This window comes from Lysinibacillus sp. BF-4 (assembly GCF_000743635.1).
GTDB lineage: Bacteria > Bacillota > Bacilli > Bacillales_A > Planococcaceae > Metalysinibacillus > Metalysinibacillus saudimassiliensis.
In genome coordinates, this window is sequence record NZ_JPUW01000013.1 from 1 (window position 1) to 52,716 (window position 52,716).

A 52,716-nucleotide genomic window follows, 5' to 3' on the forward strand; every position below is an offset into this window, starting at 1 on the left:
CTTTTTGTTGTTTAACCAATGACACCTGTACCAAGTAAAATACCTAATACAAATGATACGACCCATAATGTCCAAACCCCAAGACTAAATTCGTGGAATTGGTGTTTTGCTTTTTCGTCGCCTTTATTATAAACCCAAATTGCCCAAATTAAATGAAATCCCATTAATACAAGAGCTGCGCCACCTGTGATTTGATGTAAACCAATTGTGCCGCCACCATCTTCAGCCGCAATACGATTCATTAGCGTTGTGCCAATTGTATCAAAGACAAGGCCACCCGCGAAGAATAGTAAATGCTTAAATTGAATTGTTCCGCTAAACTTTTCGCCGAACACCCCAATGCTGTACAAAATAAGGGCTACCACCATTGATGAAGAAGCAAAGATTAATAATGTGCTCATGTAAGTTCAACTCCGTTCTTAATTTATAGTTTTACTATAAATTACTAAAATGAACAGAATATGAACTTTACGTTGTAATTACCATTTATTTTAGTGCAGGCTTCATAGTAGGTGGTGTAGCGTCGCTTTCTTTAAACCAACGCTTTTTAGCGATTTGTGCATAGTTTGCGATAAATTGTTGTTGTACGATAAAGGCAAGCGTTACAATAAGTGCCGCTTCGGCTCCAAAAGATGTAGCTGCAATACCAATCGCTAGCGATAGATTACGTAGCACTGTACCGTTAACAAGTGCAATCCCGTCAGCACGGTTAAAGAATTTGGTAGCAACAACTGTACTGAGTGTAAAGTTGATAGCATAAAATAATAGCAATACTACGATGGCAATTGCAATAAGCTCAAGGTTTTGCACAATCATTGAAGCACGCATGCTCATACTTACAAAAACAACATATAACATTGCCCAAATACTAAGAGGGCCAAATTTTGGTTTAATATTTTTTTTGAAGTGCTCAAGTGAGTGTTTGCGTAAAATAGCCTTAAATGTTAAGTGACCAAGTAGCATTGGTAGGAAAACAACAATTAAAATCGTTTGCATCGTTTGCCATACATTAATTTCGATATACTGACCGACCATCATTAGTAAGTACCATGGTGTCACGATTGAGCCGATGAGTAGACCGAAAATCGTTAGTTTAACAGCTACACCCACATTCCCTTTTTGTAGCATTGTCCATGAAATGGTCATCCCACTTGTAGGAAGTAAAGCTGACAGTGCAAGCCCTGCAAACATTAACGGATGATCTTGTAAAAAAATCATGCCAAGGCCATAGGCAATTAACGGGATGATAACAAAGTTAATCACAACAGAATAAACCAATACGCGTGACCCTTGTGTAGAGGCAAGCTGCTTAAAGTTAAAGCCAACCATTGTGGCATAAATCATAATAATCGTACCAACTAATAAGGTAGGTTGTAAAAAAGAAGTATCTACAACATTACCAATAAGAAAGCCTAATACTAAAATGAGTGGCACACTCACTAGCATATATTTTTGTGGAAAGCGATAAATTTTCTGCGCTAAGCTCAATTGAATTTCCTCCTTTAAGTAAAATTGCCGACAAAAGCTGTCGGCAAGATGTTACGCATTTTTCGCCATTTTTCGGCGGTGTTTCCACATTTGATATTGGAAACGAATCCAGCAACCAATACAGAAGCCTGTTAACGCAATGCCTGAAGCGGCAATAACCATACCTGCAAAAATATAGCCTGCAACATTCCAACCTAAATAGAAGAATAATAAAGCAAGCCCTAATGAGATAGTTGCGATCCATTGGTTAAAGATTTGTTGGTCTTTATCTTCTGGGTGATAAGTGTGTAGTGGCTTGCGTAAAAACGGCTTACCTAACATAACGACAGGATTAACTTTAGTGATGACAGTAAACAACCCTAAAATAAAAGGGATAAATAAGATATTAGTATTCACAAAGACACCAAGCAGTGAAGTGACAACGATAAATACTTGGTTAGTTGTTACCAACGGTTTAGGAATACTATTAGGAATTTGTTGTGACAATGAATAAACCTCCAGTTTTTATACCTATAGGGGTATAAGTATTGTTATATAGACTATGAGGGATAACGATAAAAAAGTCAACTATATAAATTTCATTAGGTATAATAGAAAAAAAGAAGGTGGGGATGACTTTGACAACAGCTTTAGAAAATAATGTAGTACGTTTACGTCAAATGGTAAAAGAGGATGCTGAGGCATTATGGGAAATTGGTCAGGATGATCGCATTTGGACATATTTATCAATAACACCGCGTTCATTAGAGGCAATTGAAGTTTATATTAACGAGGCTTTGGCTAATCAAGCGGAATTTCCGATGGTTATTATTGATGCGACAACAAATAAAATTGTAGGCGCAACAAAATTTATGGATATTGACGCAAAAAACAAAACAGCAGAGATTGGTTTTACTTGGCTGACACCTTCAGCATGGGGCACAGCAATTAATCGTAATGCTAAATATTTATTGCTGAGTTATGCTTTTGAGCAATGGGGATTGCGACGTGTAACCATTAAAACAGATGCCGAAAATATTGCATCATGTAAAGCAATTGAAGCGATTGGTGCAACAAAGGAAGGCGTGCTACGTAATCATCGCATCCGCAAAGATGGCAAAAATCGTGATACAGCAATTTACAGTGTAATTGAAGAGGAGTGGCCACAAGTCAAAGTAAAGCTAGGTGAGCGTTGTGCTACAAAAAACGTATAATACAACAATTGGCAAGGTAACAATTGAAGCAACAGCACAAGCAGTAACAGCATTGTACACAGGTAACCCTAAGGAAGATATAACACAAGGAGAAAGTGCGGTTATGCAACAAGCCATTTGTGAGCTAACAGCTTATTTAAACGGTGATCTTCGAACGTTTACAACACCACTTGCACCGCAAGGCACAGATTTTCAACAGCGTGTATGGCAAGCACTACAGGCCATTCCTTATGGGCAGACTAAAAACTATAAGCAAGTAGCTGAGCTAATTGGTAATGCCAACGCTTCACGAGCAGTGGGCAATGCCAATAATAAAAATCCGATTTTAATTATGATTCCATGCCATCGTGTAATTGGTGCTAATGGTAAGTTGGTTGGCTACGGTGCAGGGCTACCATTAAAAGAACAGCTACTCAAGCTAGAAGGATATTTATGAGAGCCCAGTTAGAGCAATTAGCTGAGGAGGAGTACCGTGCTTTTACAGCTAAATTATTGCCAGGTGTTACAGATATTTTAGGCGTGCGTGTGCCAAAGCTACGCGCGTTAGCTAAGGATATCGCAAAGCGGCAGCCAGCGTATTTGCAAGTACAACCAACCTGTTTTGAAGAAACGATGTTGCAGGGTTTTGTGATTGGTTATTTACCTTATGATGAACAGCGCATTGCGGCGTTTGTTCCGTATATTACAAATTGGTCGCTTTGCGATAGCTTTTGTACAAGTTTAAAAAGTACAAAGGCACATCGTGAAGAAATGTGGCGATTTTTACAGCCATATTTTCGTTCTGATCAACCATATGCTATTCGTTTTGCGGTAGTAATGAGCCTAATGTATTTTATTGATGAGCACTATATTGAGCAGTTGTTTAGGCGTTATGACGCGATTACTAATGAGCATTACTATGTGCGAATGGCAGTCGCGTGGGCAGTATCTATGTGCTATGTAAAACAGCCAGTGCTAACTTATAGCTATTTACAGCAACATTCACTTGATGATCAAACGCATCGTATGACCATTCAAAAGATTATTGATTCGACGCGACCTACTAAGCAACAAAAGGCTGAGGTACGTGCGCTACGGAGGAGTAAAGCATGAAACATATTGGTGTCGGCGTAGGCGCTTTTATTTTAAATGAACATAATGAATTATTATTAGTACGCCGCAAAAAAGAGCCAGAGGCAGCGCATTGGAGTTTGCCAGGGGGCAAGGTAGAGCTAATGGAAACAATTGAGGATGCCACAGTACGTGAGATTAAAGAGGAGTTAGGTGTAACGATTACCCTCACAGGTTTGTTATGTGTAACTAATCATATTTTACCGCCAGCTACCCACTTTGTGGCACCCACTTTTATTGCGCGCATTATAAAAGGTACGGTAACAAATAGAGAGCCTCATGCAATTAGTGAAGTAGGCTTCTTTGCATTATCTCAATTACCAACGCCACTGACAGTAACAACACTAAATGCCTTAAAGGAGTTTAAGCATGACTAGAAAACAACAGCGCATTCATTTTGCACAGCAACATCAAACTTTATTACGTTGCCCGCTTTGCTATGAGCAGGTGGAAGTTAATGAAGCAAGCATGGTATGTGCTAATCGCCATACTTTTGATTTTACAAAGCAAGGCTATGTTAATTTAGCCCCGCAACGTACCGAAAATTTATATACCAAGGAATTATTTACTGCGCGTCGCATGATAATTGATAGTGGTTTTTATACACCGCTTCATCAAGAGCTAATTAAACTAGTAGCAGATGCTAAAGTCATTGCAGATTTAGGTTGTGGTGAGGGTACGCATTTACAACAACTATTACCAGAAGGTGCGCTAGGTATTGGTATTGACCTTGCCAAGGAGGGCGTTAAAATGGCAGCTAGCTATGACAACGTGCTATGGCAAGTTGCAGATTTAGCTAATATCCCATTAACAACAAGTAGTGTAGATGCGATTGTTAATATTTTATCTCCATCTAACTATAAGGAGTTTAAGCGTATTTTACGTGCAGACGGGCGCATGATTAAGGTAGTGCCAAGCGAAAATTATTTATACGAGTTACGTGAGGCTTTCTTTCCAGATAAGTCACCTTACTCTAACGCGACTATTGTTGAATTATTTGAGCAACAATTTGCACACACCAAAAAAATCACAGTACGTTATGAGCAACAGCTAACGGCTGAGTTAATGCGTATGTTAGTGGATATGACGCCGCTTACTCAAAACGTAGCGCGTGTGCAAAAGGAGCAATTTATTGCGAATCACTCGCATTGTATTACGCTAGAATTTGACATTCTTATTGGTAATGATTGATTATTTTGATTAGTTTGATAAGATAGTTATCTCTGCTTAGTTAATATTTCCTGCAAATAATAACAATAATTTGATATGGAATAATTAACATATTATCGTTATAATTGTCTAAGAGTAAATACGAATATTGTAGAAATTAGGTGCATTTATGCTACTATAAATGCTTAAAAGGGAAATCGGTGAAATTCCGATACGGTCCCGCCGCTGTAATGTGGAGTAAGGCGCAAAAAGTCACTAGCAATGCTGGGAAGACGCGTACTTATGTTGAAGCTAAGTCAGAAGACCTGCCTATTTTCAGATGCTGTTAACCTACGGGAGATAGGGGGGTATTGAAGTGCGATTATTACGAGTAATAGGGCGTTTCTAACCACCGTGGGTTAGAGGCGCTTTTTTCGTTTTGCAAAGCTAGAGTTAAAAGGAGAGAGAGCATGTTTTTACAACAAACAAAGCGTACGGTATTGTTGGCGCTACTTATGGTAGTGGCAGTAGTAATGGCAGCGTGTGGCGATAAAAAGAATGAAGCAGCCACTGCAGACAAAGATGAGGAACTAAAAAAAATTACTTTCTCATGGTCAGGGGATATTGGGGACTTAAACCCACATACTTATATGCCAAATGAATTTTTCTCACAGGCCATGGTTTATGAATCATTAGTATATTATGGTGAAGGCGGCGAGCTACAACCAGCTTTAGCAGAGTCTTGGGAAGTATCGGAGGATGGCAAGACGTATACCTTCCACCTACGTGAAAATGTAAAGTTTTCGGACGGCTCACCATTTAACGCAGAAGTAGCAAAGAAAAACTTTGATACAATTTTAGCTAACCGTCAACAACATGAGTGGGTAGAGCTTATTCATCAATTTGAGGATACAGAGGTTGTGGATGAGCATACTTTAAAAATGACATTGAAAAATGCGTATTACCCAGCATTACAGGAGTTAACGTATATTCGTCCGTTCCGATTTGTAGCAGAAACAGCTTTCCCTGAAAGTGGCGATACATTTAAAGATGGTTTAGTTGAACCAATTGGTACAGGACCATGGGTATTAAAAGAGCATAAGAAAGACCAGTATGCGACATTTGTACGCAATGATCACTATTGGGGTGAAAAACCAAAGCTAGACGAAGTAACAGTTAAAGTAATGACTGATGGTGAGTCGCGTGTACTAGCATTTGAAAAAGGTGAGCTTGATTTAATTTTTGGTAATGGTGTCATTAGCCAAGATTCTTTCCAATTTTTAAAAGATAGTGGCAAGTACGAAACAAAGCTATCAGAGCCAACCTCAACGCGTATGATTATGATGAACACGCAAAAGGAAGCAACAAAGGATAAGGATGTGCGCCTCGCGCTTAATCATGCCTTTAATAAAGAAGCGGTCATCGAAAATATTTTCTACAATACAGAGAAACAAGCAGATACATTATTCCCTAAAAATATCCCTTATGCGGATGTGGACTTACAGCCGTATACTTACAACTTAGAGCAAGCTAAAACATTATTAGATAAAGCAGGTTGGAAGGAAGTTAAGGGTAAAGAATTCCGCCAAAAAGACGGCAAGGAATTAACGCTAGATTTCCTTATTATGAGCACAGATAATGTACAAAAATCTGTAGCAGAGTATATGCAGGGCGATTACCGTAAGCTAGGTGTAAACGTAAACCTAATTAGCCAAGAGACAAATACATTTTGGGAAAAAGGCTTTGCGGGAGATTATGATATGATTTTCACTTACACATGGGCAGTACCATTTGACCCGCATTCGTATTTAGCGGCAATGACAACGCCATCTGATAATGGCGGACCAGATTATACAGCACAACTGGGGCTTGCGAATAAGGCCGATATTGATGCTAAGATTAAGCAAGTATTAGTAACAATTGATGAGCAAGAGCGTACGAAGCTATATGCTTCGATTTTAACTGATTTACATGATACAGCGATGTATATCCCTGTATCACATATTTCTAATATTGCGGTGTATCATAAAAACTTAACGGGCGTTGAATTTTTACCACAGCAAGAGGAAGTGCCGTTAAATAAAATTGATTTACAATAATCGTAAGGGAGCAGCGCAGCTTATGTGCTGCTCCTTTTTTGAAGGGAGCGTTTTATGTTTACATTAATAGTAAGGCGACTTTTTAGCTTAATACCAGTTTTGCTTGGCATCTCAATTATTACATTTTTATTATTACAGCTCATTCCAGGAGACCCTGTTATGGCTTACTTGCGTGCAGCAGGTATTCCCGCTGCAGACGAAACTGTCACAGCACTTCGCACAGAGTTAGGCTTAGACAAATCTTTACTAGCTCAATACAGTAGCTGGCTACTGCAAGTGATACAACTGGATTTTGGTACGTCTTTTTCGACAAAAGAGCCAGTATTTGATGAAATTATAAATCATATGATACCTACCATTCAGTTGACCGCAATGGCAATGTTATGGGTGCTTTTAATTGCGCTACCTTTAGGCATTTTATCAGCCGTATATAAGGGGAAATGGATTGATCGTTTTAGCCGTATTTTTGCTTTTGCGAGTGTGTCTATGCCAGCCTTTTGGTTAGGCTTTCTGCTAATTTATTTTTTAGCAGTTAAGCTAGATTTATTCCCTGTCTTTGGGCAGGGCTCATTTTTGCATGTGATTTTGCCATCCTTTACCTTAGCATTTGGTTATGTAGGTACTTATATGAGGTTATTGCGCGCAAGCATGCTCGAAAACTTAAATGAACCGTTTGTGTTATATGCGCGAGCGCGAGGTTTAAAGGAACGTGTTATTGTGCTACGCCACGTCGTGAAAATTTCGATTTTGCCTGTGTTAACGGGTCTTGGTATGAGCCTTGGCTATATGCTAGCGGGTGCTGTTATTGTCGAAACTGTTTTTGCATGGCCAGGCATGGGGCATTTATTTGTAGATGGTATTGCGACGCATGATTACCCTTTAATACAAGGGTGTGTACTCGTTATGGGTGTTATTTTTGTAACCTGTAACTTACTTGTGGATAGTATGTATAGCTTTATTGATCCACGAATTCGACAGCAGGGGGGGCGAATGATATGACAGGGTTAACAAAACGACTAGGGCAACATAAGCTAATGATGCTGAGTGGTAGTATTATTGCGGCTATGGTCATTATCGCCATCTTTGCACCTTTTCTAGCACCCAATGATCCTAATCTTGTAGACCTAGCATTAAAGCTACAAGGTCCAAGCACACAGTATCCGCTAGGTACAGACCATTTAGGGCGCTGCATTTTATCACGTCTATTATTTGGTACACAGGCCTCATTAGGTGTGGCAGTAGTAGTAATGGGTTTAACTGTCCTTATTAGTGTGCCATTAGGTATTTACGCGGGTTATAGAGGTGGCTGGTTTGATGCGGTATTTATGCGTATATGTGAAGTACTGCTAGCCTTTCCAAGCTTTTTATTAGCACTAGCGTTAATTGGATTTTTAGGGCCTAGCCTTATCAATTTAATTTTAGCGATGGTCATTGTGCAATGGGTATTTTATGCGCGTGTTATACGTGGGATGGTACTAAGTGCTAAAAAGCGCAACTTTGTATTATCTGCACAAATTAGTGGCACATCTCCGCTCAAGATTATTACGCGTCATATTTTCCCCACGGTTATTACGCAAGTGATTGTATTGATTTTTATGGACATTGGTGGGGTTATTTTAACGATTTCGGGATTGTCTTTTTTGGGACTCGGCATTCAGCCACCTAACCCTGAATGGGGCATGATGATTAATGATAGTAAGCCCTTCTTTCGTAATTACCCTGAGTTGATGCTCTATCCAGGGATTATGATTTTTCTTATTGTGGTAGCCTTTAATCTATTTGGCGAGGCGCTACGTGATGCACTTGATTTAAAAATGGAATAGGAGGCAAAAGCGATGAAACGTCTTGAAGTAAGCCACCTCACTGTAACAACGGGTGATATACCATTGGTTACAGATAGTAGCTTTACATTACGAGAGGGACAAGTGCTTGGGCTTGTTGGTGAGAGTGGCTCAGGTAAAACGATAACCAGCTTAGCGTTGTTAGGTCTATTACCAGAGAAGGTGCAAATGACAGCAGGTAGCATACAGCTAAATGGTCAGGAGATTAGCCATAACAGTAAGGAACAGTGGCGTAAATTACGTGGTGAGGCGATGGCGATTATTATGCAAAATCCTATGACAGCCTTTAACCCTGTACGTACGATTGAAAAGCATTTTATCGAAACACTACGCGCCCATAAAAAACTGACAAAGGCGGAGGCTTATGCGATTGCTCTTCAACATTTAGAAAAAGTTGAGTTGCGTAACCCGATGGAAATTATGAAACAATTCCCCTTTCAATTAAGTGGAGGTATGTTACAGCGCGTTATGATTGCTATTACATTAGCGCTACAACCAAGTGTCATTATTGCGGATGAGCCTACGACAGCATTAGATGCCACTAACCAACTACAAGTATTAAAACAACTAAAATTGTTACAGCAAAAAACAAATGTTGCGATGCTATTAATTTCACATGATTTAGGTGTCATCTCTTATTTGGCGCAAGATGTCATTGTTATGTATAACGGCTATATTGTAGAGCGTGCGCCAAAAGCTGAGCTTTTTACTAATCCACAGCACCCCTACACCAAACTGCTAATTGCTACACGCAAAGTTTTAAGTGATGGTACGGCGGCAAAGTTACCACCACATGATGTGACGCGTCCGCCAAAAACAACTGAGGTCACCTGTCCTTATATTGCTCGCTGTCCACTTGCAGACGCGAGTTGTAAGCAGCAGATTGAGATAGTAGCTATTACCGCACAGCATGAGGTGCGTTGCCAAAAGGTGGAGGTAGTATGACATTATTAGTAGTAGAACATCTACAAAAGAGCTACGCGCTTCGACATAAGGAACGCCTAACAGTAGCTAATGATATTTCGTTTGTACTAGAGGAAGGCAAGTGTCTTGGTTTAGTTGGCGAGAGTGGTTCAGGTAAAAGTACATTAGGCAAAATGATTTTAGCATTAGAACAGCCAGACGCAGGGCAAATTTTATTTGATGGTCAATCACTTCATGGTTTAAGTAATAACGCATTAAAGCAGGCACGCAAGCATATGCAAGTAGTATTTCAAGATAGTTATAGCGCCGTTAATCCACGTATGAATGCTCATGAAATTATTGCAGAGCCGATTCGTAATTTCGAAAAACTAACGAAAGCTGCCGAGCAACAACGTGTTGTAGATTTATTAGAGCTAGTAGGTTTGCGTGCAGAAGATGCTAAAAAATATCCACATCAATTTAGCGGTGGGCAATTACAACGTATTACCATTGCACGTGCGATTGCATTAAAGCCCAAATTAATTATTTTAGACGAGGCTGTCAGTGCACTCGATGTGTTAGTACAAGTGCAGATTTTAAATTTACTAGCGGAGCTAAAAGAGCGTTTTACCATTTCTTATATTTTTATTTCACATGATTTACAGGCGGTAAAATATATTGCAGATACATTAGCTGTAATGTACAGGGGTGAGATTATTGAGTGGTTAGATGATGCCAAACAAATCGAACAACTTAAGCATCCTGTGTCAAAAGCAATTGTAGATGCCATATTGCCAATAGGGTAATGGAAGAAGCTCAGTGAACGCTGAGCTTTTTTATTTTTCACATTTTTTCTCAACTATAAGTTGACAATGATAATCATTATCGGTAAAGTGGTGGTTGTAGTTGATAAAGATTATCAGTTGGGAGAGACGGAAATGAAAAAATACATACTTATGATGACAGCGCTGCTGTGCTTAGTTGTTTTGACAGCTTGCGGTGGAAAGAAAGAAGCAGCACAGAAAGAAGAGGAAGTTGATAAGGAAGAGCCTAAAGCAGAGGTTGTAGAGAAGTTAGAAGTAACAGATGCACTTGGCAATACGATTAGCTTTGATAAGGCTCCCGAAACATTTGCTGTTATGAGCGCGGGTGATATGGATATGCTATTAGCCGTAGATGCTAAAATTGTTGGACGTCCAAACGCACGTGGACCTGTAGATGAAAGTGTGAAAGATGTACAAGAAATTGGTAATCCTCATGAGCCAAACTTTGAACAAATCGCGGCAGTTGGTGCTGATGTATTAATTGCTAGTCCAAGCTTTGAGCGCCATGCAGCTAACATTGAGAAGCAAGGTACAAAGGTAGTTTATACAGAAGCCAATTCAATTCAAGATATTCAAGATACATTAACATTGTTTGGTAAGCTTGCAGGTAATGAAGATAAAGCAACTGAAATTAATGACAAGATAACAGCACAAGTGAAAGCAATCGAAGAAACAGCAGATGCTGGCGTTAAAACAATTTTAGTGTACGGTGCACCAGGTACTTACTTAGCGGCGCTACCTAACTCATTATCAGGTGATTTATTAGCGAAAGCAGGTGGCGAAAATATCGCTTCTGATTTCCCTAAAGAAGAAAAATACCCTAACTATGCTAGCTTAAGCGTAGAAAAAATTATTGAACGTAACCCTCAAGCTGTAATGTTAATTACACATGGTGAGCCAGAGGCAGTACGTGAAGCTTTTGAAAAAGAAATGGCGCAAAATGCGGCATGGAAAAACTTAGACGCTGTAAAAAATGGTAAAGTAACCATTTTACCTTCAGACTTATTTGGCACAAACCCAGGTACACATATCGTTGACGCGCTAGAAGAAATGCAGAAGCAATTAGAGGCGGTTAAGTAACATGACATTAGCTAGGCAAGCAAGGCTTGAGTCAACGACACACCCACTCGCTAAAAAACGAATGATTACACTCGTAACTTTAGTTGTACTGCTTATTGTAGCAACACTTGGTAGCTTAATGATTGGCCCTGTAAAGTTTACATTAGCAGAGGTTTGGCAGGGTATAACCGTTGAGGAGGATACATTAGCACGACGAATTGTTTGGGATTTACGCATTCCACGTGTGTTAATTGGTTTAATGGTTGGTATGTGTTTAGCGGTAGCGGGCTCCATTTTACAAGGCGTCATGCGTAACCCTCTCGCAGACCCAGGTATTATTGGTGTATCATCAGGCGCGGGTCTAGCAGCAGTATTTATTATGATTTTATATCCTATGTATATTTTATTTTTACCTTTAGCCGCCTTTGTAGGTGCATTAATTACAGCGCTTATTATTTATGCCCTGTCATGGAAGGACGGTGCATCACCTGTACGCATTATTTTAGTAGGTGTTGCGATCAACGCTATTATTGGCGCGGTTATGAGTGCGATGATGTTACTTTATAGCGATCGTGTACAGGCAGTACTCCCGTGGTTATCAGGCGGTATTGCGGGCACGGGTTGGCATCAAGTTAATATGGTTGTTTACTATGTGGTTGCTGCATTAATTTTATCGCTATTTTCTATTCGCCATATTCGTTTATTACGTTTAGGTGATGAGGTGGCAAAATTACTCGGACATAATGTAGAGCGTAGTCGTTTTATGTTAATTGTATTAAGTGCTTTACTTGCAGGTATAGCGGTTAGTGTATCCGGATTAATTGGTTTTGTCGGACTTGTTATACCACATATGCTACGTTTAATTATTGGTAATGACTATCGCTATTTATTACCAGCGGCGGCATTGGGTGGCGGTTTACTTGTTGTGGTAGCAGATACAATTGCACGCACAGCATTTGACCCAATTGAGCTACCCGTAGGTATTTTATTATCCTTTATTGGCGGACCATTTTTCTTATACATGATTCAAAAGAGGAGGGACAACGTTGCTGCAAACTAAACAATTATCGTTTCGTCAGCCGACATCATTTACATTACAAGTGGAAGATTTGCATATTAAAAAAGGTGAGATTGTTAGCCTTATCGGACCAAATGGCTCGGGTAAATCAACGCTGCTACGCTTGATTTCACGATTAATTAAGCCTCAACAAGGCAATGTCGTACTTGATGGTCACGATATTTATAGTTTAAAGAGCGTTGATGTCGCAAAGAAGTTAGCGATGCTACCTCAAATGCAAGATCATCAAATGGATGTTACGGTACGTGAGCTAATTGAATTTGGACGTTCACCTCACCGAAAAGGTCGGGGTATGTCACAGGAAGATCATGATATCGTAGCATGGGCTATGGGTGTGACAAAGCTTGAGCATTACGCTAACCGCTTATTGCCTTCACTATCAGGAGGCGAGCGACAGCGTGCTTGGATTGCGATGGCAGTGGCACAGCGACCTGATATTTTACTACTAGATGAACCTACAACTTTTTTAGATATTGCCCATCAGCTTGAAGTTATGGAGCTAGTGCATGAGCTAAATGAAACACTAGGTATGACGATTGTGATGGTGTTGCATGATATTAATCAAGCAGCCCAGTATAGCGATCGTTTAGTGGTATTAAAAAATGGCACTATTCAATATGACGGCATACCACAATGTGTATTATGCCGTGAGATGTTTCAATCCATTTTTGAAATTGATGCAGAGATTTATCAACAAAACGGACGTGCATTTTTTACACCGCAACGTTTAAACAAGGAGGCGTATCCATTATGATGAATGGCAACCCATTAGACAAAGAGCTAGTGCGTGAATTTATATTTGCGGCACATGGCGACTTTGCAAAGGTACAAGTATTATACGAGCAGGAGCCAGCTCTATTACATGCAGTAATGAATTGGGACACAGGTGACTGGGAGAGCGGTTTAGGAGCGGCAGCGCATACGGGGCGTCGAGATATTGCCTCGTTTTTATTAGCACGCGGTGCACGTATGGATATTTTTACAGCGGCAATGCTAGGGAACTTAGCAATTGTGCAAGCCATGATTGAGGCACAACCCGAAGCACTAACAGCGACAGGTGCACATGGCATCCCACTTTTACATCATGCAAAAATGGGTGGCGAGCAGGCACAACCTGTTTTTGATTACTTACAAACTAAAATGACAGAGGAGGCAACAGCATGATTGTTGCAATGAACACAATTCGTATTAAAAAAGGGCACGGCGAAGAAATTATCGAACGCTTTCAAAACCCTAAGGAAATTGGTAAGTTTGAAGGATTTTTAGGTTTAGAGGTCTTAAAGAAATTAAACGGTAAAGACGAAGACCAAATCCGTATTTGTACACGTTGGGTAGATGAGGCTTCATTTAATGTTTGGCTACATAGCCCAGAGTTTAAAGCAAGTCATAGTAAATCAGCAGAGGAACGTGAAAACAGCCCGCTGCTTGGTGCAGACTTTGCTTTACTAGAAGTTGCAATCAGCTCAGATAACAACTAATAACACGAACACGCATAGTTCAGACTAAAAGCACCTAGCTCCCTGGGTGCTTTTAGTGTATATTGAAAGAAATTTCAGAAAAGTGGGTGTTAGTTATGAAGGAAAGTGCAAAACAAGTGCAATTGTATTTACAGCAACAAGGGTTTACAAATGAAGTAATAGAGTTGCCAAGCAGTACCAGAACAGTGAAAGAGGCTGCAGAAGCAATTGGTTGCCATGAGGCACAGATTGCAAAATCAATCGTTTTTGATATTGGTGGTAGCGCACTGTTAGTTGTGGCAAGTGGTCTTAATCGTGTGAGTGAGGAGCGTGTAGCAACTTTTATTAAAGCACCTTTGGCTAAAGCTAATGTGGCATTTGTACGCGAGCATACAGGCTATGCTATTGGAGGTGTGCCGCCTGTAGCGCACAAATACCAACCGCGAATATTACTTGATGAAGATTTATGGAAGTACGAAACAATTTGGGCAGCAGCAGGACACCCGATGGCTGTTTTTCAATTAACACCAGACCAACTTTTACAACTAACACATGGTGAGGTTACAAAAATTAAATAATGTGCTAAAATAAGAACAAACGTTCTTTATAGGGGGCTATACAATGAAATTACCTACTGCACTAAAGCAATACGAGGCGACTTTACAAGCAACACTCCGACCAACAGTAACCATCACACCAACACCTGCAAAAACAGGCACACTAGAAAGCAAATTTGCAGGTAAACCTTATTGGTTAAAATCAGAGCCTTACCCAACAGCTAGTACTGGCGAGGCATTGCATTTATTGGCGCAATTAAATTTGTCAGCTATCCCCGTACCAGCACCATTCCCACAGCAAGGAATCTTGCAATTCTTTGTATTAAATGACGATCTTACTGGCTTAAATTTTGATGATATGTGTGAGCAAAAAGATTTTAGAGTAGTTTACCATGAACATATTGAGCAGGATGAAACAAAATGGTTTACGGCATTTGATACACTTAATTATGGTGAAGAAGAGGATTATTTCCCTATTCAAAAGGAATGTGCACTAGCCTTTCAATTGACCGAAACACCAATATCAACAAGCGATTATCGTTTTGATGAGTTACTTGGCATTGAAGATGTAAAGTATGATGTATATGAAGAGATTATTGATCCATATAACGAAGTAAATGGGGAGCAGGGCGCAAAAATTGGCGGCTACCCTTACTTCACACAGTGGGACCCGCGTGGTGAAGATGGTAATACAAAATACAGCCACAATGATATTTTACTACTGCAAATTGATTCGGATATGGATAACGGTATTTTATGGGGAGATTGCGGCGTGGCTAACTTCTTTATTGCAGAAGAAGATTTACGTGTATGTAACTTTGACCGTGTTTTATATAGCTGGGATTGTAGTTAAAAAAGAGGCGAGCGCGTCTCTTTTTTTGTGTATAATTTTTTTATAAACAGAAAGGAGTACAAACATGGGATTATATTTTACATACGTTGTACTCGGATTATCAATTGCCTTGCCGGTAGGTACAGTAACGATTGAAATGACGAAGCAAGGTTTAAAGAACGGTTTTATGCATGGCTGGGTAGTAGGGCTCGGCGGCATGACGATTGATTTATTGCTAATTGTGGCGCTATATTTTGGGCTAGCTTCAGTGTTAGCGCAACCCATTATTCAAAGCACGATGTGGTTAATTGGTGCTTTGTTTCTATTATATGTAGGTATTGATAGTATTAAGCATGCGAGTGATGATATTACGTTAGCAGGTGAGGCTAAAACGAAGTCTTTAGGTTCTTCCTACCGTAATGGCTTACTTGTAGCAGTGTCCCCAGGTAATTTAGTATTTTGGGTAAGTATTTTTGGCACGGTGCTCGCTAGCTCATTTGATGCGAGTGATAAGACAAGCTTTATTGTTGTAGGAGCGGGTATATTGACTGGTATACTACTACATGATATTGCCTTAATGGCAATTGTAGCGACAACGCGTCGCGCCATGAATAAAACAGCCATTATGTGGGTGTCTGTATTAGCAGGTTTTGTGCTAATTGGTTTTGCTGCATATTTCGGCTATGAATTTGGGAGAACGATATGGAACTAAAAAAAGTAACGACACAACGACAAGATTATGTACCACTATTATTATTAGCAGATGAAGACGAGGCTGTAGTTCATTCGTATTTACATGAAGGTGATTTATTTGAGTTGATTGAAGCGGGTGAGCGTATTGGTGTAGCGCTATGTATTGAGGCTGATGGTGCTATTGAGCTAAAAAATATTGCGATTGATGAGATGCATCAGGGGCGTGGCTATGGCAAATGGTTAGTTACGCAACTTTGTCGTCATTATAGCGAGTATGAGCGTGCTATTGTTGGTACAGCTAACTCAAGCATTGGTAATATTGCCTTCTACCAAAAGCTAGGTTTTACGCTTTATGATGTAAAGTGGCACTATTTTACGAAACATTATGCACAGCCTATTATTGAAGATCACATTCAAGCACAACATATGTTGATGTTTGAGCGCACTTTAATTGAAAATGGCAATTGCTCTTCGTTATAGTATAGACGAAGGGTGATGAAAAATTATGGAATTTACAACAGTCATTAATGAGCGCCGTTCGGCAAAAGATTTTGAGCCTAATGTGCCAATTAGTACAGAGCAACTTGAGGTTATGGTAGAAGAAGCGCAACTTGCGCCAACAGCATTTAATTTACAGCACGCCAAGTATGTTATTGTACGTGACGAAGCAGTCAAACAAGAGTTAAAAGAAGTTAGCCTTATGCAAGAAAAAATTACAAATGCATCTGCTGTAATCATTATTACAGGCGATGCGCAAGCCTATGATAATGTAGCAGAGATTTATGCACATACTTTGACAGGTGACGTGTTAACGATGAAAGAAGAAGTCATTCGTGATTTTTATGTACCAAGAGGTGAGAGTTTTGCGCGTGAGGAAGCCATTCGTAATGGTTCACTTGTAGCTATGCAGTTTATGCTTGTCGCAAAATCATACGGCTGGGACACATGCCCAATGATTGGCTTTGATAAAATTGAGGTACGTCGTATTTTAGACATCCCTGCAAATGAAGAAATCGTCATGATGATTACGTTAGGTAAAGCTGTGCCAATGGACGAGTACCCGCGCGGTTATCGTAAACCAGCACAGGAAGTTATTCGTTATAAATAAATAAAAGGGATTGCGGCTCATCGCAATCCCTTTTGTTATGCAAAGTATTGGTAATAAATCTTTTTAGCTTCAGTAACATCAGCTGTACCGTGTACAAAAACACGTCCATCACGAAAGGCTGTTAGTGTATAGCCTGTCACTTTAAACGTCAGTAAAAATTCGTTGTGATGTGTAATCGTTGCGCCCGTTAACTTGTTAGCTAGCATAGTTAGGTCACGTGTTGTATGGGTTGGTCGTATTTGTACCGTATCACGCCCACATAAAGATGCAAAGCGTGTAGTAGCATCTTGCTGTAAAAATGGATAGCTTGGTGAAGTACCGCAAGTCGGACAATCGTCTTTTTTTAAGCTAGCTACATCCATAGAGGAAAATGTGTTTTGCCAAACATCTAAGGAAAACACCGTGCCTCGCATAGCCTCTCTGTTACTTGTTAAATATTTCAACGCTTCAGCAACCTGCATAGCTGCAGTAATTTGAGAGGCTGAAGCTAAAATGCCAACTGTGTCACAGGTTGGGCCACTCGTAGGTAAGCCACCCATAATACAGTGTAAGCATGGTGTTTGGTTGGGCTCAATAAATAATGATAAACTGCTTGCGCCTACGCATGCGCCGTAAATCCACGGTACTTGGTGTTTGTGTGCCATATCATTAATGATAAAACGTGTATCAAAGTTATCCGTACCATCAAAAATAAGGTCAATTGTCTCCGTAGTTAACAGTTGTTCTAAAAAATGCACAGTAGCTTCTTGGTCATAAGCATAAACCTGTACATCTGCATTAACGGTAAGTAGTCGCTGCTTTGCAGCACTTGCTTTAGGTAGCCGCTTCACTACATCGCGCTCCGTATACAATGTTTGCCGCTGAAGATTAGATAAATCTACAAAATCACGATCAACTATCGAGATTTTACCAATGCCTGCTCGCGCAAGTAAGTCGGCTGTAGGTGCGCCAAGTGCGCCTGCACCAATAATGAGTACATGCTTTGTAGCAAGCGCTGCCTGACCGACCTCGCCGATAGGTGTAAAGCGCTCCTGTCTTGAGTAGCGCGTCATTTACTTAGACCTTCAAGAGGGCTTGAGGCTGTCGCATACGTTTTTTTGGTAATGCGCCCAGCTTCAAAACTTTCACGACCTGCGATTATCGCATGCTTCATAGCAGAAGCCATTTTAACAGGCTGTTTTGCCAAAGCAACTGCAGTATTAAGCAATACGGCATCTGCGCCTAGCTCCATCGCTTGAGCGGCATCCATGGCTGAACCAATACCAGCATCAACAATTACAGGTACCGTAGCTTGCTCAATAATGAAGCGGAGATTAACAGGGTTAATAATACCAAGCCCTGAGCCAATTGGTGAAGCACCCGGCATAATTGCGTGACAGCCTAGCTCTTGTAAACGTTTTGCGAGCAGTACATCGTCTGATGTGTAAGGTAAGACAATAAAACCCTCAGCTAATAACATTTCTGTAGCGCGTAATGTTTCGACAGGGTCAGGTAGTAGTGTTTTGTCACAGCCAATAATTTCAACCTTAATCATATCGCATAAACCAGAGGCCTTAGCTAGACGTGCAATACGCACAGCCTCCTCAGCATTTTTAGCACCTGCCGTATTAGGCAAGAGTTTAAAGTTTTTAACGTCAATTTGTTCTAAAAAATTAGGTTGTGTGGGTTCAAAAATATTCATACGACGTACAGCAAAGGTGAGCACTTCTGTTTCTGAGATGGTGACTGCCTCTTTTTGTGTAGCAAAGTCAGGGAATTTGCCTGTGCCTAAAAATAAACGAGAATTGAATGTATATGGTCCAATAGTAAACATCATTAACCGCCTCCTACAAATTGTACAATTTCGATATAGTCATCTTGTTTAATAGCGGTGTTATCTCGTACCGCTCGGTCTAAAATAATGCGATTTAATTCCACAATCGCAAGTTCTGCATTGAGTTGTAAATGGGTTAACAGTTCACCGATGTTTGTAACTGTTGATGGTACTGTAACCTCATGGCCATTAATCGTCAGTTGCATCCCCTCATCCCTCCTTATATAAAACGATATGGTGAAAATGGTGCGAGGCGTTGCTGAGCATTTACGTCACCGATTAAAGCCTCGCTCACTAGTTTTCCTGTAATTGCGCTCAGTAAAATCCCGTTACGGTAATGTCCTGTGCAACAATAAATATGTGGTGAAATCGCGCCTATTATTGGCAATTCATCTATTGTTTGAGGGCGAACACCGCACCAAGTTTCGATGATTTGAGCGTGCTTAAGGCTAGGCATCATAGCGATTGCGCGCGTTAATAATGATTGAATGCCGCCTGCTGTTACGCCTGCATCAGACTGATGAGGATAGCTTGTTGCACCGATTAGTACCTCATTATTTTTTTTAGGCACAATATAACAGCCGTCTGCTGCAAATATAGTGGTGCGAGGGGCACGTTGTACACGCAACATCATGCATTCGCCCTTAACAGGATACATAGGTAACTGCGGTACTAACTGTTTGCTCCAAGCACCAGCGGCAACAATGAGGTGTTGGTAGTGATAGTGCCCATTGTCTGTCGTTAATGTAGCAGTATTAATTTTACGTACATGCTCGGCAATAATTGTGCCCCCAAGTAGTTGTACTGCCTTTGTTAAAGCCTTTGTGAGCTGACGCGCCTTTACTTGGTGGTCACCAGTAATATGGATGCCTTGCCCTAAGTCGCTCATAAGTGGCTCGACCTCATTTGCTTTACGCCATAGTACAGGCGTTGCCGGTTGGGTAGTTAAAAATTGATATTGTTGAGTTAGGCTAGGCATATCACTAGGTTGCGTGGCTACTTTTAATAGCCCAGATGGGATTAGCTCAACATCAATACCTGTTAAAGCATCAAGCTCTGTAGCGAGTACGCTATGTTGCGCACGACTTTCAATAGCTAAATCAAATAAAGGTGAAGGCTCGCTAAATTCATTTTGCCCGCCAAGCATACCGCCTGCTGCAAGTGAAGCTGTCGTTGGCCCTGTCACATTAAAAATAGTAACGCTAAAGTTTTTCTTTAATAGCTCATAGGCGATGCTTAAGCCAATAACACCGCCCCCAATAATGGTGTAATCCGTTTGCATACCAACTCTCCTCAGTTAAAAAACATTGAAATTGCCGCAAATCCGCTTGCGCCTGTTGAGGGAAGTAAATGCTGGTTGGTTTTGGTTATACCGCCAAGCGCAATTACAGGTAACGTAGTTATTGCACATACCTCACGTAATGCTTGAAGCCCACGTGGTGGCATACCCTGTTTAGAGCTTGAAGGAAAAATATGAGAGAAGTAAATATAATCAAGTGCACGCGTTTCACAGCTAAGTGCTTCTTGTATACTATGCGTGGACTGCCCGCATAAAAAGGGAAAGTCATTGCCATTAATGTTAGCGTCCGCTGCAAAATGACAGCCAAGTAACTGAAAGTGCTCTGCAAGTTGCGGTGCACTATGCACAATTAATTTTTTAGCATCTGCACCTCGTGTTAGTAAAGTTGCAATCCCATTTGCGAGTTGTTGTGTTGTGAGTTGTTTTTCACGTAGTACAACAGCATCAACTTGCGGTAAAACGTTAAGAATTTGCGTGATGCTGGCCTCTGTAAAACCTACCCCTTTAGTAATCGCATGCTGCATATTATCTCCCTTTCTCCACAAAAAAGCCACTTCTCCCAAGGGAAAAGTGGCATGAAAATCCATATCAAAAAAACCGTACCACTTTCCTACGCCAGTATCATCTGGATCAGGTTCCAGGAATCCCAAAGTCACACTTTGATCTCAGCCTTTATAAAAGGCACCTCCAGTGGATTGCTATGCAATTATATTTAATTTACCACACTGCCTATTATTTTGCGAGTTAGAGTTTTTGACATACGTACGAGGGGTATGTTAAATTGGGAGTAGAAGTAAAAAAGGAGGTTGTTAGTATGGAAACAATTACACTTAATGTACAGGGTATGTCTTGTGGTCACTGCGTCAATGCTGTCGAAACAAGCGTTGGTAAAATAGACGGTGTATCTTCAGTAAAAGTAGATTTAGATGCAGCAAAAGTAGAGGTTGCTTTTGATGATGCTAAAACATCACAGCAAGCTATCGCTAATGAGATTGAAGACCAAGGATATGACGTAGTATAAGCGTGCTCTCGTAGCACGTTTTCTTTTTAGCTAAATGAGAGAGGAGTGAGGGATATGACACAAAAAGAAGCAACATTAAAAATTACAGGTATGACTTGTGCCGCTTGTTCGAACCGTATTGAAAAAGGTTTGTCACGACTTGAAGGTGTGGATGAGGCGACGATTAATTTAGCCCTAGAGCAAGGGCAATTAAAATATGACGCAAGTGTAGTGGATGAAGCTACTATTATTAAAAAGGTGCAAGCCTTAGGCTATGACGTAGTAACGGAGCATGCAGAGTTCGATGTTGTTGGCATGACCTGTGCTGCTTGTGCCAATCGTATCGAAAAACGTTTAAACCGTATGGATGGTGTGCAAAGTGCACCTGTAAATTTTGCGCTTGAAACAGTAAGTGTAGCTTATAACCCTGCGGAAGTTTCGATGAGTGATATGGAGCAAGTCATTACAAAGTTAGGCTTTACCTTAAAGCCAAAACAACAAGAGCAGCACACCGATCATCGCCAAGTAGAGATTAAAAAACAAACGCGTAAATTTATACTATCACTGATATTAGCACTTCCACTATTGTGGACGATGGTCGCGCATTTTAGCTTTACACGTTTTATTTGGGTGCCAGATGTATTAATGAACCCATGGGTGCAAATGGCACTCGCAACACCAATTCAATTTATTATTGGTTGGCAGTTTTATGAGGGTGCATATAAAGCATTGCGTAATAAAAGTGCCAATATGGATGTGCTTGTTGCACTTGGTACATCAGCGGCTTATTTTTACAGTGTGTATTTAGCTTTTAGTGGGCAACATGAGGCGCTTTATTTTGAAACAAGTGCAGTATTAATTACATTAATTATTTTGGGTAAATTATTTGAGGCGCGTGCTAAAGGTCGTTCGTCAGAGGCCATCAAAAAGCTGATGGGACTGCAAGCAAAAGAGGCAACGGTTATCCGCGAGGGGCAAGCAATGCGCATTGCCATTAGTGAGGTTGTACTTGGTGATATTGTACAGGTAAAGCCCGGCGAAAAAATCCCTATAGATGGTGAAATTATAAGTGGTGCATCCGCTGTAGATGAGTCAATGCTAACGGGTGAAAGTGTACCTGTGGATAAAAAAGCAGGTGACCATGTTATTGGTGCAACCCTTAATAAAAACGGTGCGCTACAAGTGAAAGCAACAAGTATTGGGCGTAATACAGCACTCGCTCAAATTATTAAAGTGGTTGAAGAAGCGCAAGGCTCTAAAGCACCGATTCAACGTATGGCAGATGTTATCTCAGGTATATTTGTACCAATTGTTGTAGGGCTAGCTGTTATTACCTTCATGGTATGGTACTTTGCAGTGACACCTGGCGATTTTGCAAATTCACTTGAAAAATTTATTGCAGTATTAGTGATTGCTTGCCCATGTGCGCTTGGTTTAGCTACACCAACATCTATCATGGCAGGCTCTGGTCGTGCCGCAGAGTTTGGGATTTTATTTAAAGGTGGCGAGCATTTAGAGGCAACTCAAGCAATTGATACTGTCGTTTTAGATAAAACGGGGACCGTAACAAACGGTAAACCAGTGTTAACAGATGTGGTTGCGCTTGGTGATGAAGTAACACTACTAAGCTATGTTGGTGCTGCCGAGCAATTATCTGAGCACCCGCTAGCGCAAGCTATTATTGAGGGCATCGAAGCAAAAGGTGTGCGTTATAATGAACCAACACAGTTCGAAGCACTTGTTGGTTATGGTGTACGCGCTGTAGTGGATAATAAAGAGGTACTCGTAGGTACACGTCGCCTTATGGACAATCATGCGATTGAGGTACAGGATACAACAGCCATGCAGGCCTTTGAACAACAAGGCAAGACAACAATGATTGTAGCGATTGATGGCGTGTACGCTGGACTTATTGCCGTAGCAGATACAGTTAGGGATACATCTAAAGCAACAATTAAGCGTCTGCACGCAATGGGGCTAGATGTTGTGATGATGACAGGTGATAACGAACATACGGCTAAAGCAATTGCCGAACAGGTTGGCATTACACATGTTATTGCGGAGGTTTTACCAGAAGGTAAGGCGGATGAAGTACGTAAACTCCAAGCGCTTAACAAAAAAGTAGCAATGGTGGGCGATGGTATTAATGATGCACCAGCACTAGCCACAGCCAATATTGGTATGGCTATTGGTACAGGCGCTGATGTGGCTATGGAGGCAGCGGATATTACGCTAATGCGCGGAGATTTAAACGGGATTGCGGATGCTATTGTGATGAGTAAAAAAACAATGGCAAATATTAAGCAAAATTTATTTTGGGCACTTGCTTATAATAGCATTGGTATTCCAATTGCAGCGTCAGGCTTCCTAGCACCATGGGTAGCAGGTGCGGCAATGGCCTTTAGTTCTGTCTCTGTTGTCTTAAACGCACTTCGTCTACAACGTGTAAAATTATAAAGTATAAGGAAATGCGCGAAAGCGTGTTTCCTTATTTTTTTTACGAAAAATTAACGAACGAGCATTGTACTAAAAAGGTGATAGTGCTAGTCTTGAAGAGAATCACAAAAAAATAATAAAAGGTAGGTTCAAATGATGAATAAAAAACTTTTAGCAGCTACAATTGCAAGCTCAGCAATCGTTGCGCCGTACGTTTTATCAACAGACACAGTTCAAGCAGCGGCACTGGATATGACAATCTTCCACACGAATGATACACATGCTCATGTTGAAACAGCAGGACAGCGCGCAGCGTTAGTAAAGCAATTGCGTGCAGCTCACCCCAACAACCTTTTACTTGATGCGGGCGATGTTTTTTCTGGCACACTTTACTTTAACGAATGGAAAGGTAAAGCAGATTTAGAAATCATGAACTACTTAAAATATGATGCGATGACATTTGGTAACCATGAGTTTGACCTTGGACTTTCACCAGAAGGGCACGCAGCACTTGCGACATTTGTCAAAGAAGCTAAGTTCCCATTTGTATCAGCAAACGTGGATTTTTCGAAGGATCCATTATTTAATGGCTTACAACATGATGCTGTAACAGCAGATGCTAAGCCAGGTCAAATTTATAACGGTATGATTAAAGAAGTTAACGGCGAAAAAGTTGGCATTTTTGGTTTAACTACAGAAGAAACAACAGCGATTGCTAGCCCAGAAAAAGTAGCATTTAAAGGCTATATCGAAAGCGCTAAAAAATCAGTTGCAGACTTAGAGGCACAAGGTGTGGATAAAATTATTGCACTAACGCATATTGGTTTTGATGACAGTCTACAATGGGATAATGACCAAGAACTTGCGAAACAAGTAGCAGGTATTGACGTAATTGTTGGTGGTCATACACACACAGAGTTAAAAGAGCCTGTTAAAGTAATAAACGAGCAATCAAACGAACCTGTAATTATTGTGCAAGCTAACCAGTACAATAAATACGTAGGTCAATTAAACATTACGTTTAGTGACAATGGTGTTGTTGAAGACTATAAAGGTCAATTAAATTTAGTTGGTGCTAAGGATGAGGATGGTAATTATTTACTACCATCTGATGCCGAAGCAGACAAAATTTTAGCGAAGTATGCAGAGAAAGTAAATGCTACAATGAACGCTTCTACAGGGGCGGATGCTAAAGTATTTTTAAGCGGTTTACGTGGCTTAGGTGGCGTACGCGCGGGTGAAACAAACCTTGGTAACATTATTACAGATGGCATGCTAGATAAAGCAAAGGCAATTGATAAAGATGTAACGATTGCTTTCCAAAATGGCGGTGGTATTCGTACATCTATTAATAAAGGTGACGTTACATTTGGTGAAGTATTAAATGTGCTACCGTTTGGTAATCCATTAGCTATTATTGAGCTAACAGGTCAAGAGCTTTACGATACATTTGAGCACTCTGTTAAGGAGTACCCTAAAGAGTCAGGCGGCTTCCTTCATGTTGCAGGTATGAAAGTAATCTTTGATCCAAGCAAAGAGCCAGGCAAGCGTATTGTATCGTTAAAAGTGGGCGATCAAGATATTGACCGTACAGCGAGCTATAAAGCAGCAACAAACGTATTTACAGCACGCGGTGGCGATGGTTTTGAAGCGCTAGGTAAAGCATATGAAGAAGGACGTGCAAGTGAGCCAGGCTTTAGTGACTGGGAAAACTTCGCAACACGTTTAGGTGAGATTGGCGATGTGACGCAACAAATCGAAGGACGTATTGTGACAACAACTACGTATAAAGATGTAGATGTTAATCACTGGGCGTACCCATTCATTGCAAACTTACAAACACAAGGCATCCTAAAACCATTACCGAAATTTAATGGTAATAACGGCTTAACACGTGCACAAGTAGCAGAGATGCTAACGCGCGCGTTAAAATTAGAGGCAAAGGGCGATGCACCATTTAAAGATATTGCAGGTGTAGATGCAACAACTAAACAAGCTATTGCAGCAGCATACGAAGCAGGTATTGTTAAAGGGATGGACGGTAAGTTTAATCCAAATAAAAAAATTACCCGCGCACAAATGGCGTTAATGTTTGAACGTGCCTATAAAACAGTAAATGCAACGTATACATCACCAACAGCGACGTTTAAAGATACAACTAAACTAAACGACGAAACACGCAAAGCTATTGGCTTCCTTGAGGACAATGCGATTGCTAATGGCGATGCAGGTAACTACAACCCTGCAAAAAATGTAACACGTAATCAAGCAGCTAAATTATTCTTTAACTTGTTATACACAGTAGAGCAATTTAAACAAAAGAAATAAGCAACAACTACAGCACTCTTTCTGGGTGCTGTTTTTTTAAAACAGAGGTGAAAGCAATGCAATATAATGAACGGCTCGCACAGTTTGCCTCCATCACAGCGCATGAAAATAATCCTGCAACAGCGACAATTAGTTTACCCGCGCAAATTGGTGAGGGCACAGTAGCTACCGTGACCATACGTGAGTCATTAACCGTAGTAGTAACAGACATTCAATTGCTACAAGACCAGTTAGACCAATTTCATGAGGATAGTAAAATGGTAGAGTTTAACTATGTGCTAGCAGGTGACTTAATTTGTAGCGTCAATAATGAACCTTTTCGCATGCAGGGGCCAACACAAGCACTGTCCTATTTTCATCAATCTAATGTGACCTTAAAAACAACGGCAAAGCAACGTGTGCAAAAGGTCGAAATTCGGATGACACCAGAGCGCCTGTTAAGTTATTTTGCTGAGGCAACAGACCGTGAGCAAATTGCCCACTTCTTGCAACATCAGCTTGGCCAAATTACACAGCATCACCTTACGCCTTTTGTTAAGCAACGTGTGTACGAAATTTTGCACTGCTCCTATGAAGGTTCATTTAAGGCGCTGTATATTGAAGCTAAGGTAATGGAGCTACTCGTAGCAACTTTTGCGAAAGCTAAGCGCCAGAGCTTGCCTAATATGCCCGACGCACAAAAATTACAGCAAATTAAGGCGATTATTTTAGCTGAGCTCGACCAGCCCCATACGGTAAAAACGTTAGCAGCACGCGTTGGTCTACCCGAAAATAAAGTAAGGCAAGGCTTTAAGCAATTATTTGATGTCCCTATTATTACTTTTGTGCGCCAACAACGCATGGAGAAAGCAGCATGGTTATTGGAAGTTGAAGGGCTAAGTGTAACAGATACGGCTATTACGCTTGGTTACAGTAACATGAGTAATTTTACCATCGCCTTTCGCAAATATTTTGGCTGTAACCCAAGTGAATATTTAAAAGGGACGTAAAAAAGGAGCTGCACCAATGAGGTGTAGCTCCTTTTTGTTATACTTGCTCGTCAATAAACACATCTTTTGACGCAATGTATGAAGTGATAAATAAAGCCAGCGTGGCAAGTAAAAATGTCCATACAGGAATTGTCCAGCCACCTGTTACATCATGCAAGTAACCAAAAGCAACAGGTCCAATTGCGGCTAATAAATAGCCAGTAGATTGCGCAAAACCAGAAAGGTCTGCCGCAGCGAAGGCTGTTTTAGTACGTAATGTAAATAGCATCATAGTTAAGCCAAATGCTGTACCCCCCGCACATCCTAAGAAAATCATCCATAAAACGGTCAGCGAAGTAAATTCAAGAGCGATACCTAAAAAGCCGATGGTAAACAATACGCTTGCTAAAATAGCTAATGGCTTTTGCGAAGTTAATTTATCCGCAATAATTGGGATGGCAAAAGTTAAAGGTAGCTGAGCGAGCTGCATAATAGATACCATCCACCCTGCCTTATTAGCAGTTAGCCCTTGCGAAATGAAAATTTCAGGTAGCCAAGCAGACGAAGTGTAAAAAATCATCGACTGCAATCCCATTGTAGCCGCTACTGCCCAAGCAATAGGTGACTTCCATAAAGGGATTGTAGGCTTTAATGTAGTTTGTGTTGATTTAGGTGCAGGCTTGTTATGTTTAAGTTGAGGTGACCAAACAAGAGCTGCTAAAATAGCCAATCCTACTGAAAAGCCAAGAGCAGCTTGCCAACCTAAACTAGTACCAGCTGCAATAGGGTGACTAATCCCTGCGCCGAGTCCGCCTGATACGTTCATAGCAACAGAGTAAATCCCCATCATCATCCCCACTTGCATAGGGAACTTTAATTTTAAAAAGCTTGGCATTAATACGTTACCAAAAGAAATCGCAACACCAATTAAAATTGTCCCGATTACTAGTAAACTAGTTGTGCCAAGAGAGCGCATGATAATACCAAGCGCTAGCAATAGCATAGATAAAAATAGTGTTAGTTCAATACCAAAGCGTTTAGATAGCTTTGGTGCAAAAGGTGATACTACCGCAAAGGCAAGTAACGGAATTGTTGTTAAAAACCCTGCCAATACGTTAGAGATTTGTAAGCCATCTTTAATGAAAGCTATAATAGGACCCACTACAGTCAGTGGTGTACGTAGGGTAGAAGCGATGAGTGCAATACCTAGCACTAAAATAATCGTTGCCCCTGTCCATTGTATTTTCTTTGATGTTTCGTTCATGTTATTCCTCCTAGGTAACCTATCATACGCCTCTTTAATTGTGACGACTACCTACGAATGAACAAAAATAACTGCAAATGCAAAAAACGATGAAGTAGCTTGTTACTAGCACTTCATCGTCTGCTTATTATTTTTTAGTTAACTTACGCACAGTAGGTAAAATATCAGTCGCAATTAATTCGATATTACGTTGGATTTTATCAAATGGCACACCGCCAAAATCAAGTTGAGCTAAGAAACGTTGCTGTCCATAAAGCTCAAATTGATAATGAATTTTTTCGATGATTTGAGCAGGGCTACCTACCATAAGTGCATCTTGAACATCGGTAGCAGCTTCGATTTGAGCACGCGGGTACTCGCTACCGCGTAACGCTAACATACCATCGCTAAGGTGTGGGTGATATTCGTTGACAGCGTCTTGCGAGTTAGGTGCTGTATAAAATAAGCTCGTTGTAGCAATAGGCAATGTTTTAGCATCAAAGCCTGCAATCGTTGCCTCAGCACGATAAGCATCAATTGCCTCTGTAAAGTAATCGGCTGGGCCTCCTAAAGTTGTAATGGTCATAGGCACGCCTGCACGTCCTGCTAAAATGGCACTAGCAGGGTGACCACCTACCGCACGCCAAATCGGTAATTGACCATGTAGTGGCTGCGGATGAATTACCGCATCACGTAGCTCAGGACGGAAGTGCCCTTGCCAAGTAACGCGTTGCTCACGGTTAAGCTGTAATAATAAATCAAACTTTTCTTCAAATAATGCATCGTAATCATTTACATCATAACCAAGTAAATGGTAAGCCCCTAAACGAGAGCCTTTACCTGCAATAATTTCGGCACGTCCATTAGAAATTAAATCAATGGTCGCAAAATCCTCGTATACACGTACAGGATCAGCCACACTAATTACAGTTGCTGAGCTAGCAATTTTAATGTTTTTTGTAGCTTGTGCAATTGCACCTAAAATTACAGTGTGCGCTTGTGTAGTAAAGTGTGATTGATGACTTTCGCCAACCGCAAAGACATCAAAGCCCGCCTCATCTGCTAATTCACTTGCTTTAATTAACTCTTGAATACGTTGTTGTTGCGAAATACGTTGATCTGTATGTGGGTTGCGAATATGATCGCCAATTGAATAAATACCAAATTCCATTACATCCACTCCTCAAAAGGTTGTAGTTTAGCTTCAATAATTGCACGCTTAGCTTCTAACTTAGGTGGTAAGTCGAGTTGTTCTCCTAATTGCTCAACACTTTGGTCGCGCAAAAAACCAGGTCCATCTGTAGCTAATTCATAGGTAATGCCATTAGGGTCGTTAACGTACAGGCTATGAAAGTAATAGCGGTCAATGACGCCAGATGTCACAAAGCCTGCTTCAGTTAAGCGCTCCTGCCAAGCTAGTAATGTGTTTGTATCAGTTACGCGGAGTGCTAAATGGTGTACACTGCCTCGCCCAGGGCGCTGAGTAGGCCCATCTTGTTGTACTAGTTTAATCTCACTATAGCGGTCATTACTTGTGCGTAGCAGTGCCTCATTAGGCTTCATGTTTATTACACTATAGCCGAGTAGTTTAGTTAAAAATTGAAGGCTTTTTGTAAAGTCGCGCACTGTAATTTCGATAGTAGCCATACCTAAAATGCGGTGGTCAGCATCCACATCACTCCCGGCCCAAGGTGTGGACGGAGCCTCATTACTATTGTGATTAACGAGCACTAACGCTAAGCCATCAGGGTCTGTAAAATGTAGGGCATCGCGATTAGCGTAAGTTGTAATTTGTGTGTCAGTTTGTAAACGTCCTTGCCAATATACTAGGCTTTCGTAAGAGGGTACAAAGAGTGCAATACGGTTAATTGCATTTGTACCTGCAGTTGTGCGCCCAGCAATCGGCATTTCGAAAAAGGTGAGCTCTGTACCAGGGCTACCTGTAGTATCGCCGTAAAATAAATGGTACATAGAAGGGTCGTCTTGATTGACCGTAACTTTAACCCGACGTAAGCCGAGTACTTTTGTGTAAAATTGATTATTCTGTTGCGCGTTTTTTGTAAGCATTGAAATGTGGTGATGACCAGTTGTTTGCATAATTTGCACCTCTTTATAAAATATCTCGAATTCAAGATAATATTTTTGTGTTAAAAAACCTACAACGTAGAGGCTGTAGGTTTAATGTCTGTAAATAAAAAAAGCCACGATTGCCGTAAGTAGTATAGAAAGTTTTAAACCACCACTCCTCAAAGTGGGTGTTCGCAAAAGTTTTCCTGCCTATCCTCATTCACCACTAGGGGGTGAGGCCCGTCATTCCAACTTCTATATAAAACTCCCTGTTACAGCTTAAAGGTTAAAACTTAATATGTTACGAACAATGTAGCTTTAAATGATATATTACGCTAACTTTTCGCTGTGTGCAAGTGAAATGATTAGCGGTTGAGACGCCATGTTTCGAAGTTAAGTGCTAGCGCAAAGCTTACCCAAGCGATATAAGGAACCATAAGCGCACCAGCGATTGTATCGTGTTGATAAAATTCGTAGGTAGTCATAATAATCGTAGCAAGGAAGAAAACCATCTCAATCAGTGCTGTACCACGTAAATTAAATTTGAAAAATAAAAATGACCAAATATAATTTAATGTTAGTTGTGCAACATACCATTCACTGGCTTCTTTAGTTGCTGGTTTTTGAGCCACTCGGTAATGTGCATAGCCCATCATTGTATAGAGCGTAGGCCATACAATAGGAAAAACTTTACCTGGCGGCGCAAATGATGGTGTTTCTAATTTATCATATTGTAGGCGCGCATTTTTATTAGCTAAATAACCTACTACACTACCGCCAATGACAGGAGCTAAAACGTTAAATAATAGTTTTTTCTTTGACATTTTGTCACACCCTTTCAGTAAAGCTCTACCCCTTTTAGGTTGCAAAATAAACGGCTGTTTGTCAAAGTGCACAAACTATGCATGATATAGGCGAATAAACAGTTAAAGGAGCGGTATATTATGTATCCAAATTGTCCAAAATGTAATTCGTCGTATACATACGAAGATGGTGATTTATTTGTATGCCCAGAGTGCGCAAATGAGTGGCTACAAAATGCAAGTGAAGAAGAGGAAGAAGTAGCAGTTGTACGTGATGCTAACGGTAACGTGCTTCAAGATGGCGATGCTGTCACTGTAATTAAAGATTTAAAAGTAAAGGGAAGCTCAGCACCTCTAAAGCAAGGCACTAAAGTGAAAAGCATTCGTTTAGTGGATGGCGACCATAATATTGATTGTAAAATTGATGGCTTTGGCGCAATGCAGTTAAAATCAGAGTTTGTTAAAAAATTATAAAAAAATGCTCGGTGAAAATTTTCACCGAGCGTTTTTTTATTGTGCTGCTGGATCGAACTTGCGTGAAGCAAGCTCGTTATCAAGCATAAACACAGCATTAGAGTCACCTTGAATGCGCTCTAAGCGTTGGATTAAATTATCGAACGAAGCTTCTTCTTCTACTTGTTCGTCAATGAACCATTTTAGGAAGCCCATTGTAGCGTGTTCACGCTCTTCAAGCGCGATATCCGCAAGATGGTAAATACGACGTGTTACTTCTTTTTCATGTGAAAGCCCTGTTTTAAATGTATCTAATACAGAGTTAAACTCATTACTAGGGTGACCAAAGCCGCTAATAGTAGCGCGGTAGCCCATATCGTTAATAAAGTTATAAAACTTCATAGCATGAAAACGTTCTTCCTCTGCTTGTACTAAATAAAAGTTAGCAAAGCCATCGTAGTTTTCAGCAGTACAGTAAGCAGCCATAGCTAAATACGTATGTGCTGAGTAAAATTCGAAGTTCATTTGGTCATTTAATGCTTTATGCAGTTTATCTGATAACATAAAATCTCCTCCTACAAAGTATTATCGCTACTTATTTCGCCGCAAAATGTAAAAATCCCTTTATTTCACAAGTTGTTTACGTACAGGCTCAAGCATTGTGTAGTTAGGAATGACAAGCACGCCATCTGCACCGCGTACAATTTGCTCTGCGAGTGGTGAGTCAGTCACAATGTGTAAGCGATGCTCCTCAAAGCCCTGTGCTAGCAATGCCTGCTTAACGTCATTTGCACAACTACCGCCACAGTAAATTTCGTTAACATCTGCACGTTTAATTAAATCGTAGTTAGCATCGTTAACCCAGCTACTATCTGTGCCATCGTACTCCGTGTTATTAACACCAATATAAACATTTTTTGTACCAGTTAATGTATCAATCGCAGATAGACTTACATCTAAACCTGCAGTATTTTTCGCTAAGTTTAATAAGATTTCTGTGTTGTTAAGTGTAAAGCGTTCCATGCGTCCGTTTTCAAGCGCAACGGCACGTAACCCTTTTTTTACTTGCTCCTCAGAGAAGCCAAGTTCACGCGCTGCCGCTACAGCCGCAGCAATATTAAAGGCATTGTAGCCCCCTTCAAGTGCGCAGTGGTAATCCATATTATTAATCGTAACTTGACTAGAGCCAACATCTGTCACTGTATATTTTGGTGGCGTTGTAGCATAGTCACAGCTCGCACAATAAAAGTTACCAAGGTTTGCGTAAAGTTGGAAGTCATAACGAAGCTCGCCGCCACAGCGTGGGCAAGTTACATGCTCTTCATTTTTAATGGCATCAAAATTAAATGCATCTTTTGCAAAGCCGTAATAAATGGCTTGCTGTTCACTTGCGATATGCGAAACGTACGGGTCATTGCCGTTTAATACGAGGCGTAGATCATGTGGCGCAAGTACTTCTTTTAATGTGTTAGCTAAATCATGCTCTGTACCGAAGCGGTCAACCTGATCTTTAAATAGGTTGGTAAAAACAAAATAGTCAGGACGAATTTCTTTTAATACGCGTGCAATTGATCCTTCGTCAATTTCGATAACTGCGTAATCAAATTTTTTCGTACCGCGCAAATTTTGAGGTGCAACGAAGGCTGTAGTAATACCTGTAATGAGGTTAGCGCCCTCTTTATTGTTAATAACGCGCTTACCATTGGCTTGTAAAATCGTTGCTAGCAAATTAGATGTTGTAGTTTTACCGTTAGTACCTGTAATGAAAATAACGTGACCTACATTATTTCGTAATTGCTTTAAGATTGCAGGGTTTAATTTACGTGCAAATACACCAGGCGTTGTACTGCCACCCTTACCCGCTAACTTACTTGCTTTTTGAATAGCTTTTGTCATACCAATCGTCAGTGATTTTTTCAACATGAACCCCACCTTATTAAATTTCATACACGGATTATACCACATGCGCTAAGAGTTAAACGTGTTTCAGCCCCCGCAAAATGCTAGTATGATAAGAGTGAAAAGGAGGAAATAAAATGACAAAAGTATTGTTCGTTTGTTTAGGAAACATTTGTCGCTCACCTATGGCTGAAGCCGTATTTCGTCACCAAGTTAAGGAAGCAGGCCTGGCCTCTAAAATCGAAATTGATTCTGCAGGCACGGGTGATTGGCATGTAGGAGAGCGCCCACATAAAGGTACGTTAGCAAAAATGGAGGAGCATGGTATTTCGACAGAAGGTATGCATGCACGTCAAATTACACTGAGAGATGGTAAGCACTACGATTATATTGTGGCAATGGACGACAGCAATATGAACAACATGTTACGTGTCTTTGGCGATACTAAAGCAACAGTGCTACGTATGCTAGACGTAATTGATGACGAGTTAACAGAAGTGCCAGATTCGTACTACACAGGTGACTTTGAGCAAACGTATGACCTTGTGCGTCGAGCAAGCATCGCATTACTCGAAAAAATTAAAAGAGAGCAGGCAATTGTGTGAACATTTTATATGAAGATAACCATTTACTCGTAGTAGAAAAACCGATTAACATCCCGGTACAAGAAGATAGTAGTGGCGATAAAGATTTACTTACATTATTAAAAGAAGATATTAAAATACGTTACAACAAACCAGGTAATGTTTATTTAGGGTTAGTGCACCGTTTAGACAGGCCAGTTGGTGGGGCTATGGTGTTTGCTAAAACATCAAAAGCTGCCTCACGTCTTGCCGAAACTTTGCGTAAGCAAGAAATGGAGCGGGAGTATGTAGCGATTTTGCGTGGTGTGCCAAATAAGCAAGAAGCACAGCTCGTTAACCATTTATGGAAAGATGGGGCTAAAAATAAAGTACATGTTGTACCTGCTAAAGATAAGCGTGGCAAAAAAGCAATTTTAGATTATAAAACAGAGGCCGTTAATGGTAATAGTTCATTAGTGCGCGTGCAATTACAAACAGGGCGCTCGCATCAAATTCGTGTGCAGTTTGCGGCAATTGGTTGTCCGTTATATGGCGACCAAAAATACGGACAGCATGTTAATCGTGTGGGCGAACAAATTGCATTATGGTCAACTAAGTTAGCATTCCCGCATCCTACTACAAAGGAATGGTTGAGTTTTGATTGCCAGCCACCGAGCGAACAACCGTGGAAACAATTTTACTAGTATAATTTAACCGAAAAAGGGACTAAAGTAGTTATAATAATTACTAATGAATGAAAAAACGACATGAAAACGTTTTCTATCCCCTTAAATCATGTGAATATAGTGTGAAGATAAGCTATTTTAGTTGAGTTTGTAAACCGTAGGGAGTATATTCTTAGGTGTAAAGTAGTTGCAACGCTTTGTAGGTATAACTAGTAATTTGTAAGAACGACTCCGGAATCCGACTTGCAAATTAAACACAACTTGGAGGTAACTTTCATGACACAACAGAGTTCATTTTCAATGCCAGCCATCAACCTATTCGGTCAAGGTACAATTAACGAGGCAGGTACGCGTCTTAAAGACGTTGGTGCTAAAAAAACATTACTTGTAACTGACGAAGGTTTATTTAAACTGGGAATTGCGGATACAATCGCAACAATTATTAAAGCGGCAGGCGTAGAGGTAGAAATCTATCCAAAAGCTGAACCAAACCCAACAGATCAAAACGTAGCTGACGGTGTAGACGCTTATAAAGCAGCTAACTGTGACTCATTAGTATCTCTTGGTGGCGGTTCTTCACATGACGCGGCTAAAGGTATTGGTTTAGTTGTTTCTAATGGTGGTAAAATCCACGATTACGAAGGTGTAGACAAATCAAAAAATCCTTTAGTACCATTAATCGCTATTAATACCACTGCGGGTACTGCAAGTGAAATGACAAAGTTCACTATCATTACGGATGTAAAACGCCACGTTAAAATGGCAATTATCGACAAGCACGTTACACCACTAGTATCAATCAACGACCCTGCATTAATGGTTGGTCTTCCACCAGCATTAACAGCAGCAACAGGTCTAGATGCATTAACACACGCAATTGAAGCTTATGTTTCTACAGCGGCAACACCAATGACTGATGCTTGTGCAGAAAAAGTATTTGAGTTAATTCCTGAGTTCTTACCACGCGCATTCGCTAATGGTCATGACATGGAAGCCCGTGAACAAATGGTTTACGCTCAATTCTTAGCAGGTATGGCATTTAACAATGCATCACTTGGCTATGTACATGCTATCGCTCACCAAATGGGTGGTTTCTACAACTTACCACACGGTGTGTGTAATGCGATTTTATTACCACATGTATGCCACTACAACTTAGTAGGTCGCGAAGATCGTTTTGCGAAAATCGCAGCTTACCTAGGTGAATCAGTAGATGGTCTAAGCAAACGTGAAGCAGCTGAAAAAGGTATCGCAGCTATCGAGCGTTTAGCTAAAGATTTAAACATTCCTTCAGGTTTTGAAGAGTTAGGTGCTAAGCATGAAGACATCCAAACATTAGCTGAAAATGCTATGAAGGACGTAACAGCAGCAACTAACCCACGTAAACCACGTTTACAAGAAGTAATGGAAATTATTCGTCAAGCAATGTAATAACAAAAACAAAAATCCTCAGCTAACCCCAGCGAAGCCCCTTCGCTGGGGTTTTTTTGTAGCAAAAAGCCAGCGTCAATGCGCTGGCTTTCGTAATTCGGTAATGACGGCATGTCCATTAGCATAACGCAATGTAGCATCCCATTTATAATCAGTCGTAGTGCTGTAATTATACGTATCTGCATATTTTATCGCGCGACCTACATCAAGTGTAATAGGTAAATCTTGATTTTCATAAGCATTCATACTGTACAAATACATTGTAGCTGGTAAGTATACCTCATCCTTTGGCTTTGTTACTTGTACATGACGTAAAGTTAGCTTTTTATTATGCGAAACAGCAAAAACAGCATATACCTTTTTACGCACACTATTTTGTTGCGTAGTTAATTTACGCAAGCTAGGTTCAAGCTGAACACGCTTTACATGTAGTGGGATATTGATATACGTATCTTCCTTAATATTATCGTAGCTTGTGGCTTCGATAGTGTACGTTGTTCTTGATGATAGTAATTGCCAAAGTGGTAGGGATAAAACGATAGCAAATATAATAGGAAGTAACAGCACAATACTAAATTGTTTTTTTGTTAATTTAGTCAATGAACTCAACCTCCCGACGTGTACGCTCAAACCAATAACCAAAGCCAATTAATAATAACCCTGCTACTACAAAGAATACAGACTTAGGGATAAGGTCAAAGGTATAGTTGGTATACACCGTAATAATTAATACGGCAATAAGTACAATAGCTTGTAAGTGAGCAGTACGTAATAAGCTAAAAGCGAGCACCGCAAAACCTATAGTAAAAATAATGCTAAGTGTTGTGGCAGTTGTTTGATGAAGACTTTGCCATGAAAAATCACTCATTAGCATCGCACCTGTAAAGCTAAGTAGTACAGTACCTAACCAGCGTGTAAGTGTGGCATGCTGCGCTGAGCGAGTGAAAAATAAAGTTAAACCAAAGCCAAATACAACAAGCAATACGCTATAAGCAGGCGCATTAAAATAATCACCAAAAGTTGTTAACCACATAATAGTGAGCACGACAACTGCTACCAGCAGTAATGTATTATTGTGCAATTTACGCATATTAAACCATAATAGTGCTGCAATAAATGGCAATAGGCTACTAATGTAAAATAAGCTAGCATCATAATAATTAACAGTAGCAATAAACACAGCTACAGCAAATAGTAGTGATAAAAAGACATCACGTAAAAAATAAGCTAGCGGAGCAATAATAAGTGCCCATAGTAATGCAGTAGTCGTAAAGTTGACCATATTTGTGTACAAGCCTTCAATAAAATACAGGCTTGCACCTGCAATAAAGACTGCCACATAGTATAAAGCACGAGAGGTGCGCTCAAATTTTGTTTGCAAACTAAAAGCGAGCACATAACTTGTTACAGTAGCACCTATAAGGATTGTAAATTTGGTAATTGCAGCTAAGTACATCCAATTAGTAGATACTGCAATCAACACACCAATGCCAATTAAAATAGCACCAACCGTTAATATAATAGAAAGAATTGATAATGGCGGTTTAACTTGATAGTGCTGTTTGGCTGCTTGGATTTGCTCAGCGGAAATAACATGTTGTTGTTCGAGGTAGGTGAGCTCCTCCATCATGTCATCAAAGTGCTTTTGTGTAATGATTTTCAAGATTATCCCTCCTTTTTTAAAAGTGTATACTTATTTTGGGTATAAAAAAAGCTTTCGCCTTACTAATAAGGTCGAAAACTTACGTGCTTGCTAAAATATCTTTTGTGAGCTGTTGGATATTAATTTGTGTATCCTCTGCAATGGCGTCTTGTAAAATCGTTTCACGGAAATAGGCGATGCTTGCAGGTAAGGGAATGAGTAATAATTTTTTTAAAGCAACTTCATACATACTGACAAACTCAGGGTCACTATTACCACGCTTTAACTCCGCAAATGCTTCGTAAAATTGATCGAGCTTGTCTGCAAATTCTAGCAGGCGTCCCTCAATCGTTGTATCTTTACCTTCCTTCATACGCTCAAAGAAAATTTGTTGAAAGCGCTCAGGGATTTCTTCAATAATAAACTTCTCCATCATTTTATCTTCTACATGTGCAAGCATTTGTTTAAGTTCAGGCTTGCGTGTTTTACGGGGGTTTTAATATCGCCAATGAATACTTCAGCAAAATCATGATTAATGGTCTTTTCGTATAAAGACTTCCAATCAATATGTGCGCCCTCCATCTCCTCTAGCGTCCCAAAAAACATAGCATACTGCGAAACCTTCCAAGAATGTGCTGCGACATTGTGCTCCTCAAACTTAAAGCGTCCTGGGCAGCGAATGATGCGTTCTAAATCATTTAGGCTGGTGAAAAAGTGATGAATGCCCATAACTATAACCTCCTTTTGCTATTAGCATAGCTGATGTTGTGTACTAAATGTGCCCCTTTTGACAAGCTTAACAGCAACATAATACGAGCTTCATACGAAATTAACATTGCCACATGGTATAATGAAAATCGAAAATCGGGAAAGGACCAAAATAAATGGCATATTTGTTTTTACTCTTCGCACACGTCCTTAGCGCTGTGTTATCAATAGGGCCTCTATTTGTATTACTTCCCTTATTAACGAAAATGAAAACCGCGACGGATGAACAAATGCAAGTTTACCTTGTCGCATTTCAAGCAGCGATTACGGTTGTTAAACACGCAGGACATGTAGTAGTACCAACAGGCTTCTTATTAATTTGGTTAGGTGGCTTTTCGTGGTTCACCTCTTGGGCAGTAGCTACACTAGCAGTAATGGTAGGCTCTGTATTTTTCCTTGCGGCGGCATTTAAGCCAACCATTAAAACATTTCAAACCCCTGCATATCATCAACAGCAGTTTGTACAGAAGTTAACACGTGCCGTATGGCTTTATATTGGCTTACTGCTTATTATGCTATGGCTGATGGTAGTAAAACCAACGCTATGGTAACGAAGGAGTTATGATGCAATGAAAAAATACGTAGTAGTTATTATGGCGTTACTATTGCTCGTTGGCTGTACACAAAAGCCAGTTGAGCCGCCAACGAAAGAAGACTATACGAAAGAGTTTATTGGTGACTGGCATGGCACAATGCGCCTGCAAGGTAAGGATGTACCAATTGAGGCATATTTAACGCCAGAAACCGCGGAGATTTCATGGACAACAAAAGAACAGCAAAAAGCGAAATTCTCGCAAATTACTTATGAAGAAAATAGTATCTCAGGCAGTATTATTCGTGATGAGCAAGAGATAGATGTAGAGGCAATGCTTAAGGATAATCGTCTTGAGGGCACATATCGTGTGAGTGAGGAGAGCTATCCATTTACTTTAGTACGTGGTGAGCTTGAGATTGATAGTAAGGAAGAGCCGTTTAACGTTAGTGTTAAAGGTGGTGAGTTAACAACTACTTTATTATCACCACAGCTACCTAGACTACCTGTTTATATTATTATTGGTGGTTCAGGGCCTACTACTAAGGATGGCAATACAGAAGGCATGGGCAAAAATAATAGCTACTTACAATTAGCTGAAGTACTAGCTGAAGATAATATTGCAAGTATCCGTTTTGACAAGCGTGGCGTTGGTGATAACCGTCAGTTAGGTTTAGCTGAGGAACGTATGACCTTTGTTGACTTTATTGATGATGTTGTTGCAATTGTAGAAGCGGCAAAGAAGGATGAACGTTTTAGTGAGGTTAACTTGATTGGCCATAGCGAAGGCTCATTAATCGCTTTCAATGTAGCACAACAACAATCTGTAAATCGCTTAATTTCACTGGCTGGTGCAGGGCGGCCGATTGACGAGGTGTTGCTTGAACAGTTAAAACCACGTCTAGACCCAACCTTAATGCAAGAGGCGCAAACCATTATCGAAAAATTAAAGCAAGGTGAGCGCGTAGATGTAGTCAGTGAGCCATTGCAGATTTTATTCCGTCCTTCTGTTCAACCTTATATGGCTTCATGGATGCGCTTAAATCCACAAGAAACGATCGCAGATTTAAAGATGCCTTTATTAGTAGTAAATGGCACTACAGATTTGCAAGTACCAGTCACAGATGGGGAGTTATTAAAACAAGCTCAACCAGAGGTTAAACTTGCCATAATTGAAGGTATGAATCATGTATTAAAAGAAGCACCTGAAGAGCTAGAAGCCAATCGTAAAACATATACAGATGAGTCATTACCATTACACCCCAAATTAATCGAAGAAATCGAAGCTTTTATTGATTAATTTTAACCTACCGTTAGCTAGCGGTAGGTTATTTTTTTGCTTCAAATAAATGCATTTATACTACAGAAAAAAACGTAAAGAATTATTATCAGAATAGTTTACCAGCAGTAAGTGAAGGGAATATATTTTGTAGAATAGCTTTGTGTAAACTTATATTATTCAAAATATATGCAGAAAAAAAGAAAAATAAATCTTGAAAAAATTCAATTTCTATATTATATTGATATAAATTGTTGAAAAGATTTGAAAATGCTATTAAAAGCATTTTTTATCTAATTCAAACAGTTTTACGTGAAACCGCTTACGCTTATATTGATATACAAACATAGCATATTTATAAATTCACTAAAAAATTTGTCAAAATGAGTTGACAATAACAGTTTGCTTTTGATAGCTTTAAGTTGAATTCGGTTTCAAAGACAGAGGGGGATACTATATGAAAAACAAATCATTCCGTTTACTTTTAATGCTTGCGGCATTAGCAGTATTCGTATTAGCGGCTTGTGGTACTGACAAGAAAGAAGAGCCTGCTAAAGACGGGGATAGCAAAGAGGGAGAAACTGCTAAAACTGAAGATATTAAATTCTTAAGTTTATTAACAGGTGGTACGCAAGGTACTTACTACGCATTAGGTGGTACATTTGCAGATTTAATTACAGAGGGTACGGGGATTAAAACAACAGCTGAGGTTTCACAAGCTTCGGCAGCAAACGTAACTGGTTTAGATACTGACAAAGGTCAAATCGGTTTCTTACAAACAGATATCGCTTACTATGCAACTGAAGGCGAATTTATGTTTGATGGTAAAAAAGTAGATTCAATTTCAGCTCTAGGTGCACTTTACCCAGAGACAGTTCAATTAGTTACAATCGGTAAATCAGGTATTAAAACATACGAGGATTTAAAAGGTAAAAAAGTTTCAGTAGGTGCACCAGGTTCTGGTACGTACGCAAACGCTGAGCAATTACTAGAGATCCACGGTTTAACAATGGATGATATTAAAGCACAAAACTTAGACTTTGGTGAGTCAGTTGATGGCTTACAATCAGGTCAAATTGATGCAGCATTTATTACAGCTGGTACACCAACTGGTGCTGTTGAAGCATTAAACGCTACTGCAGATGTTTACATCGTGCCAGTGGGTGAGGGTAAAGCAGATGAGTTAATCGAAAAATACCCATACTATGCAAAAGATACAGTTAAAGAAGGCACGTATGGTCTTAAAGAAGATATCGAAACAGTATCTGTAATCGCTATGCTTGCAGTTCGTAACGATCTTCCAGAAGACGTTGTTTACAACATGACAAAAGCTATTTACGATAATGCTGAAAAAATCTCTCACGCTAAAGGTGAATTCATCAAAGCAGAGAACGGTTTAACAGGTATCGGTATTCCAGTACACCCAGGTGCACAGAAATACTTTGATGAAGTAAATAAATAAAATACGTGAAGGGGCTCGTTTGCGTCAAGCTTCGAGCTCCTTTTTTATATGTATTTTTTAGCAGAGTTTTGCTAAATAGCTTTTGAGTTGGAGGAAATACGATGCGAAAAATAATTGTACTTCTACTGGCCGTAGTAATCGGTGTAGCGATATTTCTTCCTTTTCAAAAGGTAATCTCGTTTACAGAAACACATGTCGAAAGCCCACGCCTTCATTATGTGGTGATGGATGGTAGCGATGCCTTTTTACTACGTTATACGCACTCCATTCATAAAACAGATGTGCTTGAGTATTACAAAGTAACAAAAGACCTCTCGATGCAAATGCTTGAAATGGTTTATGAAAGCCTCGCTATTGGGTTACCTGGCTATGCAGAGGAAGGGCAGCGCTTAACACGTAAAGATGGCAAGTATCATTTATATTTTGAAGAAAAAACAACATTGCCTGAGTTCGTTATGCATATTGGTGATATTGATATGGATCTTGCCTTAGGTTATGACAATAAAGAATACCAATTAAAAGACAATTTAACGCGAGGCCATGCGTATTTATGTAAAGTGCAACGCGTTTCATTATTCCAATTATGGAAGGGAGCTAAACTAATATGACAAAGGAAAAAAATAACCCGCAGGTTGATGAGTTTGAGCAAATCTCGGCAGAAGAACAGCAAGCCATTTTAGAAAAATATGATATTGAATCGAATACACGCGTACTATCAGGTGTTATGAAGCATGTTATTTTCTTTGGGCTACTAGCCTTCTCATTATTTCAATTGTACACAGCAATTTTTGGACAGTTTCCTGCACAGATTCAGCGTACGATTCACTTAGGCTTTGGTTTAACTTTTATTTTCTTACTGTTCCCTGCACGCAAGGGTGGACGTAAAGACAAAATTGCGATTTATGATTATGTACTAGCTTTACTAGCCGTAGGAGTAGGTGCTTATTGGACGCTAAATTATACCGAACTTGTGCGTAGTTTTGGTTCATTATCAAGCATGGACTTTTATGTTGGCTTGATTGCGATTTTCTTAGTGCTTGAAGCGGCACGCCGCGCAGTAGGTTTACCTATTACAATTATTGCGGGTGTATTTTTACTGTATGCGTACTTCGGTCCATACTTCCCAGATTTCATGGCACACCGTGGTCAAGATTTAGAGAGTATTGTTAACTTAATGTTCTATACAACAGATGGTATTTTAGGTACACCAATTAGTGTATCTGCTACATTCATCTTCGTGTTCTTATTATTTGGTGCCTTCCTTGTTAAAACAGGCGTAGGGCAATACTTTAATGATTTAGCTGTAGCATTAGCAGGTAAGCTTGTAGGTGGTCCTGCTAAAGTAGCTGTATTCTCAAGTGCTTTACAAGGTACAATTTCAGGGAGTTCAGTAGCAAACGTAGTAACATCAGGTTCGTATACTATCCCAATGATGAAAAAACTAGGCTACCGTAAAGAGTTTGCGGGCGCAGTAGAAGCAGCAGCTTCTACAGGTGGTCAATTAATGCCACCAATTATGGGAGCAGCGGCCTTCCTAATGGTAGAATTTATTGGTCGTGGTATTACGTACTGGGATATCGCTAAAGCAGCAGCGATCCCTGCACTATTGTATTTCACAGGTATTTGGATTATGACGCACTTTGAAGCAAAACGTGTTGGATTAGAAGGTTTAACAGATGAGCAAATGCCAAACCGTCGCGAAGTGTTTAAAAAGATTTATTTATTATTACCAATCGTATCAATCGTAGTATTAATGTTAATTGGCGTACCCGTTATGCATGCTGCGCTGTATGGTATTTTAATTTCGATTTTTGTATCATTCTTTGATAAAGAAACACGCATGAAGCCAAAAGACTTTGTTAATGCTTTAGTAGATGGTGCACGTACAGCACTTGGTGTAGTTGCAGCGACAGCAGCAGCTGGTATCATCGTAGGTGTTGTTGTTAAAACAGGTCTAGGCCTAAGCTTAGCAAACAGCCTTGTGGCGCTTGCAGGTGGTAGTATTTTATTAACATTATTCTTTGTAATGATTGCCTCACTTATTTTAGGTATGGGTGCACCAACAACAGCGAACTATGTTATTACATCTACGATTGCAGCACCAGCAATTATTGCACTAATGGCGCCTGATGTACCAAGCGCAGCTGTGCCATTAACCATTTTATTAGCAGCACATTTCTTTGTATTTTACTTTGGTATTATTGCCGATATTACGCCACCTGTGGCGCTTGCAGCCTTTGCTGCATCGGGGATTTCTGGCGGTGACCCAATTAAAACGGGCTTTAACTCCGCGAAGCTTGCAATTGCAGCCTTCATCATCCCATATATGATTGTGTTCTCACCAGAGCTGTTAATGATTGATACTACTTGGTACAGTACGTTATGGGTAGTTATTACAGCTATTACAGGTATGTTAGCGATTGGCGCAGGTATTATTGGTTTCTGGTATCGTAAAATGTACTGGTTCGAGCGTATCCCAGCAATTGCTACTGGTCTATTATTAATTATGCCAGAACGTATTACAGACTTTGTTGGTATTGGTATGTTCTTAGTATTAGTAACAATTCAAATTACAACAAAAAATAAAAACGGTGGTACGAAGGCAGAGCGTCAAGAAGCCACTGCATAATAACTAATCTGAGGGTTTTTAAAATCCTCAGATTTTTTTATTGCCAAAATAAAAAGTGTGTGCTATTATTTAACTAATCAGAAAATACTGATAAATGAAAACGAAGGGAACGATGCCATGAGTGTTTTACAATCGTCACTAGAAACTTACTTGGTTGACCAGCACATAGAATTAAGGGAGGAGGAGACAACGCAAGAGCGTCGACATGATACAAACAACTACCCAGAAGGCTTCTTCACAAGTCTTTAATAACGAATAACCGACTTTACGCTAGTAATCAAAGCGAAAAGTCGGTTTTTTGTTATTTTTACGAATAGTGCGAGGTCATGTATAATGAAAATTACAAAAATAAGAGGTGTGAAACGCTTGGATATAAAGCAACGCAACGAAGAGATTTTGAAGTGGTTTAACCACTTCCATACACATGCAGAAATTAGCTGGCAGGAATTTAATACAACAAAAACCTTAGCGTCATTTTTTGAAGCACAAGGCATTACACATTATACATTTGAGGATGTAACAGGTGTTATTGCCGAGATTGGTGAAGGCGAGGAGGTTATTGCGGTACGCGCTGATATTGATGCACTGTGGCAAGAGGTAGATGGGGTGATGCAAGCAAATCATTCATGCGGGCATGATGCTAATATATCAATGGTACTTGGTGCAATGCTTGAGCTACGTGACATGCCGCTACAAAAACGCATTCGTTTTATCTTTCAACCAGCAGAAGAAACAGGCGGCGGTGCATTAGCTATGGTAGAGCGCGGTGTGATGCAGGATGTTACGCATTTATTTGGTGTGCACTTACGTCCACAAGATGAACTACCACTAGGTAAAATTGCGCCTGCAATTTATCATGGTGCAGGTGCATTTTTACAAGGTACAATCAAGGGGGCAGACGCACATGGCGCTCGCCCACATCAAGGGAAAAATGCGATTGATGTATTAGTAGCCATTCATCTGCTAACAAAGACCGTTTATATTAATCCAGCCGAGACGTACTCGGTAAAAGTAACGAAAATGGTAGCAGATGGCGGTAGCGTTAATATTATCCCTGGAGCCGCACAATTTTCATTAGATGTGCGTGCACAAAAAAATGAAGTGCTTGATCAGCTTATCGCTAAGTTAGAGCATGGTTTGCAAAGCATTCAAGCACAGTATGAGATTGATATGTCGTGGGATTGGGATGACATTACGCCAGGTGCAGAGGTAGCTGAAGAAGCATTACAGCTAGCGGCAGCGACAATTACAGAGACCTTTGGTGAAGAAGTATTAGCGCCAGCCATTGTAACGCCGGGTAGTGATGACTTTCATTTTTATACGATTAAATGTCCACATGTAAAAGCAGCGATGATTGCGATTGGTGCTAACTTAACACCAGGCTTACATCACCCACAAATGACATTTGATCACCATGCATTATTTGACGGTGCAACAGCCGTCGCTGCTACATTACGCAAGGCAGCAACGATTAAACAACTAGAGACAGTAAACTAAAGGAGCTATCCCCATGAAAATTGCAAAAATTGATATTCACCTAATTGACTTACCTTTAATCGAGCCATTTATTATTAGCTACGGCACTTATCCATCAATGCCCTCTATCATTGTTAAATTAACGACGGAATGTGGGCTTGTAGGCTGGGGTGAGGCGGTGCCTGATGAGCATGTAACAGGTGAGTCACCCAATTCAACTTACGCGCTACTACAACATCAATTAGCCCCACGTCTAATTGGCGAAAACCCAATGAACTTTGAACGTATTCATACTATTATGGATGCGGCAATGCTAAATGTACCTGCAGCAAAGGCAGCGCTTGATATTGCGTGCTTTGATGTAACCGGTAAAAAATTAGGCGTACCTGTGTACAACCTTATTGGAGGACGCTACCACGAAAAATTTCCGATTACACATGTGCTGAGCATCGGTACACCAGAAAAAATGGCAGATGAAGCGGCTCAAAAAATGAGCGAAGGCTTTACATCATTTAAAATGAAGGTTGGTACAGAAGTAATGAAGGATGTCGCACGCATTCAAGCAGTTCGTGCACGTGTCGGTGAGGATATTGCGATTCGTGTTGATGTTAATCAAGGATGGGTAAATGCAGCAAATACGCTACGCGGTGTCGAAGCATTAAAGTCAGCAAACCTGGATTGGTTAGAGCAACCCGTTAAAGCAAGTGATATTGATGCGATGGTCGAGGTAAAGGCAAAGAGTACAATCCCAATGATGATTGATGAGGGTTTAACCGGTGTGCGTGATATGCGTGAAATCATCGCAAAAAATGCGGCACATAAAGTCAATATTAAGTTAATGAAATGTGGCGGGATTTACCCAGCTTCTAAACTAGCATATATGGCGGAGATGGCAGGTATTGAGTGTCAAATTGGCTCAATGTTAGAGTCGTCGATTGGTTCTGCTGCAGGTTTCCATGTGGCATTTTCTAAAAAAATCATTACAAGTGTTGAGCTAACAGGACCACTGAAGTTTACAAGTGAGATTGGTGACTTGCATTATGATGTGCCGTTTATTCAATTAAATGAAAAACCAGGACTTGGTGTAACAATTGATGAGCAGAAGCTTGCGGCATTAACAGTAGCGCAGGTAACTGTACAATGATTAGCACGGGTACACTAGGTGCAACACGTTATATGGTACGTCGCTTAACGGTAGCTGATATTGCACAAATTGAAGCGGTGCAAAAAGATGTTGTGGCCGCATTAGAAGACAAGGCGATTTTACAACCATTAGACCGTAGTGAACTCGAAAATATATTAGGTGGCAATGGCGTAATGCTGGGTGCTTTTGTTGAAGATATGTTAATTGCCTTTCGCGCCTTACTAGATCCGTTAGATGACGATGAGCATTTAGGTCGAGATGGTGGGCTTGCAGAGCCGCAATTATCAAGCGTCATTTATCAGGAAGTTTCTAATGTACACCCAAGTTACCGTGGCTACGGGTTACAAAAAATATTAGCCTCATTAATTATGAATGAAGTAGATACTAGCCGTTACCAATATGTTTGTGCAACGGTTATGCCATTTAATATTGCTAGCCTTAAAGACAAGTTTGCACAAGGGCTTAAAATTGTAGCACTTAAGCTAAAATATGGCGGCAAGTTGCGTTATGTGTTTATGAAGGATTTAATCGGTGAAAAGATACAGTATACAGTAGCCATTGAGGTTGCAATGAGTGACACAGCAAAGCAACAACAATTAATTTGTGATGGCTATGTAGGTACAAGCATGCGCTTAGCTGATGAATGGGTAGTACGCTACGAAAAATAGTTAAGGGGTGAGCAAGATGGCAAAAATTTTAGTTGTAGGCAGTATTAATATGGATACTGTGTACCATGTACCACATATTGTGCAACCAGGCGAAACATTGCATAGTACAAGTGTAGCAACATACTTTGGTGGTAAGGGAGCTAACCAAGCCGTTACAGCAGGACAGCTTGGCGCAGATGTTTATTTTGTAGGCGCAGTAGGTGAGGATGCAAACGGTGCGTTAGCCATCTCTAATCTAGAGCGCAAAAATGTGAAGACAGTATTTGTCGAACAGCAAGGTATAACAGGACAGGCAATTATTCAAGTTGCACAAGACGGCGAAAATGCTATTATTTTAGTGCCAGGAGCTAATCACAGCATTACACCTGAGCAATTAGATAACGTTTGTGATTGTGTAGAGTCAGCTGATATTTTACTGCTTCAGCTCGAAATCCCAATGCTAACCATTGAAAAGGCAGTTGCGCTTGCGACTAAATCAGGTACACGTATTATTTTAAACCCTGCACCCGCACGTCCATTAACGGATGAGGTGCTACAACGTGTTTCTGTGCTCACACCTAATGAAACAGAGCTAGCCCTATTGACTGGTTTTTCAATTACATCAGAAGAAAGCCTTAAACAAGCTTGTCAGCAATTATTGCACAAAGGTGTAGCAGCAGTTGTTGTAACTCTAGGTAGCAATGGTTCATTTTATATGACAAACGAAACCTCGGGCTATATTAGCGCACAAGCTGTAGAGGTTGTAGATACAACAGGTGCAGGAGATGCTTTTAACGGTGCTTTAGCCGTAGCACTTGGCGATCATAAGCCGCTTCAAGAGGCAATCACATATGCTACGAAAATTGCGGGCTATGCGGTTACACAGCAAGGCGCGCAACCATTGATTAAATAAAAAAGATGCCTAAGTTGGCATCTTTTTTATTTGAGTGGACAATAGCCACAAGCCATAAGTCCAGGCATGTCTTTAGAGAAGCAACATGTTTTACGGACAGGCACATTAACGAGTGCAGAAGGACTTTGACCACCTGTGTATTCTGCCCACCAAGATTTATTCGAAAATAATGCCCATGTTGCAGGGTCTTCCAAAATTTCGATATCCTCCATGGCTTGGTCCGCAAGCCCGGGGTTTTCTAATAAAATATGATAATGCCATAGTAAGTAGCCAAAAAAGTTTTCCCAAATGGTGAGTGGCGAAATAGTAGTTACCTTGCGTAGTTGTTGTACAATTTCGTGCCCTTGTTTATATAAAATACTTTTTATGACACTTATGCGTTCGTCTTCATCTACATAACGCCAATCATTAGGATTTAAAAAAATACTAACGGTGTGCGCACCAAATTCTTCGGTAGCATCAAAACGAATATCCTCTAATTTGCCATCCCACACCTCATCATAAGCAGCTAGCATATAAAATTGCATAGCAAAAAACATACCATAGCGTCGACTAAAGTGAGAAACAGCCGCTGCTTCTGTAGGTGCGCTTGTAATGCCCATTAATAAATTACGGAAGTCTGTTAAATAAAAATCTTGTTTAATATTAGCTAGCGTAAATAATGTACGCTTAGGCTCGGTTGTATACATACTATAACTGTTTAATTGACGCACTTGATCCATCGTTAAAGCGGGCACAAAAAAACCTCCTAAATAAAAGTTTTTGCAAAACTGTTGACAATTTAATTGATAACAATTATCATTATCATTGTAAGAGTTACTCCTCAATTACAAAACGAGTGTAATGAGGCTGGACTTTAGCTACTTTTCTCCAGAAGTTCGCTAGTTCATGAAGTGCTCCCTAACCCCCCTCATATATTAGAGAGTACGTACAGTAAAAACTGTTCTATCAATCATCACGAACGATTGATAGAGCAGTTTTTTTATTGAGCAAAGCCGTATAGTAACTATGCAATAGCATACCACCCATAATAATCCCAATGCCAATTAATGCAAGCGTCGATGGCAGAGCAATTTGGAGTAGTAACATTTCACCGATAATAACAAAAATAATTTCCGTAGATTGCGTAGCTTCTACAGCGGCAAGTTTCCCTTGATGATGTTTAACGCGATTTGTAGCGATAAAAAATAATGTGGTCGCGATTACGCCTGAGCTGAGCGCAACTACTAATGATTGAACTAGCTGCAAGCTTGATGGTAAACCTACTGTAAAGAGTGCGTAGCCAGCCATAATAATCCAAGCGGGTAACGAGGCAACGGTCATGCCAAGTACGCGTTGAAAGGCATCAATATCCTCACTACATACTTGCATCATTTTACGATTACCTAAAGGATACGCAACAGCAGCAATAACTACAGGTACAAAGCTAAGCAGTAACATAGTGCCTGATACTTCATTCATTTGAGGAAGTTGAATAAGTACAATTCCAATCATAATGATGCCAGAAATAACTAAAGAGGCACGTGGAATGCTTTCGCGAAGGACGATGCCGTTGTGTATTGTGGTAAAAAGTGGCGCGAGCAAGATACCAGCAATAATTGTTAGTTGCCATGTGCCTGACACAAGCCAACCTTCACCGTAGCCAGCTGCAAAGGTTAGGGGCGCATAAAATAACACAAAACCTATAAAGCTCCAGCCAAGCCAAACGCGTGGTTGTTGGCGCATCTCCTGACGAAGTGGTCGCAATCCCTTACGCATAGCCACAATAACGATTAAAAAGGGTAGCATAAAAAAATATCGCAAAGAAGCGCTCCATAGCCAACTTCCACCATCTAACTCCATTGCACGATTTAAAATAAAGGTTACAGCAAAAAATAATGCAGAAACAATCCCGATCATAATTTCCATCGCGCCACCCCATTTACCTAATATTCAGAAATTATAACAAAAAAAGCAGAACGAAGTATATACCTCGTTCTACTTAACTTAGCGTGCTTCAAATAATTGAACGATCTCAATAATTACTTGGGTCGCTTTTTCCATTGTTTCGGCAGAGACGTATTCAAACTTGCCGTGCATATTTTCGCCACCCGCAAAAATATTAGGTGTTGGTAGCCCCATATAAGATAGTTGTGAACCATCTGTACCGCCACGAATCGGTAACGTGTTTGGCGTAATGCCAAGCTTATGCATTGCCTCGCTTGCAATATCGACGATTTCTTTTACAGGCGTAATTTTTTCGCCCATATTGTAGTACTGATCTTCTATTTCAATTTGGATGGCTGTTTCGCCGTAAGTAGCTTGCATAGCTTTTACGGTATCTTGCATAAATTTCTTTTTCGCTTCAAATTTTTCACGGTCATGGTCGCGAATAATATAGCTCATCTCAGCGTGCTCAATTTTACCGTTAAAGTCCATTAAATGAATGAAGCCCTCATAGCCTTCTGTTTTTTCAGGCACAGCATCTGCTGGCATTTGGTTTTGGAAAGCAATCGCTGTTGTAATAGCATTGACCATTTTATCTTTAGCAGAGCCTGGGTGTACACTAACGCCAGTTGTAGTAACTGTTGCCCCTGCAGCATTAAAGCTTTCGAATTGTAGCTCACCTAATGGGCCACCGTCCATTGTGTAGGCAAAGTCAGCATTAAAGGCAGCTACGTCAAATTTATGTGGGCCACGACCAATTTCTTCGTCTGGTGTAAAGGCCACGCGTAATGTACCGTGTTTAATTTGTGGGTTTTGCACAAGGTAGGCCATAGCTGTCATAATTTCTGCAATACCTGCTTTATCATCTGCACCTAATAAGGTTGTACCATCTGTTGTAATTAAAGTTTGCCCTACATAATTTTTTAGTTCAGGAAATTCTGAAGGTGACATTACTAAATCTGCATTTAATTGAATGTCGCCACCATCATAATTATTAATACGCTGTGGCTTTACGTTTGTGCCTGTATAATCTGTTGCTGTATCTACATGTGCTAAAAAGCCGAGCGTAGGTACTTCTTTTGTTGTATTGCTTGGCAGTGTGGCAAATAAATAGCCATGCTCGTCGAGTGTAATATCTGTTAAGCCAATTTCCTTTAGCTCATCACGTAATACGTGGAGTAAATCAAATTGCTTTTGTGTGGATGGTGTAGTTGAACTCGCTGCATCTGACTGTGTATCAATTTTGGTATAGCGAATTAAACGTTCGATGACTTGTTCTTTCATGATGAAACTCCTCCTTTGTATGTCGAGTTAATTGTATCACTTTTTGTAATGGCAGAATATTGTGAAACGCTTAGCGCAAATAAAAGTTGTGCTCCGTAATAAGTTAGCATCACGCCACTATGAGCAATAGTGAGCGGTGTAATGAAGCGGTCAATTGCTAAAATAGAGTCTGATAAAATAAATAAAAATGCGGCACTAATCGCAAGTGGTGAGCCTGTGCGAAAAGAGGTAATACCCATCGACGCAATGACAGTAATATAAGCAATCACAGCGAGCGCTAAAACGGTATCGCCTGTGGCGAGTACTGTACCTGCAATCCACCATATCATGAGCCCTGCATAAAGCGTTACAGCAAGTTTAATAGCTAATGGTGCACGTTGTTGCTTAGTGCGCATAAAAGCTACAATATAAAAAATATGACCCGTTAAAAAGAAGCTTAGCCCCACAATAAACCACTGCAAAGTGTAATCACCAATCATACAAAAAGTTAGACCAACAATGAGCCATTGATGATAGGGTGTGCGAGTTAGTGGTAGTCGAAGTGTATACGCAATAATTAGTAGCATCGGCAGTATTTTAACAGCTTTCCGAAAGAAGTCTCCCACCTCAAGGAACGTAAAGGGTATATCCCTG

At 40.2% G+C, this 52,716-nt stretch carries 57 protein-coding genes, 1 other RNA gene, 1 pseudogene and 2 riboswitches; of the genes and pseudogenes, 37 read left to right on the forward strand and 22 right to left on the reverse strand.

Going from position 1 to position 52,716, the window contains the following annotated elements; all coding sequences use genetic code 11:
• Nucleotides 1-11: 11 nt before the first annotated feature.
• The 3 genes from CH76_RS06195 to CH76_RS06205 form a co-directional block, all read right to left on the reverse strand.
• Entirely contained in the window at nt 12-401 is a 390-nt protein-coding gene (locus CH76_RS06195; RefSeq protein WP_036144288.1) for an HsmA family protein, read from the reverse strand.
• Between the two features lie 85 nt (nt 402-486).
• Nucleotides 487-1,488, reverse strand: a complete 1,002-nt coding sequence (locus CH76_RS06200; protein ID WP_369792367.1) for an arsenic resistance protein — start codon at nt 1,486-1,488, stop codon at nt 487-489.
• Nucleotides 1,489-1,539: 51 nt separating this feature from the next.
• A complete protein-coding gene (locus CH76_RS06205; protein ID WP_235190367.1) occupies nt 1,540-1,974 on the reverse strand; it encodes a DUF4395 domain-containing protein in 435 nt (144 codons plus the stop codon).
• A gap of 131 nt (nt 1,975-2,105) precedes the next feature.
• Here CH76_RS06205 and CH76_RS06210 point away from each other — a divergent pair, with 131 nt between their 5' ends.
• From CH76_RS06210 to CH76_RS06305, 20 genes are all read left to right on the forward strand, one after another.
• Nucleotides 2,106-2,681: a GNAT family N-acetyltransferase gene (locus tag CH76_RS06210; protein WP_369792368.1), complete on the forward strand. Its 576-nt coding sequence runs from the start codon at nt 2,106-2,108 to the stop codon at nt 2,679-2,681.
• Nucleotides 2,662-3,117, forward strand: a complete 456-nt coding sequence (locus CH76_RS06215; RefSeq protein ID WP_036144292.1) for a methylated-DNA--[protein]-cysteine S-methyltransferase — start codon at nt 2,662-2,664, stop codon at nt 3,115-3,117. Before CH76_RS06210 ends, CH76_RS06215 begins: the two co-directional genes overlap by 20 nt.
• Nucleotides 3,114-3,773 carry a DNA alkylation repair protein gene (locus CH76_RS06220; protein WP_036144293.1) on the forward strand — a complete coding sequence of 220 codons (660 nt, stop codon included), beginning with the start codon at nt 3,114-3,116 and terminating at the stop codon, nt 3,771-3,773. The genes CH76_RS06215 and CH76_RS06220 overlap by 4 nt, the downstream gene beginning before the upstream one ends.
• The gene (locus CH76_RS06225; RefSeq protein ID WP_036144296.1) at nt 3,770-4,168 is read left to right on the forward strand and encodes an NUDIX domain-containing protein; all 399 of its coding nucleotides are present in this window, start codon (nt 3,770-3,772) and stop codon (nt 4,166-4,168) included. Before CH76_RS06220 ends, CH76_RS06225 begins: the two co-directional genes overlap by 4 nt.
• Complete coding sequence (locus CH76_RS06230; RefSeq protein WP_036144298.1) at nt 4,161-4,982, forward strand: putative RNA methyltransferase; 822 nt, start codon at nt 4,161-4,163, stop codon at nt 4,980-4,982. The genes CH76_RS06225 and CH76_RS06230 overlap by 8 nt, the downstream gene beginning before the upstream one ends.
• 121 nt (nt 4,983-5,103) lie before the next feature.
• A riboswitch (cobalamin riboswitch) is annotated at nt 5,104-5,289 on the forward strand.
• A 121-nt stretch (nt 5,290-5,410) separates the two neighbouring features.
• Entirely contained in the window at nt 5,411-7,039 is a 1,629-nt protein-coding gene (nikA, locus tag CH76_RS06235; protein ID WP_036144300.1) for a nickel ABC transporter substrate-binding protein, read from the forward strand.
• A 54-nt stretch (nt 7,040-7,093) separates the two neighbouring features.
• Nucleotides 7,094-8,038: a nickel ABC transporter permease gene (gene nikB / locus CH76_RS06240; protein WP_036144303.1), complete on the forward strand. Its 945-nt coding sequence runs from the start codon at nt 7,094-7,096 to the stop codon at nt 8,036-8,038.
• On the forward strand, nt 8,035-8,862 hold the full coding sequence (gene nikC, locus CH76_RS06245; protein WP_036144305.1) for a nickel transporter permease: 828 nt from the start codon (nt 8,035-8,037) through the stop codon (nt 8,860-8,862). The genes nikB and nikC overlap by 4 nt, the downstream gene beginning before the upstream one ends.
• 12 nt (nt 8,863-8,874) lie before the next feature.
• The gene (locus tag CH76_RS06250) at nt 8,875-9,825 is read left to right on the forward strand and encodes an ABC transporter ATP-binding protein (protein ID WP_036144307.1); all 951 of its coding nucleotides are present in this window, start codon (nt 8,875-8,877) and stop codon (nt 9,823-9,825) included.
• Nucleotides 9,822-10,589, forward strand: coding sequence for a dipeptide/oligopeptide/nickel ABC transporter ATP-binding protein (locus CH76_RS06255; protein WP_036144309.1), 768 nt, complete (start codon nt 9,822-9,824; stop codon nt 10,587-10,589). The genes CH76_RS06250 and CH76_RS06255 overlap by 4 nt, the downstream gene beginning before the upstream one ends.
• A 132-nt stretch (nt 10,590-10,721) precedes the next feature.
• Entirely contained in the window at nt 10,722-11,687 is a 966-nt protein-coding gene (locus CH76_RS06260) for an ABC transporter substrate-binding protein (RefSeq protein ID WP_036144311.1), read from the forward strand.
• Nucleotide 11,688: 1 nt separating this feature from the next.
• Nucleotides 11,689-12,726: an iron ABC transporter permease gene (locus CH76_RS06265; RefSeq protein ID WP_036144313.1), complete on the forward strand. Its 1,038-nt coding sequence runs from the start codon at nt 11,689-11,691 to the stop codon at nt 12,724-12,726.
• Nucleotides 12,713-13,498 carry an ABC transporter ATP-binding protein gene (locus CH76_RS06270; RefSeq protein WP_036144315.1) on the forward strand — a complete coding sequence of 262 codons (786 nt, stop codon included), beginning with the start codon at nt 12,713-12,715 and terminating at the stop codon, nt 13,496-13,498. Before CH76_RS06265 ends, CH76_RS06270 begins: the two co-directional genes overlap by 14 nt.
• Complete coding sequence (locus tag CH76_RS06275) at nt 13,495-13,908, forward strand: hypothetical protein (RefSeq protein WP_036144317.1); 414 nt, start codon at nt 13,495-13,497, stop codon at nt 13,906-13,908. Before CH76_RS06270 ends, CH76_RS06275 begins: the two co-directional genes overlap by 4 nt.
• Nucleotides 13,905-14,222: an antibiotic biosynthesis monooxygenase gene (locus CH76_RS06280; RefSeq protein WP_036144319.1), complete on the forward strand. Its 318-nt coding sequence runs from the start codon at nt 13,905-13,907 to the stop codon at nt 14,220-14,222. Before CH76_RS06275 ends, CH76_RS06280 begins: the two co-directional genes overlap by 4 nt.
• Nucleotides 14,223-14,317: 95 nt before the next feature.
• Nucleotides 14,318-14,779 (forward strand): YbaK/EbsC family protein, encoded by a 462-nt coding sequence (locus CH76_RS06285; RefSeq protein WP_036144321.1) that lies wholly within the window; start codon nt 14,318-14,320, stop codon nt 14,777-14,779.
• Nucleotides 14,780-14,822: 43 nt separating this feature from the next.
• On the forward strand, nt 14,823-15,611 hold the full coding sequence (locus CH76_RS06290) for a YwqG family protein (RefSeq protein WP_036144323.1): 789 nt from the start codon (nt 14,823-14,825) through the stop codon (nt 15,609-15,611).
• Nucleotides 15,612-15,675: 64 nt separating this feature from the next.
• Nucleotides 15,676-16,302 carry a LysE family translocator gene (locus CH76_RS06295; protein WP_036144325.1) on the forward strand — a complete coding sequence of 209 codons (627 nt, stop codon included), beginning with the start codon at nt 15,676-15,678 and terminating at the stop codon, nt 16,300-16,302.
• The gene (locus CH76_RS06300; protein ID WP_036144327.1) at nt 16,293-16,763 is read left to right on the forward strand and encodes an N-acetyltransferase; all 471 of its coding nucleotides are present in this window, start codon (nt 16,293-16,295) and stop codon (nt 16,761-16,763) included. Before CH76_RS06295 ends, CH76_RS06300 begins: the two co-directional genes overlap by 10 nt.
• A gap of 22 nt (nt 16,764-16,785) precedes the next feature.
• Nucleotides 16,786-17,391, forward strand: coding sequence for a nitroreductase family protein (locus tag CH76_RS06305; protein ID WP_081892640.1), 606 nt, complete (start codon nt 16,786-16,788; stop codon nt 17,389-17,391).
• Nucleotides 17,392-17,426: 35 nt separating this feature from the next.
• On the opposite strand, the gene CH76_RS06310 is transcribed toward CH76_RS06305, so the two are convergent.
• Genes CH76_RS06310 through CH76_RS06330 form a run of 5 tightly spaced genes read right to left on the reverse strand, consistent with a single transcriptional unit; the run spans nt 17,427 to nt 21,049 of the window.
• Nucleotides 17,427-18,443 carry a ThiF family adenylyltransferase gene (locus tag CH76_RS06310; protein ID WP_036144331.1) on the reverse strand — a complete coding sequence of 339 codons (1,017 nt, stop codon included), beginning with the start codon at nt 18,441-18,443 and terminating at the stop codon, nt 17,427-17,429.
• Entirely contained in the window at nt 18,440-19,204 is a 765-nt protein-coding gene (locus tag CH76_RS06315) for a thiazole synthase (RefSeq protein WP_036144403.1), read from the reverse strand. The genes CH76_RS06310 and CH76_RS06315 overlap by 4 nt, the downstream gene beginning before the upstream one ends.
• A gap of 2 nt (nt 19,205-19,206) precedes the next feature.
• The gene (gene thiS / locus CH76_RS06320; protein ID WP_036144333.1) at nt 19,207-19,410 is read right to left on the reverse strand and encodes a sulfur carrier protein ThiS; all 204 of its coding nucleotides are present in this window, start codon (nt 19,408-19,410) and stop codon (nt 19,207-19,209) included.
• A 14-nt stretch (nt 19,411-19,424) separates the two neighbouring features.
• Nucleotides 19,425-20,486, reverse strand: a complete 1,062-nt coding sequence (gene thiO / locus CH76_RS06325; protein ID WP_036144335.1) for a glycine oxidase ThiO — start codon at nt 20,484-20,486, stop codon at nt 19,425-19,427.
• Nucleotides 20,487-20,497: 11 nt separating this feature from the next.
• A complete protein-coding gene (locus CH76_RS06330) occupies nt 20,498-21,049 on the reverse strand; it encodes a thiamine phosphate synthase (protein WP_161769866.1) in 552 nt (183 codons plus the stop codon).
• A gap of 45 nt (nt 21,050-21,094) precedes the next feature.
• A riboswitch (TPP riboswitch) is annotated at nt 21,095-21,203 on the reverse strand.
• A gap of 115 nt (nt 21,204-21,318) precedes the next feature.
• Between CH76_RS06330 and copZ the strand changes: the two genes are divergently transcribed.
• The 4 genes from copZ (at nt 21,319) to CH76_RS06350 (ending at nt 27,257) form a co-directional block, all read left to right on the forward strand.
• On the forward strand, nt 21,319-21,525 hold the full coding sequence (gene copZ, locus CH76_RS06335; RefSeq protein ID WP_036144341.1) for a copper chaperone CopZ: 207 nt from the start codon (nt 21,319-21,321) through the stop codon (nt 21,523-21,525).
• A gap of 54 nt (nt 21,526-21,579) precedes the next feature.
• Entirely contained in the window at nt 21,580-23,961 is a 2,382-nt protein-coding gene (locus CH76_RS06340; RefSeq protein WP_036144344.1) for a heavy metal translocating P-type ATPase, read from the forward strand.
• A gap of 135 nt (nt 23,962-24,096) precedes the next feature.
• Entirely contained in the window at nt 24,097-26,268 is a 2,172-nt protein-coding gene (locus tag CH76_RS06345) for a 5'-nucleotidase C-terminal domain-containing protein (RefSeq protein WP_036144346.1), read from the forward strand.
• Nucleotides 26,269-26,324: 56 nt separating this feature from the next.
• Nucleotides 26,325-27,257, forward strand: a complete 933-nt coding sequence (locus tag CH76_RS06350; protein WP_036144349.1) for an AraC family transcriptional regulator — start codon at nt 26,325-26,327, stop codon at nt 27,255-27,257.
• Nucleotides 27,258-27,294: 37 nt separating this feature from the next.
• Here the strand turns inward: CH76_RS06350 and CH76_RS06355 are convergent, their stop codons facing one another.
• The 5 genes from CH76_RS06355 to CH76_RS06370 form a co-directional block, all read right to left on the reverse strand.
• Entirely contained in the window at nt 27,295-28,500 is a 1,206-nt protein-coding gene (locus CH76_RS06355) for an MFS transporter (protein ID WP_036144352.1), read from the reverse strand.
• Nucleotides 28,501-28,627: 127 nt separating this feature from the next.
• Nucleotides 28,628-29,650 carry an LLM class flavin-dependent oxidoreductase gene (locus tag CH76_RS06360; protein WP_036144354.1) on the reverse strand — a complete coding sequence of 341 codons (1,023 nt, stop codon included), beginning with the start codon at nt 29,648-29,650 and terminating at the stop codon, nt 28,628-28,630.
• The gene (locus CH76_RS06365) at nt 29,650-30,576 is read right to left on the reverse strand and encodes a VOC family protein (RefSeq protein WP_200877337.1); all 927 of its coding nucleotides are present in this window, start codon (nt 30,574-30,576) and stop codon (nt 29,650-29,652) included. The genes CH76_RS06360 and CH76_RS06365 overlap by 1 nt, the downstream gene beginning before the upstream one ends.
• Before the next feature lie 97 nt (nt 30,577-30,673).
• A non-coding RNA gene (gene ssrS / locus CH76_RS13705) (6S RNA) lies at nt 30,674-30,868 on the reverse strand.
• Nucleotides 30,869-30,911: 43 nt separating this feature from the next.
• Nucleotides 30,912-31,370: a TspO/MBR family protein gene (locus tag CH76_RS06370; protein WP_036144356.1), complete on the reverse strand. Its 459-nt coding sequence runs from the start codon at nt 31,368-31,370 to the stop codon at nt 30,912-30,914.
• 120 nt (nt 31,371-31,490) lie between these two features.
• Here CH76_RS06370 and CH76_RS06375 point away from each other — a divergent pair, with 120 nt between their 5' ends.
• Nucleotides 31,491-31,823 (forward strand): zinc ribbon domain-containing protein YjdM, encoded by a 333-nt coding sequence (locus tag CH76_RS06375; RefSeq protein ID WP_036144358.1) that lies wholly within the window; start codon nt 31,491-31,493, stop codon nt 31,821-31,823.
• A gap of 36 nt (nt 31,824-31,859) precedes the next feature.
• Here the strand turns inward: CH76_RS06375 and CH76_RS06380 are convergent, their stop codons facing one another.
• Nucleotides 31,860-32,366: a ferritin gene (locus tag CH76_RS06380; RefSeq protein WP_036144360.1), complete on the reverse strand. Its 507-nt coding sequence runs from the start codon at nt 32,364-32,366 to the stop codon at nt 31,860-31,862.
• A gap of 60 nt (nt 32,367-32,426) precedes the next feature.
• The gene (locus tag CH76_RS06385) at nt 32,427-33,725 is read right to left on the reverse strand and encodes a MurT ligase domain-containing protein (RefSeq protein WP_161769868.1); all 1,299 of its coding nucleotides are present in this window, start codon (nt 33,723-33,725) and stop codon (nt 32,427-32,429) included.
• Nucleotides 33,726-33,838: 113 nt separating this feature from the next.
• Here CH76_RS06385 and CH76_RS06390 point away from each other — a divergent pair, with 113 nt between their 5' ends.
• The 3 genes from CH76_RS06390 to CH76_RS06400 all read left to right on the forward strand — a co-directional run bounded on the left by CH76_RS06390 (nt 33,839) and on the right by CH76_RS06400 (nt 36,381).
• A complete protein-coding gene (locus tag CH76_RS06390) occupies nt 33,839-34,306 on the forward strand; it encodes a low molecular weight protein-tyrosine-phosphatase (protein WP_036144365.1) in 468 nt (155 codons plus the stop codon).
• Nucleotides 34,303-34,968 carry an RluA family pseudouridine synthase gene (locus CH76_RS06395; RefSeq protein ID WP_036144368.1) on the forward strand — a complete coding sequence of 222 codons (666 nt, stop codon included), beginning with the start codon at nt 34,303-34,305 and terminating at the stop codon, nt 34,966-34,968. The genes CH76_RS06390 and CH76_RS06395 overlap by 4 nt, the downstream gene beginning before the upstream one ends.
• Before the next feature lie 258 nt (nt 34,969-35,226).
• Nucleotides 35,227-36,381 (forward strand): iron-containing alcohol dehydrogenase, encoded by a 1,155-nt coding sequence (locus tag CH76_RS06400; protein ID WP_036144370.1) that lies wholly within the window; start codon nt 35,227-35,229, stop codon nt 36,379-36,381.
• 75 nt (nt 36,382-36,456) lie between these two features.
• On the opposite strand, the gene CH76_RS06405 is transcribed toward CH76_RS06400, so the two are convergent.
• The 3 genes and pseudogenes from CH76_RS06405 to CH76_RS06415 all read right to left on the reverse strand — a co-directional run bounded on the left by CH76_RS06405 (nt 36,457) and on the right by CH76_RS06415 (nt 38,752).
• Nucleotides 36,457-36,981 carry a hypothetical protein gene (locus CH76_RS06405; RefSeq protein WP_036144372.1) on the reverse strand — a complete coding sequence of 175 codons (525 nt, stop codon included), beginning with the start codon at nt 36,979-36,981 and terminating at the stop codon, nt 36,457-36,459.
• On the reverse strand, nt 36,974-38,044 hold the full coding sequence (locus tag CH76_RS06410; RefSeq protein ID WP_036144375.1) for a DUF2157 domain-containing protein: 1,071 nt from the start codon (nt 38,042-38,044) through the stop codon (nt 36,974-36,976). The genes CH76_RS06405 and CH76_RS06410 overlap by 8 nt, the downstream gene beginning before the upstream one ends.
• Nucleotides 38,045-38,123: 79 nt before the next feature.
• Nucleotides 38,124-38,752: pseudogene (locus CH76_RS06415) on the reverse strand (YfbR-like 5'-deoxynucleotidase).
• Nucleotides 38,753-38,907: 155 nt separating this feature from the next.
• On the opposite strand from CH76_RS06415, the gene CH76_RS06420 reads away from it, so the two are divergent.
• From CH76_RS06420 to rbsK, 9 genes are all read left to right on the forward strand, one after another.
• On the forward strand, nt 38,908-39,342 hold the full coding sequence (locus CH76_RS06420; RefSeq protein WP_036144376.1) for a hypothetical protein: 435 nt from the start codon (nt 38,908-38,910) through the stop codon (nt 39,340-39,342).
• Nucleotides 39,343-39,360: 18 nt separating this feature from the next.
• A complete protein-coding gene (locus tag CH76_RS06425) occupies nt 39,361-40,623 on the forward strand; it encodes an alpha/beta hydrolase (RefSeq protein WP_051910257.1) in 1,263 nt (420 codons plus the stop codon).
• Nucleotides 40,624-41,059: 436 nt separating this feature from the next.
• Nucleotides 41,060-42,064 (forward strand): TAXI family TRAP transporter solute-binding subunit, encoded by a 1,005-nt coding sequence (locus CH76_RS06430; RefSeq protein WP_036144378.1) that lies wholly within the window; start codon nt 41,060-41,062, stop codon nt 42,062-42,064.
• Nucleotides 42,065-42,165: 101 nt separating this feature from the next.
• Complete coding sequence (locus tag CH76_RS06435; RefSeq protein ID WP_036144380.1) at nt 42,166-42,672, forward strand: DUF1850 domain-containing protein; 507 nt, start codon at nt 42,166-42,168, stop codon at nt 42,670-42,672.
• Nucleotides 42,669-44,693, forward strand: coding sequence for a TRAP transporter permease (locus CH76_RS06440; RefSeq protein WP_036144382.1), 2,025 nt, complete (start codon nt 42,669-42,671; stop codon nt 44,691-44,693). The genes CH76_RS06435 and CH76_RS06440 overlap by 4 nt, the downstream gene beginning before the upstream one ends.
• A gap of 366 nt (nt 44,694-45,059) precedes the next feature.
• Complete coding sequence (locus CH76_RS06445; RefSeq protein ID WP_235190368.1) at nt 45,060-46,190, forward strand: amidohydrolase; 1,131 nt, start codon at nt 45,060-45,062, stop codon at nt 46,188-46,190.
• A gap of 13 nt (nt 46,191-46,203) precedes the next feature.
• Entirely contained in the window at nt 46,204-47,313 is a 1,110-nt protein-coding gene (locus CH76_RS06450; protein WP_036144386.1) for a mandelate racemase/muconate lactonizing enzyme family protein, read from the forward strand.
• On the forward strand, nt 47,310-47,981 hold the full coding sequence (locus CH76_RS06455) for a hypothetical protein (protein ID WP_036144389.1): 672 nt from the start codon (nt 47,310-47,312) through the stop codon (nt 47,979-47,981). The genes CH76_RS06450 and CH76_RS06455 overlap by 4 nt, the downstream gene beginning before the upstream one ends.
• Nucleotides 47,982-47,997: 16 nt before the next feature.
• On the forward strand, nt 47,998-48,873 hold the full coding sequence (gene rbsK / locus CH76_RS06460; RefSeq protein ID WP_036144391.1) for a ribokinase: 876 nt from the start codon (nt 47,998-48,000) through the stop codon (nt 48,871-48,873).
• Nucleotides 48,874-48,899: 26 nt separating this feature from the next.
• Here the strand turns inward: rbsK and CH76_RS06465 are convergent, their stop codons facing one another.
• The 4 genes from CH76_RS06465 to CH76_RS06480 form a co-directional block, all read right to left on the reverse strand.
• Nucleotides 48,900-49,610 (reverse strand): Fe-S oxidoreductase, encoded by a 711-nt coding sequence (locus CH76_RS06465; RefSeq protein WP_036144393.1) that lies wholly within the window; start codon nt 49,608-49,610, stop codon nt 48,900-48,902.
• A gap of 211 nt (nt 49,611-49,821) precedes the next feature.
• The gene (locus CH76_RS06470; protein WP_036144395.1) at nt 49,822-50,781 is read right to left on the reverse strand and encodes a multidrug resistance efflux transporter family protein; all 960 of its coding nucleotides are present in this window, start codon (nt 50,779-50,781) and stop codon (nt 49,822-49,824) included.
• Nucleotides 50,782-50,859: 78 nt separating this feature from the next.
• The gene (gene pepT / locus CH76_RS06475; protein ID WP_036144398.1) at nt 50,860-52,083 is read right to left on the reverse strand and encodes a peptidase T; all 1,224 of its coding nucleotides are present in this window, start codon (nt 52,081-52,083) and stop codon (nt 50,860-50,862) included.
• Nucleotides 52,080-52,716: lysoplasmalogenase (locus tag CH76_RS06480; protein WP_152553298.1), on the reverse strand; the 637-nt coding region annotated here is incomplete at its 5' end. The genes CH76_RS06480 and pepT, both read right to left, overlap by 4 nt.

What these genes read in the sequence shown, in the direction of transcription:
- CH76_RS06310 (WP_036144331.1), bottom strand. Translation starts at nt 18,443, where the DNA reads ATGACGCGCTACTCAAGACAGGAGCGCTTTACACCTATCGGCGAGGTC.
- nikB (WP_036144303.1), top strand. Translation starts at nt 7,094, where the DNA reads ATGTTTACATTAATAGTAAGGCGACTTTTTAGCTTAATACCAGTTTTG.
- nikC (WP_036144305.1), top strand. Translation starts at nt 8,035, where the DNA reads ATGACAGGGTTAACAAAACGACTAGGGCAACATAAGCTAATGATGCTG.
- CH76_RS06265 (WP_036144313.1), top strand. Translation starts at nt 11,689, where the DNA reads ATGACATTAGCTAGGCAAGCAAGGCTTGAGTCAACGACACACCCACTC.
- CH76_RS06360 (WP_036144354.1), bottom strand. Translation starts at nt 29,650, where the DNA reads ATGGAATTTGGTATTTATTCAATTGGCGATCATATTCGCAACCCACAT.
- CH76_RS06390 (WP_036144365.1), top strand. Translation starts at nt 33,839, where the DNA reads ATGACAAAAGTATTGTTCGTTTGTTTAGGAAACATTTGTCGCTCACCT.
- CH76_RS06435 (WP_036144380.1), top strand. Translation starts at nt 42,166, where the DNA reads ATGCGAAAAATAATTGTACTTCTACTGGCCGTAGTAATCGGTGTAGCG.
- CH76_RS06220 (WP_036144293.1), top strand. Translation starts at nt 3,114, where the DNA reads ATGAGAGCCCAGTTAGAGCAATTAGCTGAGGAGGAGTACCGTGCTTTT.
- CH76_RS06255 (WP_036144309.1), top strand. Translation starts at nt 9,822, where the DNA reads ATGACATTATTAGTAGTAGAACATCTACAAAAGAGCTACGCGCTTCGA.
- pepT (WP_036144398.1), bottom strand. Translation starts at nt 52,083, where the DNA reads ATGAAAGAACAAGTCATCGAACGTTTAATTCGCTATACCAAAATTGAT.
- rbsK (WP_036144391.1), top strand. Translation starts at nt 47,998, where the DNA reads ATGGCAAAAATTTTAGTTGTAGGCAGTATTAATATGGATACTGTGTAC.
- CH76_RS06225 (WP_036144296.1), top strand. Translation starts at nt 3,770, where the DNA reads ATGAAACATATTGGTGTCGGCGTAGGCGCTTTTATTTTAAATGAACAT.
- CH76_RS06400 (WP_036144370.1), top strand. Translation starts at nt 35,227, where the DNA reads ATGACACAACAGAGTTCATTTTCAATGCCAGCCATCAACCTATTCGGT.
- CH76_RS06195 (WP_036144288.1), bottom strand. Translation starts at nt 401, where the DNA reads ATGAGCACATTATTAATCTTTGCTTCTTCATCAATGGTGGTAGCCCTT.
- CH76_RS06455 (WP_036144389.1), top strand. Translation starts at nt 47,310, where the DNA reads ATGATTAGCACGGGTACACTAGGTGCAACACGTTATATGGTACGTCGC.
- CH76_RS06370 (WP_036144356.1), bottom strand. Translation starts at nt 31,370, where the DNA reads ATGTCAAAGAAAAAACTATTATTTAACGTTTTAGCTCCTGTCATTGGC.
- CH76_RS06355 (WP_036144352.1), bottom strand. Translation starts at nt 28,500, where the DNA reads ATGAACGAAACATCAAAGAAAATACAATGGACAGGGGCAACGATTATT.
- copZ (WP_036144341.1), top strand. Translation starts at nt 21,319, where the DNA reads ATGGAAACAATTACACTTAATGTACAGGGTATGTCTTGTGGTCACTGC.
- nikA (WP_036144300.1), top strand. Translation starts at nt 5,411, where the DNA reads ATGTTTTTACAACAAACAAAGCGTACGGTATTGTTGGCGCTACTTATG.
- CH76_RS06230 (WP_036144298.1), top strand. Translation starts at nt 4,161, where the DNA reads ATGACTAGAAAACAACAGCGCATTCATTTTGCACAGCAACATCAAACT.
- CH76_RS06345 (WP_036144346.1), top strand. Translation starts at nt 24,097, where the DNA reads ATGAATAAAAAACTTTTAGCAGCTACAATTGCAAGCTCAGCAATCGTT.
- CH76_RS06280 (WP_036144319.1), top strand. Translation starts at nt 13,905, where the DNA reads ATGATTGTTGCAATGAACACAATTCGTATTAAAAAAGGGCACGGCGAA.
- CH76_RS06350 (WP_036144349.1), top strand. Translation starts at nt 26,325, where the DNA reads ATGCAATATAATGAACGGCTCGCACAGTTTGCCTCCATCACAGCGCAT.
- CH76_RS06285 (WP_036144321.1), top strand. Translation starts at nt 14,318, where the DNA reads ATGAAGGAAAGTGCAAAACAAGTGCAATTGTATTTACAGCAACAAGGG.
- thiS (WP_036144333.1), bottom strand. Translation starts at nt 19,410, where the DNA reads ATGCAACTGACGATTAATGGCCATGAGGTTACAGTACCATCAACAGTT.
- CH76_RS06385 (WP_161769868.1), bottom strand. Translation starts at nt 33,725, where the DNA reads ATGTTGAAAAAATCACTGACGATTGGTATGACAAAAGCTATTCAAAAA.
- CH76_RS06315 (WP_036144403.1), bottom strand. Translation starts at nt 19,204, where the DNA reads ATGTTTACTATTGGACCATATACATTCAATTCTCGTTTATTTTTAGGC.
- CH76_RS06430 (WP_036144378.1), top strand. Translation starts at nt 41,060, where the DNA reads ATGAAAAACAAATCATTCCGTTTACTTTTAATGCTTGCGGCATTAGCA.
- CH76_RS06365 (WP_200877337.1), bottom strand. Translation starts at nt 30,576, where the DNA reads ATGCAAACAACTGGTCATCACCACATTTCAATGCTTACAAAAAACGCG.
- CH76_RS06250 (WP_036144307.1), top strand. Translation starts at nt 8,875, where the DNA reads ATGAAACGTCTTGAAGTAAGCCACCTCACTGTAACAACGGGTGATATA.
- CH76_RS06290 (WP_036144323.1), top strand. Translation starts at nt 14,823, where the DNA reads ATGAAATTACCTACTGCACTAAAGCAATACGAGGCGACTTTACAAGCA.
- CH76_RS06380 (WP_036144360.1), bottom strand. Translation starts at nt 32,366, where the DNA reads ATGTTATCAGATAAACTGCATAAAGCATTAAATGACCAAATGAACTTC.
- CH76_RS06340 (WP_036144344.1), top strand. Translation starts at nt 21,580, where the DNA reads ATGACACAAAAAGAAGCAACATTAAAAATTACAGGTATGACTTGTGCC.
- CH76_RS06470 (WP_036144395.1), bottom strand. Translation starts at nt 50,781, where the DNA reads ATGGAAATTATGATCGGGATTGTTTCTGCATTATTTTTTGCTGTAACC.
- thiO (WP_036144335.1), bottom strand. Translation starts at nt 20,486, where the DNA reads ATGCAAACGGATTACACCATTATTGGGGGCGGTGTTATTGGCTTAAGC.
- CH76_RS06375 (WP_036144358.1), top strand. Translation starts at nt 31,491, where the DNA reads ATGTATCCAAATTGTCCAAAATGTAATTCGTCGTATACATACGAAGAT.
- CH76_RS06260 (WP_036144311.1), top strand. Translation starts at nt 10,722, where the DNA reads ATGAAAAAATACATACTTATGATGACAGCGCTGCTGTGCTTAGTTGTT.
- CH76_RS06275 (WP_036144317.1), top strand. Translation starts at nt 13,495, where the DNA reads ATGATGAATGGCAACCCATTAGACAAAGAGCTAGTGCGTGAATTTATA.
- CH76_RS06300 (WP_036144327.1), top strand. Translation starts at nt 16,293, where the DNA reads ATGGAACTAAAAAAAGTAACGACACAACGACAAGATTATGTACCACTA.
- CH76_RS06450 (WP_036144386.1), top strand. Translation starts at nt 46,204, where the DNA reads ATGAAAATTGCAAAAATTGATATTCACCTAATTGACTTACCTTTAATC.
- CH76_RS06425 (WP_051910257.1), top strand. Translation starts at nt 39,361, where the DNA reads ATGAAAAAATACGTAGTAGTTATTATGGCGTTACTATTGCTCGTTGGC.
- CH76_RS06440 (WP_036144382.1), top strand. Translation starts at nt 42,669, where the DNA reads ATGACAAAGGAAAAAAATAACCCGCAGGTTGATGAGTTTGAGCAAATC.
- CH76_RS06295 (WP_036144325.1), top strand. Translation starts at nt 15,676, where the DNA reads ATGGGATTATATTTTACATACGTTGTACTCGGATTATCAATTGCCTTG.
- CH76_RS06420 (WP_036144376.1), top strand. Translation starts at nt 38,908, where the DNA reads ATGGCATATTTGTTTTTACTCTTCGCACACGTCCTTAGCGCTGTGTTA.